This window comes from Kitasatospora sp. NPDC001175, assembly GCF_053598215.1.
In genome coordinates this window covers 115,343-171,530 of the sequence record NZ_JBSFJU010000011.1, presented here as the reverse complement: position 1 = coordinate 171,530, position 56,188 = coordinate 115,343, and the positions used below count along the sequence as shown (strand labels likewise).

Sequence of the window (56,188 nt, the reverse complement as noted above, 5' to 3'; positions counted from 1 at the left end):
GGTCTTCACGGACGGCGAGGAGGAGTGGGTGGGCGCGGGCTCCTGCTAGCCGCGGCCGCCCGGGCGGCCGCGGCTGCCGTCCGCACCGGTTCGCGTCGGCCCGTGCCGCCTGGTCGTACGTGCGCGTGCGAGGCCCGAGCGGAGCCGTCGGAGGCCGTGCCCGCCGGGTGGTTCACCCGATCGGCCACCCGGGGCTCCCGATCGGCCACCCGGGGGTCGGCGGGGTCCCTCCGGGTGATGACGGGGAATGTCCGCCCGTAACCCGGATGGCGCCGCCGCCGTTGTCCGCCAGGTTGGTTAATCTGCTCATAGACACGACGAGCTGGGAGTACGGACATGGCTGCGCTCGCCTGGTTGATGATCCCCGTTGTTGCGGCGGTTGCCGCCATGATCTGGGCCGGCTGGGCCGCCCGTACGCCTCGGGCGACCGGTGACCCGGCCTCGCTGGCGGAGCACCAGCGCTTCCGGGCCGCGATGGAGCGCAGCACGGTGGCGGCCTCGAAGGGCCACGGGCAGTAGCCCGGGGCGCGCTCCGTCATCCCCGTCCCGTACTGTCGAGCCATGCCACGCCGCTCTGCGACGATGCTCGCCGCGACCCTCATGCTCATAGCACTGCTCTGTGTCTCGGTGCTCATGAAGGTGCCGTACACCGAGATGAGCCCGGGGCCGACCTACAACACGCTCGGGACGCAGGACGGTACCGACCAGCCGGTGATCAGCATCACCGGGCACCAGACCTACCCGGTCAGCGGGCACCTCAACATGACCACGGTCCAGGTGACCGGGGCGAGGTACCAGCCCAGCCTGGTCTCGATGGTGGTCGGCTGGCTGCGTGACGACGTGCTGGTGGTGCCGCGCGAGAACGTCTACCCGGAGGGGCAGAGCGACCAGCAGGCCCAGCAGCAGAACGCGGAGGAGTTCGCCTCCTCCGAGGACAGCGCCAAGACCGCCGCGCTCACCCAGCTGGGGATCCCGGTGGGCACCGAGGTGGTGGTCAACTCGGTGGTGGCCGGCAGCCCGTCCGAGGGCAAGCTGCACGCGGGTGACCAGATCGTCGCGGTGGACGGCACGCCGATCACGGCGGTGACCGAGGTCGCCAAGCAGGTGACCAAGCACAAGCCCGGCGAGGCGGTGGAGTTCACCGTGGCCCCGCACGGCAAGGACAGTGCCGAGCCGAACCCGGCGGACGAGCAGAAGGTCACCGTCACCACCGCCAGGGCGACGGACGGCTCCGGCCGGGCGATCGTCGGGATCGGCCCCGGGGTGGTCCACACCTACCCATTCAAGATCGACATCGGGCTGCAGGACGTCGGCGGTCCGAGCGCCGGACTGATGTTCTCGCTCGGCATCATCGACAAGCTCACCCCCACCGACCTGACCGGTGGCAAGTTCGTCGCCGGCACCGGCACCATCAGCGACGACGGCAAGGTCGGACCGATCGGCGGCATCTCGATGAAGGTGATCGCCGCCCGGAACAAGGGCGCCGAGTACTTCTTCACCCCGGCCGACAACTGCGCCGAGGCCGCCAGGAACACGCCCGGCGGCCTGCGGCTGATCAAGGTGAACACGCTGGCCGACGCCCTGAAGGCGCTCGACGAGATCAGGTCCGGCCAGACCTCGGCGCTGCCGTCCTGCGGCAAGTAGCCGTCAGGCGAAGGTCGCCAGCAGCGCTTCGGTCAGGCCCGGGACCAGGTCGGGGCCGGTCAGTACCTCGCGGGCGACGTCCTTGGAGCGCAGCCGCAGGGCGATCTCCTTCTTGCCGTCGCGCAGCACGGCGGCGGTGATCCGCACCTCCTGGCGCTCCGGGTGGGTGGCCACCCACTCGGCCAGCTGGGCCTCGGTGGCGTTCTTGGGCCTGGACGGCTCGGCGCCGGGCGGCAGCATCAGCCGCTCGACCACCAGCGCGCAGCCGGCCACCGTCTCGGGCCAGGCGATGGTGGCGAGGAACTTGTCCAACTCCATCCCGGCGGGCAGCTCGTCCTGCTCGACCGGGGTGAGGCCGGGGTCCTCCTGGTCGGCGAGGCCCAGCTGCTTGGCCAGCGCCGGGTTGGCCTTCTTCAGCCGCTCACCGTCGACCAGGGCGAACAGCCTGGCCGGGAGGTCCCAGCCGAGCGATGCGGCGTACTCGTCGATCTCCAGGGCGGCACGGGTGAGCGGGGTGGCGGCCGGCGGGCGGCCGTCGCCGGACAGGGTGTGGCTTGCATCGGACATGCCCCAATCCTCACATGCGCCGGTCCCGGCCCCGAGCGGAACCGGCGTACGGGCCGTGGGAACTCAGGTAATCACCGACTAAGTTGCATAAGGGACCGCGCCGCTCCCCGACCCCCGAGTCAGCTCACTCCCGACACAGCAGAGGTGCCACCTTGGTGTTCCAGATGCCGGACCGGCCAGGACCGGGCTTCCGACCCGGAGCCGGCCCACCTTCACGCCGGGCCCGAGTGCTGCTGCTCACCGCCGCCGTGCTCACGGCCCTGATCGCGGCGTTCGTGGTGTTCGCCGGGGTGTGGACGGACTGGCTCTGGTTCAGGTCCCTCGGCTACTCCTCGGTCTTCGGCACCCGGCTGTGGACCAAGGCCGCGCTGTTCGCGGTCTTCGGCCTGGTCATGGCCGTGGTCGTCGGCTTCAACCTCTGGCTGGCGTACCGGCTGCGGCCGCCGCTCTCGGCGATGTCGGTGGAGCAGCAGAGCCTGGACCGCTACCGGATGGGCGTGGCCCCGCACAAGCGCTGGCTGCTGCCGGCGATCTCGCTGGTGGTCGGCCTGATCGCGGGTGCGTCGGCGGCCGGCCAGTGGCGCACCTGGCTGCAGTGGACCAACCAGACACCGTTCGGGGAGAAGGACCCCCAGTTCCACCTGGACGTCGCCTTCTACGCCTTCTCGCTGCCCTGGTACGAGTTCCTGCTCGGCTTCGCGTTCAGCACGGTGATCGTCTCGCTGCTGGCCGCGGTCCTGGTGCACTACCTGTACGGCGGGCTGCGCCTGCAGGGCCCGGGACGGCGGGCGAGTGCGGGCGCGAAGGGCCACCTGGCGGTGCTGCTGGGGGTGTTCGTGCTGCTCAAGGCGGTCGCGTACTGGCTGGACCGGTACGCGCTGGCGGTGAAGTCCGGCGCGTACAAGGGCGTGGACGGTTGGACCGGCCTGCGCTACGTGGACGCCAACGCCTATCTGCCGGCCAAGACCATCCTGTTCTTCGTCGCGATCATCTGCGCGCTGCTGTTCTTCCTGACGCCGATCCGCCGCACCTGGGCACCGGCCCTGATCGGCTTCGGGCTGATGGCGCTCTCGGCGGTGCTGATCGGCGGGCTCTACCCGGCGATCGTGCAGCAGTTCCAGGTCAAGCCGAACGAGCAGGCCAAGGAGACGCCGTACATCCAGAAGAACATCGACGCCACCCGGCAGGCGTACGGCATCGCGGACAACCAGACCAAGCAGTACGAGCCCAAGGGCTCGACCGGCGCCGACGCGCTGGGGCCGGACGCCCAGACCATCGCGGACGTCCGCCTGCTGGACCCCAACGTGGTCGCGCCGACCTTCCAGCAGAACCAAGCGCTGCGGAAGTACTACGCCTTCCCCAAGACCCTGGACGTCGACCGGTACGGCCAGCAGGACACCGTGCTGGGCGTGCGCGAGCTCGACCTGAACGGCGTGCAGCAGCGCAACTGGATCAACGACCACTTCAAGTACACCCACGGCTACGGCGTGGTGGCCGCCAAGGGCAACCAGGTCGACAAGGACGGCAACCCGGTCTACACCGAGTCCGCACTGCCGACCACCGGTTCGTTCGGCGACTACCAGCAGCGGGTCTACTACGGCGAGAAGAGCCCGGAGTACTCGATCGTCGGCGGCAGCAACGACGAGATCGACTACACCTCGGACTCCGGGCCCGACCCGACCTACCGGTACACCGGCGGCAGCGGCGTCTCGCTGGACAACCCGCTGGCCCGGGCCGCGTACGCGGTGAAGTTCGCCGAGCCGCAGATCCTCTACTCCGGCGCGATCACCGACGGCGCCCGGGTGATCTACGACCGCACCCCCAAGGAGCGGGTCGAGAAGGTCGCCCCCTGGCTCTCGATCGACGCCGACCCGTACCCGGTGGTCGTGGGCAAGAAGCTGCTCTGGGTGCTGGACGGCTACACCACCTCGGACGGTTACCCGTTCTCCTCCAGGACCACCCTGGGCGACGTCACCAAGGACTCGCTGACCGACCAGCGCGGTCGGACCCTCACCGCCGTCAACAAGGTCAACTACATCCGCAACTCGGTGAAGGCGACGGTGGACGCCTACACCGGCGAGGTGACGCTCTACCAGTGGGACGACGCCGACCCGGTGCTGAAGACCTGGATGAAGGCGTTCCCGGGCACCGTCAAGGCCCGGTCCGACATCCCGAGTGCGCTGCTGCCGCACCTGCGCTACCCGCAGGACATGTTCAAGGTGCAGCGCGACATGCTCGGCATGTACCACATGACCGACGCCACCGCGTTCTTCAACGGCACCGACATCTGGCAGGTGCCGGCCGACCCGACCACCAACACCGGCGAGGTCCAGCCGCCGTACTACCTGACGGTGCGGATGCCCGACCAGCAGAGTGCGAGCTTCTCGCTCACCAGCAGCTTCGTGCCCGGCGGCCGGGACAACCTGGCCGCCTTCATGGCCGTCGACGCGGATCCCGGGCCGGACTACGGGAAGATCAGGATCCTCAAGGTGCCGACCGGCGCCGGGGCGCTCGGGCCGAAGCTGACCCAGGCGAGGTTCAACTCCGACCAGGCGGTCGCCAACAAGCTCACCCTGCTGAAGACCGGCAGCGACTCCGACATCGAGTACGGCAACCTGCTGACGCTTCCGGTCGGCGGCGACTTCCTCAACATCGAGCCGGTCTACCTGGTGGGCCGCAGCGCCAAGGTTCCGGTGCTGCAGAAGGTGCTGGCGGTGTACGGCAACGGCACCAGCAACGTCGCGTTGGAGAACAGCCTGGCCGAGGCCCTGGCGAAGGTGCTGGGCAGCGCGGCGGGCGGCACGCCGGCCACCCCGACCGCGCCCACCAGCCCGACGACTCCGGGCACCACCCCGACCGCCCCGCCGAGCAACGGCACCGGGGCCAATCCGGAGCTGGACAAGGCGCTGCAGGACGCTCAGAAGGCGTTCAGCGACGGCCAGGACGCGCTGAAGAACGGCGACTGGACCAGGTACGGCCAGGACCAGAAGGCCCTTCAGGACGCGCTCAACGCGGCCGCCGCCGCCCAGCAGGGGCGCGCCGGGGCCACCTCGGCCCCGGCGACGCCCGCCCCGGCGCCGCCGGCGTCCACGCCGACGCCGTCGACCTCGCCCACCGCCAGTCCCTGAGCTGCAGCCTTCCCGCGGCAAGCGATTTCTGGGCTGTCCCGCCACCGTGCTATGGTTTAACCACCGACGCGGGGTGGAGCAGCTCGGTAGCTCGCTGGGCTCATAACCCAGAGGTCGCAGGTTCAAATCCTGTCCCCGCTACTCAGTAGCAAGCAGGCCCGGCAGATTCGTCTGCCGGGCCTGCTGCATGTTCGCCCGGCGCGTCGAGCCGCTCCGGTACTATGCGTGACCGGGGTTTGTGGGGCTCAAGTGTCGGGAAATCGACAAAGCGCCGAAGCAATCTCGCCGGGCTTCGGCCCCGCTCCGCCAAAACGGCCGGAGCAGGTGTACGCGGGTTGCGGGTGATGCGACGATGGACCACATGGGGGAAGTGGGGGGACGGTTGACGAACCGTCCGGTCCGGTGCACCCCCGGGGGTCCCCCCGGCCGAAGGCTGGGGGAGGATGCCGCAGCACTCTGGGGGAGCGGGAGTGGGCATGAAGCTGATCGGCAGGAACGATTCGGGAGCGCGGCCCACCCCGGCCAAGGGTGCCGCCCCGGCACCCGGCGCCGGAGCGGGCATGCCGCCCGCTGACGCCGACACCGAGGCGTGGGCGATCGGCCCCGAGGACACCCAGCGGGCCCTGCCCACCCAGCGCACCAGCAGCCTGACCGGCGGCCCGGAACAGGCCACCGGCTCGGGGCCGGAGCGGCTGGTGCACGTCTCCGCCCGGCAGCTCCTCGACGCCATCGGTCCCTACCCCGCCGCATCCGACGCCGAGCCGGACGACACGGAGGAGACCAGCTTCGAGTCCGCGCTGGCCGCCCGCGAGCAGGCCGCACTGGAGTCCAGGCACCGCCAGGCCGCCGACGACGGCGACGCCAACGCGGCCAGTCAGCTCGGCGCGCTGCTGCTGCGCCGGGGCGACCTGGAGGACGCCGAGCCGTACCTGCGCAGTGCCGCGGCCGCCGGGCTGCGTGCCGCCGCCAACAACCTCGGCGTGCTGCTGCACCAGCGCGGCCACCGTGCCGAGGCCGCCCAGTGGTGGCGGCAGGCCGCGGTCGCCGGCAGCGCGCCGGCCGCGCACGCACTCGGCCTGCAACTGCGCGACCAGGGCGAGGAGGAGGCGGCCGAGTACTGGCTGCACTTCGCCGCCGAGCAGGGACACCCGCTCGGCGCTTACGCGCTGGGCGACCTGATGGAGCATCGGCGGGACGTCCGGGCCGAGCGCTGGTTCCGGGTCGCCGCCGACGCTGGCCACCGCGAGGCCGCGTACCGGCTGGCCCGGATGCGCGAGGCGGCCGGGGACAAGGAGACCGCCGAGACCTGGTACCGCACCGCCGCCGCCCGCAGCCACGCCCGCGCCGCGCTGCGGCTGGGCGTGCTGCTGGAGGAGCGGGCCCACCAGGACCCGTCCTGCGCCGACGAGGCCGCCCGCTGGTACCGGCAGGGCGCGCAGAACGGCGAGGCCAGGGCGGCCTGTGCGCTGGGCTTCCTGCTGCGCGACGCCGGGGACACGAGCGCCGCCGCCGAGTGGTGGCAGCAGGCCGCCGAGGCGGGCGACGGCATGGCCGCCAACGCGCTCGGCGCGCTGCACGCGAGCCGGGGCGAGGCCGCCGAGGCCGAGCGCTGGTACCGGGTCGCGATGGACGCGGGCGACCACAACGGCGCCTTCAACCTCGGGCTGCTCTGCACGAGTGGCGGCCGCGAGGCGCAGGCCGAGCAGTGGTACCGGCGGGCCGCGTACGCCGGACACCGGGAGGCGTGCAACGCGCTGGCCGTGGTGCTGCTCCAGCGCGGCGACGAGTCCGGAGCCGAGCCCTGGTTCTCCAAGGCCGCCGAGGCGGGCAGTGTGGACGGCGCCTTCAACCTGGGCGTCCTGCACGCCGGGCGCGGGGAGCAGCAGCAGGCGCAGGAGTGGTACGCGCGCGCTGCCGCGGAGGGGCACGGCGAGGCCGCGCTGCAGCTGGCGGTGGCCCAGGAGCAGCGGGGCAACCTGGCCGCCGCGCTGGAGCGCTACCGGCAGGCGGCGACGGGCGGCTCGGCCGAGGGCGCCTTCCGGCTGGCGTCGCTGCTGGACCGGCGCGGCGACGCGGACGCGGAGGCCGAGCACTGGTACGCGGTGGCCGCCGACGCCGGGCACCGGCGGGCGCAGGTGCGGATGGGCGTACGGGCCGCGGAGCGCGGCGCGCTGGAGATCGCCGAGAGCTGGTACCGACGGGCTGCGGAGGCGGGCAGCCGGAGTGCGGCCTTCAACCTGGGGCTGCTGCTGGCCCGGCAGGACAGCGAGGCCGAGGCGATGATCTGGTACACCCGGGCCGCCGACGCCGGGCACGGGCGGGCGGCGCTGCGGCTGGCGCTGCTCGCGCTGCGACGGGGCGAGCCGCTGCAGGCGGAGAGCTACTGCCGCCGGGCGACGGAGTACGGGCCGGCGGAGGTCGCGGAGCGGGCGGCCAGGCTGCTCGGCGCGCTGCACTCGGAGCTCAGCGCTTGAGTGGCTTAGCGGCACGGGAGGGCCGACGGGGGCGCGGACAGGCGTGCGCACCGTGGGGTGACTGCGTCCGGTCGTGGCGCCTTCGGCGACGCGGTGCGGTAGGGGGGTGCTCCGCCGTGCGCACGCGGTGGGAGGAACTAGCGTCTCGCGCAGTCCGGGCAGAGGCCCCGGTAGGTGACCTCGGCGCCCGAGATGAGGAAGCCGAAGCGCTCGGCGTCGGGCAGGGCGGCGATCGGATCGCCCTGGGGGTGGACGTCGCGGATCGCACCGCAGCCGGAGCAGATCAGGTGCTGGTGGGGGTGGTGCGCGTTGGGGTCGTACCGCTTGGCGCGCCCGTCGGTGCTGACCTCGAGCACTTCGCCGAGGATCACCAGCTCGCCGAGGGTGTTGTAGACGGTGGCGCGGCTGATCTCGGGGAGCCGTTCCGCCGCACGCGCGTGCACCTCGTCAGCGGTCAGGTGCACATGGTCACCATCGAGGACCTCGGCCACGACGCGGCGCTGCGAGGTCAGGCGCCACCCACGTCCGCGAAGTCGTTCCAGCAGGTCACTCATGGACACAGGGTAAGCCACGTTCCGGAGTTGGTTCCAGTGTTGACTTAGACAGAGTCCAAGCTAGGATCGAGTCCTGTCACGACCGGATGACTTCGGAGGCACTGACATGACGACCCAGGACGAGCTGCGGCCCACCCTCACCACGGAGGCCGGTGCCCCCGTCGCGGACAACCAGAACACGGAGACCGCCGGCATAGGCGGCCCGGCGCTGATCCAGGACCAGCTGCTGTTCGAGAAGCTCGCGCACTTCAACCGGGAGCGCATTCCGGAGCGCGTGGTGCACGCCCGCGGCGCCGCCGCCTACGGCACCTTCACCGTGACCGCCGACGTCACCGCCTACACCCGGGCCAGGTTCCTGTCCGAGGTCGGCAAGCAGACCGAGACCTTCCTGCGCTTCTCCACCGTGGCCGGCAACCTCGGCTCAGCCGACGCGGTCCGCGACCCACGCGGTTTCGCGCTGAAGTTCTACACCGAGGACGGCAACTACGACCTCGTCGGCAACAACACCCCGGTGTTCTTCATCAAGGACGCCATCAAGTTCCCCGACTTCATCCACACCCAGAAGCGCGATCCGTACACCGGCTCGCAGGAGGCGGACAACGTCTGGGACTTCTGGGGTCTGTCGCCCGAGTCGACCCACCAGGTGACCTGGCTCTTCGGTGACCGCGGCATCCCGGCCTCCTACCGCCACATGAACGGCTACGGCTCGCACACCTACCAGTGGCAGAACGAGGCCGGCGAGTACTTCTGGGTGAAGTACCACTTCAAGACCGACCAGGGCATCAGGAACCTCGCCCAGGACGAGGCAAACGAGCTCGCCGGCGAGGACCCGGACAGTCACCAGCGCGACCTGCGCGAGGCGATCGAGCGCGGCGAGTTCCCGACCTGGACGGTCCAGGTGCAGATCATGCCGGCCGCCGACGCCGCCGCCTACCGCTTCAACCCGTTCGACCTGACCAAGGTCTGGCCGCACGCGGACTACCCGCCGATCGAGATCGGCAAGCTGGAGCTCAACCGCAACCCGGAGAACATCTTCGCCGAGGTCGAGCAGTCGATCTTCTCCCCGGCGCACTTCGTGCCCGGCATCGGGCCGTCCCCCGACAAGATGCTCCAGGGTCGCCTGTTCGCCTACGCGGACGCCCACCGCTACCGCGTCGGCATCAACGCCGACCACCTGCCGGTGAACCGCCCGCACGCCACCGAGGCGCGCACCAACAGCCGCGACGGCTACCTCTACGACGGCCGCCACGGCCGCCAGAAGAACTACGAGCCGAACAGCTTCGGCGGCCCGGTCGAGACCGGCCGGCCGCTCTGGTCCGCCATCCCGGTCACCGGTCCCACCGGCAACCACGTGGCTCCCTCGCACGCCGAGGACAACGACTTCGTCCAGGCCGGCAACCTCTACCGGCTGTTCTCCGAGGACGAGAAGCAGCGCCTGATCGCCAACCTGGCCGGCTTCATCGCCAAGGTCTCGGCCGACCGCGACGACATCGTCGAGCGGGCGATCGACAACTTCCGCAAGGCCGATGCCGACTACGGCCGGCGCCTGGAGGACGCGGTGCGCGAGCTGCGCAAGCAGAAGTAACCGGCCACCACCCAGGCCGCGGGCCCTGGAACCGGTTTCGTACCGGTTCCAGGGCCCGCGTCCATCCGTGCGCCGTGCCTCAGACACTCAGTCGGCGCAGCGTCTCCTCGTGCAGCAGTCCGTTGGAGGCCACCGCGTCGGCGCCGTTCGGGCCGTCCACCCCGTCCAGGCCGGTGAACCGGCCGCCCGCCTCCTGGACGATCACGCACGGTGCCGCCATGTCCCACAGGCTCAGCTCCGGTTCGGCCGCCAGGTCCACCGCACCCTCGGCGACCATCATGTACGACCAGAAGTCACCGAACGCGCGGGTCCGCCAGCAGGAGCGGGAGAGGCCGAGGAAGGCGTCCAGCCGGCCGCGGTCCTCCCAGCCGGTGAGGGAGGAGTAGGAGAGCGAGGAGTCCTCGATCCGGGACACCTTGGAGACCTGGATCCGGGTCGCCTTCGCCAGGCTGCGTCCGGAGTAGGCGCCCAGGCCCTTCGCCGCCCACCAGCGGCGGCCCAGCGCCGGGGCGGAGACCAGGCCGACCACCGGCTGCTGCTCGCCGTCCGGGTCCTCCTCGAGCAGTGCGATCAGGGTGGCCCAGACCGGCACGCCGCGGACGTAGTTCTTGGTGCCGTCGATCGGGTCGACCACCCAGCGGCGCGGGCCCGAGCCCTGCAGGCCGAACTCCTCGCCGAGCACCGCGTCGCGCGGCCGGGCCCGCTGCAGGACACCGCGGATCAGGTCCTCGGCGGCCTTGTCGGCGTCGCTCACCGGGGTGAGGTCGGGCTTGGTCTCGATCTTGAGGTCCAGCGCCTTGAAGCGCTCCATGGTGACGGAGTCGGCCGAGTCGGCGAGGACGTGGGCAAGGCGGAGGTCATCGTGGTAGTCGGCCATGCTCGAACACTACCGAGGCCGTGGCGGTGGCGCCGGAGCGGCTCGCTGAGCGGAGCGGTCAGTGCCCGGTGCCGCTGAGCTGGAGGCCGACCACGCCCGCGATGACCATGGTGATCGAGAGCAGCCTGAGCCCGGTGGTGGCCTCGTTCAGCCAGATCATGCCGTAGACCGCGGTGCCGGCCGCGCCGATGCCGGTCCAGACCGCGTAGGCGCTGCCCACCGGGAGGGACTTGAGGGAGAGGGTCAGCAGGCCGAAGCTGCCGAGGGCGAAGCAGGCGAAGCCGATGGTGGGCCAGAGCTTGGTGAAGCCGTCGCTCAGCTTGAGGTTGACCGCGAACCCGGTCTCCAGCAGACCGGCGATGATCACCAAGGCCCATGCCATCGAGCTGACTCCCTGCCGCGTCGAGGACTGACCTCCCTATGATCGCCACGCCTGGGCCGTCCGACACCTCCGAAGCCGCACCGGGGGGCGCGGGGAAGGCCCCCGCGCCCCCGGTCCGCCCTGATCCGGGCCGGCCGGACGGGCCCTAGTCTCCCTCGCGGGTCTCCCGGGTGGCGAGCAGGCGGCGCAGGGAGTAGAGCCGGGCGGGCTCGGCGTGGCCGTCGGCGACCCAGGCGTCGAGGGCGCAGTCGGGTTCGTCGTGGCTGCAGGCCCGCGGGCACTCGACGGTACCGGGCTCCAGGTCGGGGAAGGCGTGGATCACCCGGGACGGATCGATGTGCGAGAGGCCGAAGGAGCGGAAGCCCGGAGTGTCGATAACCCATCCGGGGTCGAGCGCCTTCTTGGAGCCCGGCTTGGCACCGGGCGGCGGGGGCAGCCGCAGGGCGAGCGCGGAGACGGTGGTGTGCCGGCCGCGCCCGGTCACCGCGTTGACCTGGCCGGTGGTCCGCTGGCGCTCCGGGACCAGTGCGTTGACCAGGGTGGTCTTGCCGACGCCGGAATGTCCGATGAACACGGTGGACCGCCCGCGCAGGTGCTCCCGGACGGCCTCCGCGCCGGTGCTGGCCAGTTCATCCCGCCGGGTGACCACGTAGCGGATGCCCAGCGGTGCGTACGACTCCAGCAGCGGTTCGGGCGAGGCCAGGTCGGACTTGGTGAGGACCAGCAGCGGTTCCATGCCGGAGTCGTACGCGGCCACCAGGCAGCGGTCGATCAGCCGGGGCCGGGGCTCGGGGTCGGCCAGGGCGGTGACGATGGCCAGCTGCTCGGCGTTGGCGACGACGATCCGCTCGAACGGGTCGTCGTCGTCCGCCGTGCGCCGCAGGACCGAGGTGCGCTCCTCGACCCGGACGATCCGGGCCAGGGTGTCCGGCTCACCCGAGAGGTCGCCGACCACGCTGACGGTGTCGCCGACGACCACACCCTTGCGGCCCAGTTCGCGGGCCTTCATGGCGACGACCTCGCGCTCGTGCTTGGTCCCGGCGTCCACCAGGCAGGTGAGCCGACCCCGGTCCACGGTGAGGATCATCGCCTCGGCGGCGTCCTCGTGCTTGGGCCGGATCCGGGTCCGCGGCCGGGATCCCCGGCGGGCCGGGCGGTTGCGGATGTCGTCCTCGTCGGCGTCCTTGCCGTAGCGGCGCATAGTGCAGTACTCCCTCAGCCCTGGCCCAGGAGATCGGCCCACATCTGCGGGAAGTCGGGCAGGGTCTTGGCGGTGGTGGCCACGTTCTCGACCTGGACGCCCTCGACCGCGAGGCCGAGCACCGCGGCGGCGGTGGCCAGCCGGTGGTCCTCGTAGGTGTGGAAGACGCCGCCGTGCAGCGGGCGCGGACGGATCCGCAGGCCGTCCTCGGTCTCGGTGACGTCGCCGCCGAGGTCGTTGATCTCCTTGGCCAGCGCGGCCAGGCGGTCGGTCTCGTGCATCCGCAGGTGGGCGATGCCGTAAAGGTGGGACTCGGAGTCGGCCAGCGCGGCCACCGCCGCGATCACCGGGGTGAGCTCGCCGACGTCGTGGAGGTCCGCCTCGATGCCGCGGATCCGGCCGGTGCCGGAGAACTCCAGGCCGTCGTCGGTGAAGCGGCAGCTGCCGCCCATCTCGGTGTAGATCCCGCGCAGCTGGTCGCCCGGCTGGTAGGTGTGCCTGGGCCAGTCGCGGACCGTCACCCGGCCGCCGGTGACCAGCGCGGCGGCGAAGAACGGCGCGGCGTTGGAGAGGTCCGGCTCGACCACCAGGTCGCGGCCGATCAGCGCGCCCGGGGTGACCCGCCAGACGTCCTTCTCGCCGCCGTCCTCGGGCGCGTCCACCTGGGCACCGGCCTTGCGGACCATGTCCACGGTCATCCGGATGTGCGGCAGCGAGGGGACGCTGCCGCCGATGTTCCGGATCTCCACGCCGTTGTTGTAGCGGGCGCCGGAGAGCAGCAGGGCGCTGATGAACTGGGAGGAGGACGAGGCGTCGAGCTCGACCGGGCCGCCGTCCAGCGCACCGGAGCCGTGCACGGTGAGCGGGAAGCCGCCGCGTCCGCCGTCGTCGATCCGGGCACCGAGCGCGCGCAGGGCGTTGATCACGCCGTGCTGCGGCCGCTCGTAGCAGCGCGGGTCGCCGTCGAAGTGCACCGGGCCGTCGGCGAGCACCGCGAGCGGCGGCAGGAAGCGCATCACGGTGCCGGCGTTGCCGACGTCCACCTGGGCCGGGCCGCGGAGCTGGCCGGCCGGGATGACCCGCCAGGCCTCACCGCCGCCGAATCCGCCGCTGGCGGTGTTGACCGTCTCCTCGACGGTGACGCCGAGTGCCCGCAGGCCGTCGGCCATCAGCTGGGAGTCACGGCTGCGCAGTGGACGGCGCACCCAGCCTGGGCTGTCCGCGAGGGCGGCCAGCACCAGGGCGCGGTTGGTCGCCGACTTGGAGCCGGGGATGGTGACGGTCGCGTCGACGGCGCCGGTCGCAAGGGGGGCGGGCCACAGGGCTTCGGTCATGTGGACAAGTCTAGGGGCCCGGGAATTCAGGGCTTCGTTCCTATTCGAATGGCGGACGCGCGTTCTGCGAAGACACGCCGGAGGCGGGGTGAGCCCGCCGGCGCCCTCGGTCGTGCGTGCGCGGCCGGTCCGGGCGGGGTCCGCGCCCCCGGTCGGGTCAGCTGGACATCAGCCAGGTGCCGCCGGCGAGGAGGCAGGACAGGGCGATCACCAGGAAGAGGGTGACCCAGAGGATGCCGGCGACGCCGGTGAGCCGGGCGAGCTGGTCGGCGTCGGAGTCCGGGGCCTCGCCGCGGCGGCGCTTGGCCTGGAGCTCGACCACCGGGCGGACCCCGGCGAACAGCAGGAACCAGACGCCCAGATAGGCGAAGACCGCCTGCAGCTCGCCGCCGCCGTACCAGGAGATCAGTACGAAGGCCGCGCCGGTGAGCACCACGGAGAGCAGGCCGAAGGCGTTCCGCACCATGATCAGGACGGCCGCCAGCAGCACGATCCCGATCCACAGCAACTGGGCGATGTGCTGCCCGGCGAGCAGCGCGGCGCCGCCGAGCCCGAGCAGCGGCGGTGCGCTGTACCCGGCGGCCGCGGTGAGGATCATGCCGGGGCCGGTGGGCGGCCCGGAGGAGATGGTCAGGCCGGAGGTGTCCGAGTGCAGCCGGATCCCGGCCAGCCGGCGCCGGGTGAGCACCGCGGCCAGGCCGTGCCCGCCCTCGTGCGCGATGGTCACCACGTTGCGGCTGAACCGCCAGAGGGGTCGCAGCAGTACGGCGAGCAGCGCCGCCGCCGCCGTGGCCGGGGCCACCCAGCTCGGCGGCCCGGGCTGCGAGCCGACCACCAGGTGCCATACGTACGCGCTGTCCATGCCCTGCCCTCCGTGGTCGGTCCCGGCCCGGCCGCTCTGAGTCCGAGTGGCAGCCTCCCACGGTAGGACGGCCGGGCGGTACTTCCCGGTTCTCCTCGCGGGACGGGGTACGGCGGAGCGGGGCGCATGGCAAGCTGGCCGCATGTGCGGACGCTTCGCCTCCACCACCAAGCCAGAGGACCTGGTCGAGACCTTCGAAGTCCGGCAGTGGGACCCGGCCGAGACCATCGTGCCGAGCTGGAACGTGGCGCCGACCGACTCGGTGTACGCGGTGCTGGACCGCGCTCCCAAGGGGGAGCGCGAGGCGGTGCGCCAGCTGCGGGTGCTGCGCTGGGGCCTGGTGCCGTCCTGGTCGAGGTCGGCCGAGACGGCGGTGAAGATGATCAACGCCCGCTCCGACACCGTGCACGAGAAGCCCGCCTACCGCCAGGCCTTCGCCTCCCGGCGCTGTCTGCTGCCGGTCGACGGCTACTACGAGTGGCAGACCATGCCCGGCGAGCGGGGCAAGCCCCGCAAGCAGCCGTTCTTCGTCAGCCGGGTGGACGGCCAGGTGCTGGCCCTGGCCGGGCTGTACGAGTTCTGGCGGGACCGCGGAGTGCCGGCCGACGATCCGGCGGCCTGGCGGGTGACCTGCACCATCGTGACGACGGATGCCGAACCGGCGCTGGCCCCGATCCACGAACGGATGCCGCTCTTCCTGGACCCGTCCGCCTTCGACGCCTGGCTGGACCCGGCCCTGGACAACGCCGAGGAGTTGCGGCCGCTGCTCGTTCCGCCCGCCCCCGGCGCGCTGCAGGCCGTCCCGGTCTCCCCGGCGGTCGGAAGCATCCGCAACAACGGGCCCGAACTGCTCGAGCCGCTCGACGAGAACGGCAACGACGGCACGATGCTCTTCTGAGCCCGCCCCATCTGACACAGTCGAGGCCGATCCGCCGAAGATCCAGGAGCCGCCGTGCAGACCCTCGTGACCACGCCCGTCGGTGAGGCCAGGATCACCCGGTACCCGGCCGCCGGCCGCCCCAGGGCGCTGCTCGCGCTCGGACACGGCGCGGGTGGCGGGGTCGAGGCGATCGACCTGCAGGCGCTGGCCGCCGGACTGCCGGCGCGCGGCATCACGGTCGCGCTGGTCGAGCAGCCCTGGCGGGTCGCGGGCAGGAAGGTCGCCCCCGCGCCGGGGACACTGGACGCGGGCTGGCTTCCGGTGATGGCCCAACTCGCCGGTGAGGGACTGCCGTTGGTGGCCGGCGGTCGCAGTGCCGGGGCCCGGGTGGCCTGCCGGACGGCCGCCGGTGCCGGTGCCGCCGCGGTGCTGGCGCTGGCTTTCCCGCTCCATCCGCCGGGCAAGCCGGAGAAGAGTCGGGCCGAGGAGCTGCTGGGCTCCGGCCGTCCGACCCTGGTGCTGCAGGGGGAGAAGGACACCTTCGGGACGCCGGAGGAGTTCCCGGAGCTGCCCGAGGGGCACCGCCTGGTCGCCGTCCCGTACGGGAGCCACGGCTTCGCCGTGCCCAAGCGGGCGCCGTACGGTCAGGACGAGGCGCTGGAGCTGATCACCGGGGCGGTCGGCGACTGGATCCTCGAGGTCTGCTGAGCGGACTTCGGGAGGAAGTGCGCCGGTAGGACCGACCGGCGCACGACGCTGCGGGCCCCATTTCCGGTCGGCCCAAGTCCGAGGGGGCGGGCGGGAATGCCGGGCGGGGCGCTCTGGTTAACACCACCGTCAGCAGGTGAGCCGCGTGGAAAGGCAGCACACATGGGTTCGATCGCGTGCCACGAGCGGCCGAACGAACGGGCGGCGATGGACGCCGCACTGCCGGTCTGGTCCGAGTGGCTGGCCACGAGCGAGAAGCCGGTGAGCCCGATATCCTCGCTGTCGGGTGGGCCCGCGGTGGGTCGTGCCCGCAAAGCCGAGGAGGTGGGTCCGGTCGTCGGGACCGAGGACGAGGCCGAGTCGGGCGAGGTGCTGCCGGTGAGCGAGGCTCTCACGGGCGACGAGCTGGCCGACGCGATCGGCGAGGACACCTTCCGGGCGTCGGAGAACGAGACCGAGGCGGCCCGGCGGGAGCGCTTCGAGCGCGACGCCCTGGGCTACCTCGACCCGATGTACTCCGCCGCGCTGCGGATGACCCGCAACCCTGCCGACGCCGAGGATCTGCTGCAGGAGGCGTTCGCCAAGGCGTACGCGTCGTTCCACCAGTTCCGTGAGGGCACCAACCTCAAGGCGTGGCTGTACCGGATCCTCACCAACACGTTCATCAACTCGTACCGCAAGAAGCAGCGCGAGCCCCAGCGCACCGCCGCCGAGGAGATCGAGGACTGGCAGCTGGCCCGGGCCGAGTCCCACATGTCGACCGGTCTGCGCTCGGCCGAGGCCCAGGCGCTCGACCATCTTCCGGACAGCGATGTGAAGGACGCCCTCCAGGCCATTCCGGAGGAGTTCCGCATCGCGGTCTACCTCGCGGACGTCGAGGGGTTTGCGTACAAGGAGATCGCGGACATCATGGGTACACCCATCGGTACGGTGATGTCCCGACTGCACCGGGGCCGCCGCCAGTTGCGCGGCATGCTGGAGGACTACGCCCGTGAGCGCGGGCTCGTTCCGGCAGGTAGCGGAGCAGGGCAGGAAGCGAAGGGCGCGGGCTCATGAGCTGCGGCGATCCGCACGACACCGAGTGTGGCGAGGTCCTCGACCACCTCTATGAATTCCTCGACAACGAGATGGCCGAGGGTGATTGCGCCAAGCTGAGGGTGCACTTCGAGGAGTGCTCGCCCTGCCTGGAGAAGTACGGCCTCGAACAGGCCATCAAGGCGCTGATCAAGCGCTCCTGCGGCTGTGACGACACGCCTGCCGACCTGCGCGGCAAGGTTCTGGCCCGGATCGACAGCATCCGCGCCGGGCAGCGCTCCGGTGAGTCGACGCCCACCGTCGAGGTCTCGGCCGAGGAGAGGGCGGGCCACGGCGCGCAGAGCAACGCGCAGAGCTCCCTCGCGACGTCCGAGTAGGCCTCACACCCGGCCGCCCGGTGCGGTCGTACCGTCCCGGTGTGGTCGCGCCATGACCATCGGGCGGTCGAATCACTCGTTCGGGTGAGCTGACAGTGCGTCGACCCGGGCAATGCGTTTTCGCGCCTCCGCACGCCCCGATAGGGCCCTATCCTCCTCTGACGGACCCTCAAGCCGGTGCGGTCCGGCGGGGAACTGCGGCCATGGCGGGGAGGCGGAGATCGCTGGTGAGGACCGAGACGCCGCCGTGGCGGGCGGGGCGGCGCCCGGACTTCGGGAGGCCCGGCGTCCGTGCCGGCGCGCCGTCGGCTGCCTGGCGGCGGTGCCGGTCGCTGCGGCCGGCTGTCTGCTGACCCTGGCACTGCCCGCCGACGGCCCACTGGGCTGGCTGGGCAGCCCGGTCGACTGGTCGGGGGTGGCGCTGCTGGCCTTCCTGCACTGCTGCTGGGACGGTCTGGCTCAGGGCCTGCCCACCCCCTGCCACCGGTTCTGGAGCCTTCTGCTGCGCCGGTCCGACCGTCCGGTGCGGGCGAGCCACGCCGGCAGCCCGGCGTTCTTCCCGGTGCTGTTCGCAGGGGTCCTGATGCTGCCTCCGGCCGCCGCGGCCCTGGTCGCCCTCCCCGCCGCACTGGTGGGGTGCACCGACCGGCGCCGTGCGCTGCGGCGGCTCTGGAACGGCGCGCAGCTCGCCGTCTCGGCCCAGGCCGCCGGGGTGGTCTTCCACCTGACGGACGGCCCACGGCTGTTGCTCGGCTCCGAGGTTCCGGCGGCACTGCTTCCCTCGCTGGCCGCGGTGGCGGCGTTCTGCCTGGTCAACGGCGCCTTGGTGACAGTGATGCGACGGCTCGTCGGACCGCGGCCACCCGGCCGGCCCCGGCCGGGGGCAGCGCTGCGCGGTCCGCTCGCGGTGGTGCTGCCGGCGCTGGTGCACGGGGCCGGCGGTCTGATGGTGGCGCTCCTCTGGCGGGGCCCGTACGGCGCCTTCGCGGCGGTGCTCGCGCTGCTGCCGTTCACCATCTCCGCCTGGGTCTTCGCCCAGGGGCACCGGGAGCGGGTGGCCCAGCAGACCGCCGTCCAGGCGTTGGTGCAGGCCGTGGAGATCAAGGACGCGTACACCAGGGGGCACAGCGAACGGGTCGGCCGGGCGGCCGTGCTGATCGCCGGCCAACTCGGCATGGTGGAGGAGCGGTTGCGCACCCTGCACTTCGCCGGCACGCTGCACGACGTCGGAAAGCTGGGCGTGGCGACCGAACTGCTCCGCAGAAACGGTCCGCTGAGCGAGGAGGAGCGGCGGGCGGTCGAGGTGCACCCGGTCTTCGGGCACGAGCTGATCCGGGACATCGCCTTCCTCGGAGAGGAGGGCCGGGCCGGGATCCTGCACCACCACGAGCGGTTGGACGGGCGAGGCTACCCGGACGGACTGACCGGGGACCGGATCCCCGAGTTCGCCCGGATCATCTCGGTCGCGGACGCCTTCGACTCGATGACCTCCACCCGGTCCTACCGACGCGGCCGGCCGGTCGCCGAGGCGGTCGCCGAGCTGGAGCGGTGTGCGGGCAGCCAGTTCGACCCGGCGATGGTGCGGGCGCTGATCGCGGCGGTCGCGGAGCACGGCTGGGAGCCCGTCCTGCCGCCGCCGGGCGGCTGGGCCGGAGAGGTGCCGGACATCCCGCTGGGTGTGCCGGAGCCCGCCAGGGCGCTCGCCCCGCAGGGGCGCGCGGCGCGTGCGGGTCGCTCGGAGCGCGCGGGTGGCGCGAGGTGAGGCGGGCGCGCGCGGGCGGCGGTGACCGGAGGGCGGCTGCCCGGGCCGGAGAAGGCCGCGCGGCGGTGCGGCGCACCACGGTACGGCGCCCGGGAGTGCGGTGCGCAGCGGTACGTCGGCCGGCGGCACCGCGCGCAGCCGTACGGGAGGCCGCGGTGCGGTCCGCGGCCGGTCCGGGAGGGTGGTCGGTGTGGTGAGCACCGAGGCGGTCTGGGTACGGGCGGTCCGGCTGACCGCCGCCGCGCTGCTGGCGGCCGGGCTCGGCGAGCTGGTGTGCGACGGACCCGCCGATCCGGTCACCGCGGCCGCCTTCGCCGCCGTGATCGCGATCGGCGAGCGGGTGCGGATCACCCTGCCGGGAGACCGCGAGCAGACGCCGATCGGCACCGCCGCCGCGCTGGCGTACGCGCTGCTCGGCCCGCTGCGCGGGCTGCCGACCTCGCACGGGGTGCTGCAGGTGATCGCGGTCGCCGGTCTCGGGATGGTCAGCGGCGCCGTACCGCCGTTCCGGACGCCGGACCCGGCGAGGGTGGACGCGGTCGCCCGCCGCCTGCTCACGGTCGCCTTCGCGGCCGCCCTGTTCCAGCCGCTGTACGAGAGCGGCACCCTCGACCGGGCCGACTGCACCGGTCCGGCGTACGGGTTGTTCGTCAGCGGGATCGCCCTGCTCGCCGCGCTCTGCGACGCCGTGCTGGCCGCCGGGCTGCACCGGGCCAGGACCGGCCTGCGGTTCGCCGCCGCGCTGGGGGACGAGCTGCGCTCGCTGCTCGGCATCGGCTCGGCGATCGTCGCCACCGGCATGCTGATCAGCCTGCTGGCGGCCGAGATGGGGCTGTGGGCGCTGCCGCTGTTCTGTACCCCGCTGCTGCTCGCCCAGGCGTCCTTCCGGCGGGCGGCGGCGGTCCGGGCGACCACCGGGCAGACCATCGAGACCCTCGCCCGTGCCACCGAGGTGGCCGGCTACACCCCGCCGGGCCACGCCCGCCGGGTCGCCGACACCGCCTGCGCGCTCGGCCGGGTGCTCGGCCTCGGCACCCGGGACCTGGCCCTGCTGGAGTACGCCGCGCTGATGCACGACATCGGGCAGCTCTCGCTGGTCGAGCCGGTGCCCTGCGGCGCCACCGCCCGGCTGCCGCAGGACGAGCAGCAGCGGATCGCCCGGCTGGGCAGCGAGGTGATCCGGCAGACCGGGGTCCCGCGGCAGGTCGCCCAGCAGGTTGCCCGGCTGGCCGATCCATGCCGCCGCCCCGACGGGTCGGAGGATCCGACCCTGCCGCTGGCCGCCCGGATCATCCGGGTCGCCAACGCGCACGACGAACTGGTCACCCTCGCCCGGCAGCGGGGCCTGCCGGCGTCGGCCGGGCGGCTGGAGGCGCTGGAACTGTTGCGCCTGGAGTGCGGTGACCGGTACGACCCGAGGGTGCTGGCGGTGCTGTCCGGGCTGGGCCGCGGGGACGGCCGGCCGAGGGCGTGACACCGGGGCCGGGGGCGCGTGAGCCCGGCGGTGACGGGGCGGTGAACCCGCTGTGCCGGACCCGCGATTATGACGTAGCGGGGTGGCGAAGCTGACTGAATGGACCTGCGGGGAGCGCAGTCGAAGCCTGCCGTGGTTGGATGCGGTCGTAGCGTGGAACACCGGATCCGGGACCGCCCGGTTCCCGGGGGCGTTCCGGCTGCGGCCACCGGTCCGGTCCACCGGTGCGGTGGCGGATATCGGACTCCGTGCAGGCTCCGTCCGGTGGCGGCCCGGCTCCTCGGGCGGGCACCGGCGGTACTGACGGATGACAACGGCAGGGACGGAACGTGAGGATCTTCCACCGCGCACGGCACCGGCCGTCGGCCACTTGGCGGCAGACGACCGACCGGGCCTTCACCCTGATCGGTGACGGCCGCTACGAGGACGCGGGGGCGCTGCTGGTGATGGCGGCAGACCTGGAGCCGTGGCTCTCCGACTCCTGGTTCAACCTCGCACTGCTGCACAAGTTCCGCCGGGACTGGGACCAGGCGCGCAGCGCCGGTCTGCGCGCCGTGGCCCTGCTCGACCGCGAGCAGGGTGCCCCCGACTGGTGGAACCTCGGCATCACCGCGACCGCCCTGCAGGACTGGCCGCTCGCCCGGCGCGCCTGGCAGGCGTACGGCCTGCGGCTGCCCGCCGGCGACGCGCTGGACAGCCCGGTGTCACTGGACCTCGGCACCACACCCGTCCGGCTCTCCCCGGAGGGCGAGTCCGAGGTGGTCTGGGGCAGACGCCTGGACCCGGCCCGGATCGAGGTGCTCTCCATCCCGCTGCCGTCCTCCGGCCGCCGCTGGGGCGAGGTGGTGCTGCACGACGGCGCGCCGCACGGCGAGCGGGTGGCCGCCGGAGTGGCGTACCCCGTGTTCGACGAGATCGAGCTCTGGGCGCCCTCGCCGGTGCCGACCTTCGTGGTGCTGCTTCAGGCGGCCACCGCCGGTGACCGGGACGCGCTGGAGCGGCTGGTCGCCGACGCCGGCTACGCCGCCGAGGACTGGACCTCCTCGGTGCGGCTGCTCTGCCGGGCCTGTTCGGAGAGCCGGATGGCCGCCGACGACGGCCACACCCATCACCACGACCCGCACGACGACGGCGACTTCGACCACCCCGGCCACCTCAGCCACCTCAGTGGCAGCGGCGGGATGTCCTGGCTGGCCGAGCGCGAGTGCGGGATCGCCGCGCCCGCCGGGCTGGTCCGCCGGCTGCTCGACCGCTGGGTCGCCGCCTCGCCGGGCACCAGGGCCTACCGCGACCTCGAAGAGGTCTGCTGAGCCAAGGACGGTGCCGGGCAAGGACGGTAAGGCCCCGGGTGGGTTTCGGGGCCGTACTCTTGAGCGGTAAACCCAAGTGATCCACGGAAGCGGAAGCGACGATGGCGGACCAGCACAACCACGAGCACGACCATGAGCACGAGGAGCCCGAGGTCACCAAGGTGATCGGCGAGGTGCCCGACCTCTCCAACGCCGAGGCCCGTCCGATCACCGTGGTCGGCAACCCCGTCCTGCACCGCGAGTGCCAGGACGTCACCGCCTTCGACGCCGAACTGTCCACGCTGATCGACGACATGTTCGCCTCGATGTACGCGGCCGAGGGCGTCGGCCTGGCGGCCAACCAGATCGGCGTCGACCTCAAGGTCTTCGTGTACGACTGCCCGGACGACGAGGGCGTCCGCCACATCGGCCACGTCATCAACCCGGTGCTGGAGGAGTTCCCGGCCGACCGCCGCCGGGTCCTGGACGACGGCCACGAGGGCTGCCTCTCGGTCCCCACCGCCTACGCCGAACTCCCGCGTCCCGCCTACGCCGCGGTGCGGGGCCAGGACAAGGACGGCAACCCGGTCCGGGTCGAGGGCACCGGCTTCTTCGCCCGCTGCCTGCAGCACGAGACCGACCACCTGTACGGCTTCCTGTACATCGACAAGCTCTCCAAGCGCGACCGCAAGGACGCCCTGAAGCAGATGGCCGAGGGCACACCCAAGTACGCGACGGTGCCGAACAACTGACGGCAGCGCGAAGGCCGGTACGGGGACTCCCGTACCGGCCTTCGCGCTTGGCGCCCTGGAGGGCGCCGACTCCTAGAAGTCGTCGTCGAAGGAGACCGTGCCCTCGACCGCGACCTGGTAGGCGGAGACCCGGCGCTCGAAGAAGTTGGTCAGCTCCTGGACGTTCTGCAGCTCCATGAACCCGAAGGGGTTGGTGGAGCCGTAGCGGATCGGCAGGCCGAGGCGGGCCAGGCGCTGGTCGGCGACGGCCTCCAGGTACTGGCGCATCGACTCGGTGTTCATGCCGGGCAGGCCGTCACCGCACAGGTCCTGGGCGAACTGGAGCTCGGCCTCCACGGCCTCCTCAAGCATCTCGGTGACCTGCTTGGCCATCTCGTCGTCGAAGAGGTCGGGCTCCTCCTCACGGACGGTGTCGACCACCGAGAAGGCGAAGTCCATGTGCATGGACTCGTCGCGGAACACCCAGTTGGTGCCGGTGGCCAGGCCGTGCAGCAGGCCGCGGCTGCGGAACCAGTACACGTAGGCGAAGGCGCCGTAGAAGAACAGGCCCTCGACGCAGGCGGCGAAGCAGATCAGGTTGAGCAGGAAGGCGCGGCGGTCCTCCTTGCTCTGCAGCGAGTCGATGTGGTCGACCGCGTTCATGTACTTGAAGCAGAACTGCGCCTTCTGGTGGATGGAGGGGATGTTCTCCACCGCCGCGAAGGCGGCCGCGCGGTCGTCCGGGTCGGGCAGGTAGGTGTCGAGCAGCGTCAGGTAGAACTGGACGTGCACGGCCTCCTCGAACAGCTGCCGGGACAGGTAGAGCCGGGCCTCGGGGGAGTTGATGTGCTTGTAGAGGCTCAGCACCACGTTGTTGGCGACGATCGAGTCGCCGGTCGCGAAGAAGGCGACCAGGCGGCCGATCAGGTGCCGCTCGCCCTCGCTCAGCTTGGCGAGGTCGGCGACGTCGGAGTGCAGGTCCACCTCCTCGACGGTCCAGGTGTTCTTGATGGCGTCCCGGTACCGGTCGTAGAACGACGGGTAGCGCATCGGGCGCAGGGTCAGCTCGAAGCCGGGGTCGAGCAGCATCTTGCGGTCCACGTGGTTGTCGGCGCTCTGCGCCGTCGACGAGGGGCGGTGGTCGGGCGACGGGTGGGAGGTCACTGGCAAGCCTCGCAGGACTCGGGGTTCTCCAGGGAGCAGGCGATGGCGGCGGCCTGCTCCTCAGCGGTCATGGTGGGGGAGGGCACGCTCACGGCGGTGGAGCGGGTCGCGGCCTGGGCGATCCGGGTGGCCGGGCGGGAGCGCAGGTAGTAGGTGGTCTTCAGGCCGACCTTCCAGGCGTACGCGTACATCGAGCTGAGCTTGCCGATGGTGGGCGCGGCCATGAAGAGGTTCAGCGACTGGCTCTGGTCCAGGTAGGGCATCCGGGCGGCGGCCAGGTCGATCAGCGCACGCTGCGGCAGCTCCCACGCGGTGCGGTAGAGCGAACGGACCTCGGCGGGCAGCCAGTTGAACTCCTGGACCGAGCCGTTGGAGTCGCGCAGCGCGTCCCGGGTCTGCTGGTCCCAGACGCCCAGCTCCTTCAGCTCCCGCACCAGGTACGGGTTGACCTGGAGGAACTCACCGGACAGGGTCTCGCGCTTGAACAGGTTCGAGACCTGCGGCTCGATGCACTCGTACACACCGGCGATGGACGCGATGGTCGCGGTCGGCGCGATGGCGAGCAGCAGGGAGTTGCGCAGACCGGTCTCGGCGATCTTGGCACGCAGGGCGTCCCAGCGCTCGGTCCACTGCGGGGTCACGTCGAAGTGGTCGATGTGCAGCTGGCCGCGGGCGGCGCGGGTCTCCTCGTACGCCTCGTGGCGGCCGAACTTCTCGGCCAGCTCGCTGGAGCGCTCGTAGGCGGTGAGCATGATGCGCTCGGCGATCAGCGTGGAGAGGTGCTTGGCCTCGGTGGAGTCGAAGTCCAGGCGGAGCCTGAAGAAGACGTCCTGCAGGCCCATCACGCCCAGACCCACCGGCCGCCAGCGGGAGTTGGACGCGCCGGCCTCGGTGGTCGGGTAGAAGTTGATGTCGATGACCCGGTCGAGGAAGGTCACGGCGGTGCGCACGGTGGCGTCCAGCCGCTCCCAGTCCATCGCGCTCACGAGGTCGTCGGCACTGGCGCCGTCGGCCACGTGGGCACCGAGGTTGACCGAGCCGAGGTTGCAGACCGCGGTCTCGGAGTCGTCGGTGACCTCCAGGATCTCGGTGCAGAGGTTGGAGGAGTGCACGGTGCGGCCGGGCAGCGCGGTCTGGTTGGCGGCGCGGTTGGAGGCGTCCTTGAAGGTCATCCAGCCGTTGCCGGTCTGCGCCAGGGTGCGCATCATCCGGGCGTACAGGGTCTGCGCCGGGATGGTGCGGACGGCCTTGCCCTCGGCCTCGGCCTTGCAGTAGGCGGCGTCGAACTCGTCGCCCCACAGGTCGACCAGCTCGGGGACGTCGGCCGGGGAGAACAGCGACCAGTCCTCGTTGGCGTTGACCCGGCGCATGAACTCGTCCGGGATCCAGTGCGCCAGGTTGAGGTTGTGGGTCCGGCGGGCCTCCTCGCCGGTGTTGTCGCGGAGCTCCAGGAACTCCTCGATGTCAGCGTGCCAGGTCTCCAGGTAGACGCAGGCCGCGCCCTTGCGACGGCCGCCCTGGTTGACCGCGGCGACCGAGGAGTCCAGGGTGCGCAGGAACGGGACGATGCCGTTGGACTTGCCGTTGGTGCCCCGGATCAGGCTGCCGCGCGAGCGGATCCGGGAGTAGGACAGGCCGATGCCGCCGGCGTGCTTGGACAGCCGGGCGATCTGCGCGTAGCGGTTGTAGATCGAGTCCAGGTTGTCCAGCGGCGAGTCCAGCAGGTAGCAGCTGGACATCTGCGGGTGCTTGGTGCCGGAGTTGAAGAGCGTCGGGGAGGAGGTCAGGTACTCCAGGCGGCTCATCAGCCGGTAGAGCTCGGCCACCTCGGCCACCGACTGCTCGCTGTCGCCCACCGCGAGGCCCGCCGCCACGCGGAGCAGGAAGTGCTGCGGGGTCTCGATCACCATGCGGGTGATCGGGTGGCGCAGCAGGTAGCGGGACTGCACGGTGCGCAGGCCGAAGTACTCGAAGCGGTCGTCGCCCGACAGGTCGATCAGGGCGTCGAAGGCCTCGGCGTGCTTGGCGACCAGGGCGGCGGTGGCGTCGCCGATCAGCCCCTCGGCGTGGCCGACGGCGATCGAGGCGGAGAACGACACGGCACCCTGGCTCATCGCCTCGTCGGCGATCTCCATGGCGAGCAGGCGGGCGGCCAGCTTCGAGTACTGGGGGTCCTCGGCGATCATCGACGCGGCGGCCTCCACAGCCAGCCCGCGCAGCTCGGCGAAGTCCGAGCCGGCGTGGCGGCCGCGCAGCGCGGCGGCGGCGACGTGGCCGGGGTCCACCTGGGGGAGGTCCACGCTGCGGTCGGTGAGGAGCCGAAGCAGTGCCGCACCGGGGTCGGTCTGGGTGGTGGCGGCGGAACCCTGGGAAGGCAGGGCAACTGAGGCAGCGATGGTCAAGGCGCTTCTCTCCTGGCGGCGGCGTCGGATGAGGATCGTCCGGACCGACATGAGCGCAGGGAGGTGCAGCACGACCGGAGACCGGCGCGCTCTCTACCCCCTGGCCCACCCGCGAGGCCCGGACGTACTGCGGTGCTGCAAGGCATCTGCGGGGAAGCCGTGTGGCACACCGTCGGCAGGTAGCCGGACTTGCGGGGGCCTGGAGAGCCGCCCGCTCACCGCTGCGGGGCAGTCCCGGATTCACACCGGGTTCCCCTGCTTCGACAGCGAGAGCGAGCATACATGTTGTGGCGGTCCGACGATGCGGCACCACATGTAGTGCCGTGTGTCGCAGGCGGACCAACCGCATGGTTGTGCGGGAGGGGTGTTCAGAAGGTGATCGAGTACACCATCAGGTCGATCCCGGGAGCGGCCGTCCAGTCCCGGTCGGGGGTTCGGACGAAGCCCAGGCGCTCGTAGATCCGGTGCGCCGCCTTCATCGCCGGGCGGGTCGAGAAGGCCATCCCGGCCAGCCGGAGCTCCCGACAGCGGGCCATCGCGGCGCGGACCAGGGCCTCTCCGGCGCCGCGTCCGCGCGCCGCCGCGCCGACCGCCAGCATCCGGATCTCGCCCTCGTGCGGCTCGGCGATGTCGGCCCACTCGGTGCCGCCGACCGCGAGGGTCACACAGCCGAGGACCTGCCGGGTGTGCGGGTCGAGCGCGACGAGGAGTTCGGCCTCCTCGTTGCGGCGCCCGGCGTCCCGGAGGAGCTGGACGTAGCCGCTGTCCGGCGAGGTGTGACCGTCGCCCACGAACGCCTCGACCGTGACTTCACCTGCGGCTTCGAGGTCCTCTTCGAGGGCGCGGCGGATGAGGATGCCCATCCGGACAGTGTGCCCGACGGGAGGGTGCACACGGCAGTCAGGGTGGCGGGCGGGCGGGTGCCGGCGAGGGGTGTGGCGCCGGACGGAGGGCTCGCCGGGCGGGCGCCGGTGGGGAGCAGGGACGCGCTGGCGGGGAAGGCGGAGGCGGCTGGCACGGTGCCGTACGGGCGGTCGGGAAGAACCGGGGCCGAAGGGTGGTTGGGGTCGTCGTGACCGTCATCAGGACCGCCGTAGCCGCCGCCCGGGTCGGGCCCGCCGCCGCGTCCGGTCAGCTCACGGCCGATCAGGAAGCCCAGCAGTCCGAAGCCGCTGATGGCGCCGATCAGGCCGAGCGAGGTCGCGAGGGTCTCGGGAGTCATGTCCTCCACCCTCGTCCGCGCGGGCCGCTGTCACGAGTGGCGGAAACGACCGATTGCGTCGAAATCCTGCCAGCCTCTCGCGGGGTGGGGCGTGCCGATGCCGCGGCGGCCGGCGGCCCGGCCGGCCACGGGGGCGGAAGTCACCGGACGGCGGGCAGGGGAGGGGCGACGGACGAGGGAGGGGCACGGGGATGCGGAGCGGTGCGCACGGCCCGGCGGTCGACGGCCGCCGCCGTGGGGCCGGGGGCCCGGAGGCGGACGAGGGCGTACGGCATCCTGGGCGGATGCTGAAGAACGTCGCCGCGGTGGTGCTGGAGCCGGTCCACCCGTTCGAACTCGGCGTCGCCTCCGAGGTGTTCGGGCTCGACCGTAGCGACGACGGGCTGCCGGTGTACGACTTCGCCCTCGCTGCCGACCGTCCCGGGCGGCATGCCACCCATGCCGGCTTCGGCCTGGACGTCCCGTACGGGCCGGAGCGGCTGGCCGAGGCGGACCTGATCGTGGTCACCGCGGTCGGACGGCGCGCCGAGTATCCGGAGGCGCTCGTCGAAGCACTGCGCGCGGCAGTCGAGCGCGGGGCGCGCGCGTTGTCCATCTGCAGCGGCAGTTTTCTGCTGGGCGCCGCCGGGCTGCTGGACGGGCGCCGCTCCACCACGCACTGGAAGCACGTCGACGAGATGGCCCGGCGCTTCCCGCGCACCACTGTCGAACCCGACGTGCTCTACGTGGACGACGATCCGGTGATCACCTCCGCCGGGACGGCCGCCGGGATCGACGCCTGCCTGCACCTGGTCCGCAAGCTGCAGGGCGCGGAGGTGGCCCGGGGGATCGCCCGGCGGATGGTGGTCGCCCCGCACCGTGACGGCGGGCAGGCGCAGTTCGTCGACCGGCCGATGCCGGTGTGTGACGCGGACTCGCTCGGCGGGCTGCTGGACTGGCTGCGCCAGCACCTGCACCGTGACCTGACGGTTGATCAACTGGCCGCCCGTGCCCACATGTCGCCCCGCACCTTCGCCCGCCGCTTCCAGCAGGAGACCGGCACCACCCCGCACCGCTGGATCACCAACCAGCGCCTGCTGCTGGCCCAGCGCCTGCTGGAGGGCACCAGTCAGCCCGTGGACGCGGTCGCCGCCCGCTGCGGCTTCGGCAACGCGGCCACCCTCCGGCACCACTTCGGCCGCTGGCTCGGGACGACGCCGCAGGCGTATCGCCGCGCCTTCGCGGGGAGTTGGCCGGATGCGCGGAGCCGGGGTTGACCGGCGGACGGCACCCGGGTGCGGCGAGGCGCGTGAGCGACCCGGCGGCCCGGTGCGGCGTCGGGTGCGCAACTGCCCGGCGGCCCTGGGCGGTCAGGTCAGGTGGGCGACCGAGTTCCAGTGCTCGGGGTGGAGCCGGCCGGCCTGGGAGCGCCACAGGCTGGTCGAGCAGTTGCTCACCGCCCGCAGGTCCAGCAACTCGGGCTCGGTGAGCCGGTCCAGGACGTAGCGCAGCATCAGCACCGTGCAGTCGTGCGCCACCACCAGCACCGCCCGCCCGTCCTCCTCCTCGCAGAGGTCGCGCAGGAAGCTGCGCACCCGCAGGGCCACGTCCAGGAACGATTCGCCACCGGGTGGCCGGTAGTAGAGCTCGCCCATCTTGCGGCGGCGGGCGGCCTCGACGGGGTGCTCCTTCTCGATCGCGGCGGCGGTCAGCATCTCCAGGACGCCGAGTTCTCTGTCCCGCAGCCGCTCGTCGTACCTGACCGCGAGGGAGTCCGGCACCGCGCCGAGGCCACGGGCCCGGTCTAGCGCGATCCGGGCGGTCTCGGCGGTGCGTACGTAGGGGGAGCACCAGACGGCGCGGGGACGGTCGGCGACGGGCAGGCCGGCCCACCAGCGCCCGAGGTCGCGTGCCTGGCGCCGGCCGTGCGGGGAGAGCGGTATGTCGGCGTCCCGGCTGGTGATCGGGACGGTCAGCGCGCCGGTCTCGGCGGCGATCCTGAACTCGACGTTGGCGGTGCTCTCGCCGTGCCGGGTGGCGATCAGGACGGAGGGCAGCGGCCGCAGGGATGCTGCGAGGCGGTGTCCGTTGATGACGCTGGTGAGTTCTGCCATGGCCGGTTCTCCCCGTTGGTGTCCGTGACTCGGTGAGCAGGCGCGAGCCACGCGCACTCCATGGTCGCGCCTAAGACCGACCGGCAATAGGGCCCGCGGCGCCCACGCCCCCCCATCGCCGGCCGGTCCAAGGACGGTTCGCGCCGCGAAAAGATCGCACCGCCACCCCAGTGTTGACGGAGGTGACGGCGCGATCACAGGGCGCACGATTCGGCGCCGAGTGCGCCTGCCCGGATCAGTGCGCCGCTGCGGGCACCGGGGCGTCCTCCAGAGCCCTGTCCCCGGCCTCGGCGCCGTAGTCCGCCGGGCTGGTCTCGTCGGCGCCCTCGGGGGCCTTGACGGCCCGCAGAACGAGGGTGAGCGCGACGGCGACGATCAGGTTGAGCACGAAGGCGGTGAACCCGATGTAGCCGATCTCGCCGATCCCCGGGATCGCCGCGGAGTTGCCGCCGAAGTGCTTGGTGGCCGGCGAGGCGATGCCGTACGCCTTCCAGGTGCCGTACACCATGCCGGCCGCCCAGCCCGCGAGCAGCGCCCAGCGGTGGAACCAACGGGTGAACAGTCCGCCGACGATCGAGACGAAGGTCTGCAGGATCCACAGGCCGCCGAGCAGCTGGAGGTTGATCGCGAGCTGCTTGTCCATGCCCAGCACGAAGACCAGCGCGCCCACCTTCACCAGCAGTGAGGCGATCTTGGCGATCCTGGTCTCCTGCTCGGGCGTGGCGTCCGGCCGGAGGAAGTCCTTGTAGATGTTGCGGGTGAACAGGTTGGCCGCCGCGATCGACATGATCGCCGCCGGCACCAGCGCACCGATGCCGATCGCGGCGAAGGCCACGCCGGTGAACCAGCTCGGGAACAGGTTGTCGAACAGCTGCGGCACGGCCAGCTGGGCGTTGTAGCCCTTGACGCCCTTGCCCACCCCGGCCGCGATGGCCATGAAGCCGAGCAGTGCCAGCAGGCCGAGCATCAGCGAGTAGGCCGGCAGGATCGCCATGTTGCGGCGCACGGTGTTGCGCGACTTGGCGGCCAGCACACCGGTGACGGTGTGCGGGTACATGAAGAGCGCGAGGGACGAGCCGAGCGCCAGGGTCGCGTACGCCCACTGGGCGTCCGGGCCGCTCACCATCGAGCCGACCGGCTTGTGGGTGGCCGGGTTGACCGCGTCGAACTTGGCGGCGGCCGCGTCGAAGATGTGGCCGTACCCGCCGAGGCGCATCGGGATGTAGATCACCGCGACGATGATCACGATGTACACCAGGGCGTCCTTGACGAAGGCGATCAGCGCCGGCGCCCGTAGGCCCGAGGAGTAGGTGTACGCGGCCAGGACCGCGAAGGCCAGGAACAGCGGCAGGTCCTTCATGAACCAGTTGCCGCTGGTGCCGCCGCCGATCCCGAGGGTGTCCAACACGGCCTGGATGCCGACCAGTTGCAGCGCGATGTACGGCATGGTGGCCAGGATTCCGGTCAGCGCGACGGCCGCCGACAGCGCCCTGGAGCCGTACCGCCCGCGCACGAAGTCCGCCGGGGTCACATAGCCGTGCACCCGGGCCACCGACCACAGCCGGGGCAGGAAGAGGAAGACCAGCGGGTACGCGATGATCGTGTACGGCACCGCGAAGAAGCCCGCCGCGCCCGCGCCGTAGACCGCGGCGGGAACGGCGATGAAGGTGTACGCGGTGTACAGGTCGCCGCCGAGCAGGAACCAGGTGATCCAGGTCCCGAAGGACCGGCCGCCCAGCCCCCACTCGTCCAGGTGCAGCGCGTTGTCGGCCTTCCGCCAGCGGGCGGCCAGGAAGCCCAGCACCGTCACCAGCGCGAAGAAGAGCACGAACACCACGAGCGCCGGGACGTTCACTCCGCTCCTCATCGCGGCTCACCGCCCCGGGCGGCCCTGCGCCGCTGCTCGTCGCGGTTCAGCAGCAGGTAGGCGGTCCCGGTGAACAGCGCGGAGACCGGGATCCAGGCGATCTGGTACCAGTAGAAGAACGGCATTCCGCCGAGCGCGGGTGTCAGCTTCGCGTACGACGAGACCCAGAGCAGTGCGACGACCGGTACGGCCAGACTGATTCCGGCGAGCACCCGTTCCGGGGTGACCTGGGGGAGCGCGCCTTCGGGCGCGCCGGCATCGGATTCGGGTACTTCGGACGACATGTGCGGCTCCCGCTGATGAGGGCTCACCTCGTCGGCGCCGCAACGCACGTGGCCGTGCGACCGCCGAGCGGCACCGCCGGTGATCGGCAGTCAGTACGGCAGCGAAATGTAGCCCCAGCAGTGACCTGTGTCACTACCCCGGACCGAAGATCCCGGATGGCGGACGCAGGAGGGGAGCCTTCGGGGCGCGGGAACGGGTACGGGGGCGCCCCAGAGGTCCGCCCCCGTACCGTGCCGCCTCGCCCGGAGGACTACTCCGGGCGCTTGAGGCGGGTGGTGAACTTGTACCGGTCGCCCCGGTAGATGGAGCGGACCCACTCGACCGGAGCGCCGTCGGCGTCGAAGGAGTGCCGGGAGAGCTGGAGCATCGGCAGACCGAGGTCGGAGCCGAGCAGCCCGGCCTCGCGCGGGGTGGCCAGCGTGGTCTCGATGGTTTCTTCGGCCTCGGCCACCGTGACCCCGTACACCTCGCGCAGCGCGGCGTACAGGGAGTCGTGCTTGGCCAGGTTGCGCCGCAGCGCGGGGAAGCGCTTGGCGGAGAGGTGGGCGACCTCGATCGCCATCGGGTCGCCGTTGGCCAGCCGCAGGCGCTCGATCCGCAGCACCCGGCTGCCGGGCTTGATGTCCAGCAGCGGGGCCAGGTGCTCGTCCGCGCCGATGTAGCCGATCTCGATCAGCCGGGAGGTCGGCTCCAGGCCCTGGGCCCGCATGTCCTCGGTGTAGGAGGTGAGCTGCAGTGCCTGGGCGACCTTCGGCTTGGCGACGAAGGTGCCCTTGCCCTGGATGCGCTCCAGGCGGCCTTCGACCACCAGTTCCTGGAGGGCCTGGCGCACGGTGGTGCGGGAGGTGTCGAACTGGGCGGCGAGCGCCCGCTCGGGCGGGACCGGGGTGCCGGCCGGCTGGGTCTCGGTCAGCTGCAGCAGATGGCGCTTGAGACCGTAGTACTTCGGGACGCGGGCGGTCGGGTCGGCCGCTACTTGCGTCGGCAGGCTCTTCGCCTGGGCGTCGTTCACCTGGGCAGTGCTGCCCCCGTCGCTGGTCATCGGCCGTATCTCCTGCTACTTGCGGGGTCGTCCCTGACTCCGCTGCCTCGTTAACGGCACACATCGTTGCACGTATGTCCGGCTGACGGGGAGCTCATCGTGCGATGAACGATGGGCGGTGTCGGCTTGGTAACGGGTGGTCCCGATCGCTCCGGCCACCGTTGACACACCCATTGGTCTAGGCCAAGCTCCAGGCAGCTGGTCTACACCATTGCAGACCGCTCAGAGAACTCCCCACCCCTTCCCATGGGTTGCGACACCAGTACCGCCGTTGTGCTCCGGTATGTCGTCCCCCCGTGGGGGCATCCCGGGCATCCCTCAGGAGGATGGCGTAATGAAGCGTCAGCTCATCGCGGCGGTAGGCGTCGCAGCCATGGTCATCGGCCTCGCGGCCTGTGGTTCGGGCGCCGAGAAGGGCGGCGGCGACAGCGCCGCCCCCAGCAGCCTCACCGTCTGGCTGACCGTGGACGCCCAGCAGAACTGGCCGGACCTGGTGAAGTCCGCCGACGCCCAGCTGGCCGCCAAGTACCCGGGCATCAAGATCAATCACGAGTACTACTCGTGGAAGGACAAGAGCCCGAAGCTGGACTCGGTGCTCGCCACCGACCAGGTGCCGGACGTGGTCGAGATGGGCAACACCGAGATGCTGCCCTACATGATCAAGGGGGCGCTGGCCGAGCTGGACACCTCGAAGTTCGAGAACAGCGGTGACTGGCTGGACGGCCTCAAGGCCTCCGCCACCTACAACGGCAAGACCTACGGCGTCCCCTACTACTCGGCCGCCCGCGTCGCCACCTGGCGCAAGGACGTCGCCGCCGACGCCGGGGTGGCCGACACCCCGAAGACCTACCCCGAGCTGACCGCCGACCTGGACAGGATCCAGGCCAAGCAGGGCGACAAGTTCTCGGCCTGGTACCAGCCCTCGCGCGACTGGTACACCGCGATGTCCTTCGTCTACGACGCCGGCGGCGCGATCGCCAAGCAGGACGGCGGCAGGTGGAAGGCCACCCTGGAGAGCCCGGAGGCGATCAAGGGCCTGACCGCCTGGAAGGACGCCCTCGGCAAGTACATGCACGGCGACCTGACCAAGGACGACGCCGACCGCTACATCGTCTACGGCCTGGGCCAGTCCGCCATGATCTACGGCGCCGGCTGGGAGGGCGGTTCCGCCGCCGACCCGAAGTTCGACAAGACCGGCGGCAAGCTCAAGGACAACCTGGCCTCCTTCGTGATGCCCGGCCCGTCCGGCAAGTCGCTGAGCAGCTTCATCGGCGGCTCCGACCTGGCCGTCCCGGTCAAGTCCAAGGCCAGGGCCGCCGCCTCGGAGTGGATCGACTTCCTCACCGACGCCAAGGCGCAGGAGGCCCTGATCAAGGCCGGCAACCTGCCGAACAACAAGACGCAGCTGGCCCCGCTGAAGACCGACCCCAAGGTCGGCCCCTCGGCCCAGTCGGCCGAGAACAACTGGTTCGTGCCGACCGCGCCGGGCTGGCTGCAGGTGGAGAAGGCGAACATCCTGCAGAACGCCCTGCAGGACATCGCCCAGGGCAAGAAGACCGTCGAGGCGGCGGTGAAGGACATGGACGGCCAGATCGACGCCGTGATCAACAACGCCTGACAGCCGATCCCCGGCCCGCCGGCCCCACCGAGGGGCCGGCGGGCCCCGGCCGTGAGAGCCACTCGAGAAATCCGCAAGCGCCGGGCGCAGCTGAGGAGCACGTGATGAGTGCCGAGACATCCACCGTGAAGGTGCCGCCGCAGCGGCCCTCATCAACCAGTACCGAATCCGGAGCGGCCCGCCCGGCGGAGCGGGGCGGCCGCTTCCGGGGCCAGGCCGCGCCCTGGCTGCTGCTCGCCCCGACCCTGGCCGTGCTGGCCGTGGTCCTCGGTTACCCCCTGGCGCGGCTGGCCGCCCTGTCCTTCCAGAAGTTCGGCCAGTCCCAGCTCTGGGGCTTCCAACCCACCGAGTGGGTCGGCTTCCGGAACTTCACCACCGTGCTCGGCGACGGTGCCTTCTGGGACGTCGTCCTGCGCACCGTCCTGTTCGCCGCGGGCGCGGTGGTGTTCACGATGGTGCTCGGCATGGCGCTGGCGATGCTGCTGATGCGGGTCTCCGGCTGGGTGAAGACGCTGATCAACATCGCGCTGGTGGCGAGCTGGGCGATGCCGATCGTGGTCGCGGTCACCGTCTTCAAGTGGATGTTCGACACCGACTACGGTGTCGCCAACTGGCTGCTGAGCCGGATCCCCGGCCTGGACCTCGACCACCACAACTGGTTCGTCGACTCCACCCAGGGCTTCGTCATCATCATGGCGCTGGTGGTCTGGGGCGCCGTGCCGTTCGTCGCGATCACCCTGCACGCCGGGCTCACCCAGGTGCCCAAGGAACTGGAGGAGGCCGCGCGGATGGACGGCGCCGGAGCCGTCAAGGTCTTCCGCTACGTCACCCTGCCGGTGCTCAGGCCGATCATCGTCATGCTGGCCACCCTGTCGGTCATCTGGGACATGGGCGTCTTCCCCCAGGTCTTCCTGATGCGCGGGGGCCACCCCGAGCCCGAGTACCAGCTGCTCACCACGTACTCGTACGACAGGGCCTTCGTGGTCAACGACTACTCCATGGGTTCGGCCATCGCCCTGCTCACCGTGCTGTTGCTGCTCGGCGTGATCGCCGTGTACATGCGGCAGATGCTGAAGATCGGAGAGGTCGAGTGACGACCGAAGCCAAGCGGCCGCGCCCCAGGGGCCGTGCGCCGTACAACCTGATCGGCCTGCTGGTCGCCGCGGTGATGGGCTTCCCGGTGTACTGGATGGTCAACACCGCGCTGAAGCCGGCCAGGGACTCCATCTCACCGGCCCCGAAGTTCCTGCCCTTCCCGCTGTCGTTGGAGAACTTCCACCGGGCGCTGCAGATCTCCGACTTCTGGGGACCGGTCACCCGCAGCCTGATCATCGCGGGCTCCACCGTGGGCATCGGCCTGGTGGTCGGCCTGTTGGCGGCACTGGCGATCTCGCGGTTCGCCTTCCGCGGCCGCAAGGTGGTCATCGTGGGCATCCTGACGGTGCAGATGGTGCCGCTGGTCGCGATGATCATCCCGGTCTTCCTGCTGCTCAACGACCTCGGCCAGTACAACAAGCTGACCGGGATCATCCTGACCTACCTGACCTTCGTGCTCCCCTTCACGGTCTGGACCCTGCGCGGTTTCATCGTGAACATCCCCAAGGAGCTGGAGGAGTCCGCGATGGTGGACGGCTGCACCCGCACGGGCGCCTTCCTCAGGGTGGTCTTCCCGCTGCTCGCCCCCGGCCTGGTCGCCACCGCCGTCTACGGCTTCATCCAGGCGTGGAACGAGTACCTGTACGCGCTTCAGCTGCTCAGCCAGCAGAACACCACCGCCACCGTCTGGCTCGGCAACTTCACCACCACCCGCGGCACCGAGTACGCGCCGATGATGGCCGGTTCGACCATGATGGCCATCCCAGTGGTGATCTTCTTCCTGCTGGTCCAGCGCCGTATCGCCTCCGGCCTCACGGCCGGCGCCGTGAAGGGGTGACACAAGGATGAGCGTTCTCGTCCCCGCCGCCGCGGACAGCGACCAGCTGCACCGCGACGCCCTGACGGTCCTGCAGCCAGGCTTCGTCGGCACCGCCCCGCCCGACTGGCTGCGCCGCCACCTGGCGGCCGGCCTCGGCTCGGTCGCCCTGTTCGGGCGGAACGTCACCGATCCCGGGCAGCTGGCCGCGCTGACCGCGGCGCTGCGCTCGGAGAACCCGGACGTGCTGGTCGCCATCGACGAGGAGGGCGGCGACGTCACCCGGCTGGAGGCCGGTTCCGGCTCCTCCTGGCCGGGCAACCTGGCCCTCGGCGCGATCGACGATCCCGCACTCACCCGGGACGTCGCCCGCGAACTGGGCCGGGCGCTGGCCGCCTGCGGCATCAACTACAACTGGGCGCCGTCGGCCGACGTCAACTCCAACCCGCGCAACCCGGTGATCGGGGTGCGCTCCTTCGGCGCCGATCCGAAGCTGTGTGCCCGGCACACCGCCGCCTGGGTGGAGGGCCTGCAGTCGGTCGGCGTGGCCGCCTGCGCCAAGCACTTCCCCGGCCACGGCGACACCGCCGTCGACTCCCACCTCGGCCTGCCCGTGGTGGACGTGGACGTGGACCTGCTGAGCTCGCGCGACCTGGTCCCGTTCAGGGCCGCGATCGAGGCCGGTGCCAAGGCCGTGATGACCGCGCACATCATGATCCCGGCGCTGGACCCGAAGCTGCCCGCCACCCTCAGCCGGGCCGTGCTCGGTGACCTGCTGCGCGGCTCGCTGGGCTACCAGGGCCTGATCGTCACCGACGGCATCGAGATGGGCGCCATCGCCGACACCTACGGCACCGCCGAGGGCACCGTCCTCGCGCTGACCGCCGGGGCCGACGCGATCTGCGTCGGCGGCGGTCTGGCCGACGAGGAGACGGTGCTGCACCTGCGCGACGCCATCGTGGCGGCGGTCCGCACCGGCCGCCTGGCCGAGGAGCGCCTGGCGGACGCGGCCGAGCGGGTCAGGCACCTGGGCGGCTGGGCCCGGACCGAGGCCCAGGGCGAACTGGCCGGGCCCGACCTGGCGATCGGTCTGCGGGCCGCCCGCCGGGCCCTGCGGGTGGTCCGGGCTCCGGGCGCGCCCGGAGCCCCGGTGACCGAGCGCCCGTACGTGGCGTCCTTCTCCCCGCAGGCCAACATCGCGGTGGGCGGCGAGACCCCGTGGGGCGTGGCCGGCATGCTGGCGGCCCGCTTCCCGGGCACCCGTACCGCCCGGTTCGGCCCGGACGCCGAGCCGGACGGGATGGCGGCCCGGGTGCTCGCCGAGGCGGCCGGCCGCAGGCTGGTCCTGGTGGTCCGGGACGCGCACCGCCACCCCTGGATGTCCGCGGCCCTGGAGCGGCTGGTGGCGGCCCGCCCGGACGCGCTGGTGGTGGAGATGGGCGTGCCGCAGGCCGTACCGGTGGGGGCACTGCACATCTCCACCCATGGCGCGGCGCGGGTCTGCGGGCTGGCCGCCGTCGAGGTGCTGACCGGGCAGGCGGTCTGATCCGCGGTGACGGCCCGGGCCCGCCGGATGCTGCACTCCGGCCGGCCCCGGGCCATGACCGTTCCGTGCCGGCCGCGCGGCCGCCGCGGACCCTCGCGAGCCGCAGTACCGCCGGCGCCGCAGGACGCCGGCGGGGGTCCTTCCGAAGCGTCCGGCGGCGGGGGAGGGGCGGCACACCGAGTGTGCTGGGGGCGGGCCCTCCCGTAGGATCGTCGGAGGAATCATTCGCAGCGAGTGTGCGGACTCGCCGCCGAAAAGTGGGTCCCCGTCAGGCGTCCGTCCGACGGGGTTCAACCATCTCATCGGAGGCACATCCAGATGTCCGACCCGCAGACCGCTTCCGTCCCCGGCCGGATCATGGCGGCGGAGATGGCCGAGCAGCCGGCCGTCCTGCAGCGCATCCTCGACGAGGGCGCACCGGGAATCCGCGAGATCGCGGCCCAGATCGCCGCCCGCAACCCGCGCTTCGTCCTGCTGACCGCACGCGGCACGTCCGACAACGCGGCGCTGTACGCGAAGTACCTGATCGAGGTTCTGCTGGGCAAGCCGGCCGGTCTGACCTCGATGTCCACCACCACGGCCTACGGCGCCAAGCCGGACCTCACCGATGTGCTGGTGATCACCGTCAGCCAGTCCGGCGGCTCGCCCGACCTGGTGGCCTCCACCAAGGCGGCCCGGGAGGCCGGCGCCATCACCCTGGCGGTCACCAACAACGCCGCGTCGCCGCTGGCCGAGGTCTCCGAGTTCCACATCGACGTGCTGGCGGGCCCGGAGCAGGCGCTGCCGGCCACCAAGACCTACACCGCCGAGCTGCTCGCGCTGTACCTGCTCGTCGAGGGACTGCGCGGGAGCGACGGCGCGGCGGCCAAGGTGCTGCCCGAGCTGGCCGCCCAGGTCCTGGCCCGCCGGAGCGAGGTCAGGAAGCTGGCCGAGCGGTACCGCTTCGCCCAGCGCCTGGTCATCACCTCGCGCGGCTACGGCTACCCGACCGCCCGTGAGGCGGCCCTGAAGCTGATGGAGACCACGTACATCCCGGCCTCCCCGTTCTCCGGCGCCGACCTGCTGCACGGTCCGCTGGCGATGGTGGACAACGTCTCCCCGGTGATCGCGATCGTGCCGGACGGCAAGGGCGGCGAGGCGCTGCAGCCGGTCCTCGACCGGCTGCGCGGCCGGGGCGCCGACCTGGTCGTCATCGGCCAGCAGGACCAGGTGGACGCCGCCTCCGCCGGCTTCGCGCTCCCGGCCGGCGTCCCCGAGGAGGTCCAGCCGATCCTGGAGATCCTCCCGCTCCAGCAGTTGGCCTACGAGGTCACCATCGCCCGAGGTCAGGACCCGGACGCCCCCCGCGCCCTCGCCAAGGTCACCGAGACCCACTGACCCGCGGACCCGCTGACCCGGAAGCCCCCGGCCGTCGACGGCCGGGGGCTTCCGGGTCTGTGCGGGGGCTCGGAGCAGGGTGGTGACGCGGCCCGGTACCCGTTCGCGGAGTGCCGCGGTTCGAGGCGGGAAGCACTACGGGCCACGGCGCCGGCACAGGACCCTCAACCCGTGCGGCACCGCAGCCCGGAGCTGTCGTCGGGCGCCTCGACCGGCCGATGGCTGTGCGGGGCCTTCGGACGGTGGGCGACCGACCGAGGAGCTGCCTCGCGCGGTCAGGGCAGTTGCGCGGTGGGCCGCTCCTTGGTGCACTTTCATTGTGGACTAGACCAATTCTGATGTCCAGGCGATCCGCAAATTGGTCTGGACAACTTGCCCGAGTGGTCCCCCGACCGGCTCCCGGGCGGCTGGCCGTGCAGCCGCCGGCAGCCCGCGCGCGGCGGAAACCGGCGCCTGGCCACGGGCCCGGTACTCCCGCCTCCGGTTACGCTCGCACTGTGCCCTCGCTGAACGAACTCGTCCGCCGCCACACCACGCTGACCGGTGCCGATGTGGAGTGGCTCCACATGCTGGTCTCGGAGTGGCAGCTGCTCTCGGACCTCTCCTTCGCCGACCTGGTGCTCTGGATCCCCACCTGGGACGGCATCCGGTACGTCTCGGTCGCCCAGATGCGCCCCAACACCGGCCCGACCTCCTACCAGGACGACATGGTGGGGCACCTGGTCCCGCGTGGCCGCCGCCCGCTGCTGGACGCCGCCTTCGACGAGGGCCGGATCGTCCGCGAGGGGGACCCGGAGTGGCGCGAGGAGGTCCCGGTGCGGGTCGAGTCGATCCCGGTCCGGCGCGAGGGCCGGGTGCTCGGGGTGATCGCCCGCAACACCAACCTGCTGACCGTGCGCACCCCCAGTCGACTGGAGCTCACCTATCTGCAGAGCGCCTCCGACCTGGCCCAGATGATCGCGGCAGGAACGTTTCCCTACCCGGCCGAGCAGACCGACATGGACGCCGCTCCCCGGGTCGGCGACGGCCTGATCCGGCTGGACGCCGAGGGCATCGTCACCTATGCCAGCCCCAACGCGCTCTCCGCTTACCACCGCCTCGGCCTCACCACCGACCTGGTCGGGAGTCATCTCGGCACCACCACGGCAGAGTTGGTGCCGCCGTCGCGCGGCGCGGTGCACGAGGCGCTGGTCAAGCTGGCCAGTGGCTGGGCCCCCCGGCAGACCGAGGTCGAGGTCCAGGGGGGAGTGGTCACCCTGCGGGCCATCCCGCTCAAGCCGAAGGGCACGCTCACCGGCTCGCTGGTGCTCTGCCGGGACGTCACCGAACTGCGCCGGCGCGACCGGGAGCTGATGACCAAGGACGCCACTATCCGGGAGATCCACCACCGGGTGAAGAACAATCTGCAGACGGTCGCCGCACTGCTGCGCCTCCAGGCCCGCCGGATGGACTCCGAGGCCGGGCGGGCCGCGCTGGACGAGGCCGTCCGGCGAGTGGGCTCGATCGCGATCGTGCACGAGACGCTCTCCCAGGCCCTGGACGAGAGGGTGGCCTTCGACGAGATCGCCGACCGGGTGCTGATGATGGTCAAGGAGCTGTCCCAGGACGGCCGCGTGGTGACCAGGCGCACCGGCAGCTTCGGCATCCTCCCCGCCGAGATCGCCACCCCGCTGGCGATGGTGCTCACCGAACTGCTGCAGAACGCGCTGGAGCACGCCTTCGGCACCAAGGCCGAGGGGAACCTGGAGGTCAGCGCACTGCGCGGCCGGGCCCCGGCGAGCGGCAAGGGCTGGTCGGACAGCTGGAACGCCGGTGGTCGACCCGCCGAGTACCTGCTGATCACAGTGCAGGACGACGGCAGGGGCATGCCCGAGGGCTTCGATCCCCAGCAGGAGGGCAACCTCGGTCTGCAGATCGTCCGCACCCTGTGCACCAACGAACTGGGCGGCAGCTTCGACATGGTCGCGGCACCGGACGGTGGCACCAAGGTGGTCCTGGAGATCCCCGTTCCGTAGCCGCCGCGGGCGCCGGACCGAGCGGAGTGCCGAGGCCGCACGGCGCACCCTCGGGCGGGTGGGCGGTGACACCAACGAGGCCCTGTCGACCGGGGGGGTGGGTCGACAGGGCCTCTCAACCCGTTCCGGCCGTCGGGGGGAGTCGGCCGGAACGGGGGCTCTTTGGTGGTGCGACGCCGGGCCCGTGTGTTGCACACGGTGAGCGTCTCAGGTCCACAGTATTGCTCTAAGTGAACGGTATCAAGTGGCCTGGCCGCTCGGCGTGGTCCGGACCTCGCCGAGGCGTGGTCCGTTCTGCGGAAGGCTCGGCCGAGCGCGCGACCACGGTCGCGGCGGCGGAGCCCTTGATCATGGGTTGATCAGGTCGAGCTGATGGTGCGTCAGGCGGTGCGGGCGCGGTTGCGGGCAGCGCGGCGCTTCATGGCACGACGCTCGTCCTCGCTCATGCCGCCCCAGACGCCGGCGTCCTGGCCGGTCTCCAGCGCCCACTGCAGGCACTGCTCCATGACGGGGCAGCGGCGGCACACGGCCTTGGCTTCCTCGATCTGCAGCAGAGCGGGACCGGTGTTCCCGATCGGGAAGAAGAGCTCCGGGTCCTCTTCGCGGCAGACAGCGCGGTGGCGCCAGTCCATGTCCAACTCCTCCGGTCGGCGGGCGGTGGCCCGGCCGACACACTCGATGGGCTTGTGAATGTGAACGCTTTCACGAATCCCACAACAGCTAAAGAGACCAAGGGCCCGCCCGGGCCTGGGTGGTCTGTGCTTGGGGTGGGGTTCGGGCGGATCAAGGGAGCCGTCGCCTGTGACGCCCGTCCAGCGGGGCCGCTGGGACGTGTCCCGATCGCCATGTAGAGGTTCGCAAACCTCGGGCCGGGATACAACCCCCTTCGGGTAGGAATTTTTGATTCTTCGGTGTCGCCTAGCTCACAGCCCGTACTTCTATGGGGTGAAGGGGGCTTGCACGTTCGACAAGAAGGAGGAAACCGCCTTCTGGTCACACAATCACACGCAGTGCCCGCCGAACGCCTGTGAAACTGACGCGACTCCTGTCTCCAAGGTGGTCCCCATCGACCTGAAATGGGGCCGGTTCCTGTGAAACCAAGGTGAAGTGCCTGACGTCGTGATAGGAGACAACGTGCTTTCCGTGTGGGCCAACCGGCTTCGCGGAGCCATTAGCAGGACTGTGCGAGCACAGAATCTGACGGACCGTTCGAGCCGTGCCGAACGCCGTCATTCGAGTGATGCCGAAGACATCAAGATCGGTATCGAAGGATGCGAGGGGGGAGGGGACCACCGGGCGATTGCCCAGAAAAGTCCATGGCGAGGTGTTGGACACTATCGCCATCACCAACCCCGGCACCGGTTCCCGGCCATTGATCTCCAGGTGAATCGGGCCCTTCCGGCGATGCTCACGCTCAGTGATGTAGTGCCGGAGTGCCTGGTTGACGTACAGCGTGTGCGTGGACCGACGGCCCGACCTGCGCTGCTCCTCGACCCGGCCGACCACCCCGGCGTCGAAGCCGAGCCCTGCGGTGAAGGTGAACCAGCGGTCCGGCAGGCCCTCGGTCATCGCCTTGCCCAGGCCGATCGCCCGTTCCCGCCCGTGCTCCACCGCGTCCAACAGGGCGCCGGTCGCCTCCACCGGGTCGTTCGGCAGGCCCAGCGCGCGGGCGAAGACGTTGGTGCTGCCCCCGGGCACCACCGCCAGGCGCGGCAGCCGGTCGGACGGGCCGTTCGACAGCAGACCGTTCACCACTTCGTTGACGGTGCCGTCGCCACCGAGCGCCACCACCAGGTCCACCCCGTCCTCGACGGCCGCCTGGCGGGCCAGGTCCCGGGCGTGGCCCCGGTACTCGGTCTCCGCGACATCCAGCTTCAGATCGCTGCGCAGCGCGTGGATCAGCACATCACGGGTGCGTCCGCTGGTGGTGGTGGCCTTGGGGTTCACGACCAGGAGTGCGCGCATGTCGATCAGCCTACGGGGCCGTACGGGCAAGGCTGCGGTTACCCTGCTGGAGTGACCGCAGAAACTACGCAGGCCCCGGGCGGGCCGACCCCGGACCGGCCGGCCCCGCTGCTCCGGGGCGCCGTCATCACCGCGCTCGAAGGGGCCGTCCTGACCGGCTGGGGCATCTACGACATGGTCTCGGGACTGCTCGGCGACTCGGCGGCGCTCGGCCGCAGTGAGTTCGGCGGCGTGATCCTGCTGGTGATGGGCCTGCTGCCGCTGGCGGCCGCGCGCGCCCTGTTCGGGCTCCGGCGCTGGGGCCGCAGTCCGGCCGTACTGACCAACACCATCTGTCTGCCGGTCGCGTACTACATGTGGCAGGGCGACGGCGTGATGCCCGCGCTGGCGGTCGTGATCGCGGTCCTCGGCCTGTTCGGTGTGGTCAGCCTGCTCAGCCCGCGCGCCACCGAGGCCCTCTACGGCCCGAAGGCCGCCTGAGCGGCACCGTACGCGTACGGCCGGAGGCATCAGCGCTCCGGCCGTACGTCAGTGTCACTCCTCGACCAGCAGCTTCTCCCGCAGCTGCGCCAGGGTCCGGGCCAGCAGCCGGGAGACGTGCATCTGAGAGATGCCCACCTCGGCGGCGATCTGAGACTGCGTCATGTTCCGGAAGAACCGCAGCACCAGGATCTTCTGTTCGCGCGGTGGGAGTTGGGCGAGCAGCGGTTTGAGCGACTCGCGGTACTCGACGCCCTCCAGCGCCTCGTCGGTCGCCCCCAGGGTGTCCGCCACGGCCGGCGACTCGTCGTCGCTGTCCGGAACGTCCAGTGAGAGCGTGGAGTACGCGTTGGCGGACTCCAGACCCTCCAGCACGTCCTCCTCGGAGATGCCGAGGTGCTCGGCCAGCTCGTGCACCGTGGGGGAGCGGCCGTGCCGCTGGGAGAGCTCGCTGGTCGCGGTGGTGAGCGAGAGCCGCAGCTCCTGCAGCCGGCGCGGGACCCGCACCGCCCACCCCTTGTCCCGGAAGTGCCGCTTGATCTCGCCGACGATCGTCGGAGTGGCGTAGGTGGAGAACTCCACCCCGCGCGCGTGGTCGAAGCGGTCCACCGACTTGATCAGGCCGATGGTGGCGACCTGGGTGAGGTCGTCCAGCGGCTCGCCGCGGTTGCGGAAGCGCCGGGCCAGGTGCTCCACCAGCGGGATGTGCATCCGGACCAGCTGGTTGCGCAGCTCGACCCGCTCGGGCGACCCCTCGGGCAGCGCCGCGAGCCGGATGAAGAGCGCCCGGGCAGCCTCCCGGTCGGGCGCGCCGGACCGGTGCCGGTCCTGGGCGGGGACCGCGCTGCGGACCGCCTCGGCGGCGGCCCTCAGCTCCTCGGCCGTCAGCTCCTCGGCGAGGTCGTCCTCGGCCCCGAACTCGTCCCGGGCGAGCCCTTCGTCCTGGGCGCGGCCCGGCTGCTGGGCCTCCGGCTGCTGGTCCGGCGTCGGGCCGGTCGGCTGGCTCATCCGATGGGTGTCCTTCGGGTGCACGTCGGCTGCCGCGGTTCGGTCTTCCGCGGAGTCTCGGGAGAGGTACGGGGCGGCGTCGCTCGCCTGGGGCGGCACGGCCACGTCGGCGGTGGCGGCCGGGCTGCCGGCCACACCTGTGCGGTCCAGATCACTCACGGCGATCACCCGTTCCGTTCCGGGAGCACTTCACATTGGTTGTACCGCACTGCGGTACGGGGGAGCCGTACGCGCGGGGAAACGCGCGTACGGCTGTACGGCCGGCTCCTGCTCGCCGGCGCGCTCGGCGCGCCCTTCGACCTGCTCTCACGCCGGGGCGGTCGCCCCGCCGCGCTTCTTGTGCAGGCTGATCGACACCGTGTTGTCCGGGCCGACCGAGGAGTCCACCTCGCCGGCCAGCGCGGAGAGCACCGTCCAGGCGAAGGTGTCCCGCTCGGGCGCCTTGCCGTCGGTGGTCGGCGCGGCGACGGTGACCCTGAGCGAGTCCCCGACCAGCCGGAACTCGCAGCTGAGGATCGAGCCCGGCACCGCCTGCTGGAGCAGGATGGCGCAGGCCTCGTCCACCGCGATCCGGAGATCCTCGATCTCGTCCAGGGTGAAGTCCAGCCGGGCCGCGAGTCCGGCGGTGGCCGTTCGCAGCACCGAGAGGTAGGCCCCCGCTGCGGGCAGCCGGACCTCCACGAAGTCCTTCACTCCGGGCTCGCCGTCGATCTGGGACACCCTCACCTCCTGGGTGACGCGCGGTGCTTGCGGCGCTGCGGCCGCGGCACTTCCTGTTGCTTGGCTCAACTGCTTCGCCCCAACTGTCCAGAGGGGTGGTGCGGTACGTACCGGTCATACCCACCCGGGAGAGGCCGGAACGCCGCGCATCCGCCCGAGACGTTACCGCGAGAGGCGGCCCGGTGTCGCGATCCGGGCGTGCCGTCACGGGAACGAGCGAACGGGCCCGGATCAGCTGCCCAGCTCCGCGAGAGCGTCGTCGGTCAGCCGGAAAACCGTCCACTCGTCCATGGGCACGGCGCCCAGTGACTTGTAGAACCCGATCGAGGGTTCGTTCCAGTCCAGTACGGACCACTCCAGGCGGGAGTAGCCGCGTTCCACGCAGATCCGCGCCAGCTCGGTCAGCAGCGCCTTGCCGTGGCCGCCGCCGCGGGCGCTCGGGCGGACGTACAGGTCCTCCAGGTAGACGCCGTGGGTGCCGCGCCAGGTGGAGAAGTTGCGGAACCACAGTGCGAAGCCCACCGGCTGGCCGCTGGCGTCGTCCTCGGCGATCAGGCCGAAGACGGCCGGGTGCTCCCCGAACAGGGCGTCGCGCAGCTGCTCCTCGGTGGCCCGCGCCTCGTGCGGGGCCCGCTCGTAGTCGGCCAGCTCGCGGATCATGGCGTGGATGACGGGGACGTCGCTGATGTCGACGGTGCGGATCATACGGTGAGGGTACTCGCGGACCCACCGCCGCCGGGAGGCCGTTTTCACGGTCCGTTGCCGGCCGGTCCAGAACGCCGGAGGGCCCGGCCGCGCGGTCGGCGGACGGGCCCTGTCAGCTGCCGGTGGTGATCAGGCGGCCTTCTTGGTCTCCCAGAAGATGGCGTCGATCTCGGCGATCAGGTCGAGCAGCGCCTGGCCGGTGGCCGGGTCCGTGGACGCCTTGGTGGCCGAGGCGGCCTTGCCGGCGCGGTTGAACAGGTCGTGCAGCTGCGGGTACTTCTCGAAGTGCGGGGCCTTGAAGTAGTCGGTGTGCAGCACCGAGAGGTGGTGCTTGACCAGCTCGGCGCGCTCCTCCTTGATGACCAGGGCGCGGGTGCGGAACTGCGGGTCCTCGTTGGCCTGGTACTTCTCCTGAGTCGCCTTCACCGACTCGGCCTCGATGCGGGCCTGGGCCGGGTCGTAGACGCCGCAGGGCAGGTCGCAGTGGGCGTGCGCGGTGGCGCGCGGTGCAAACAGACGAGAGAACATGGGAGTCCTTCCTTAGATCGTCTTCCCGCGCCTGAGACTACCGCTCCGCCTGCCCTGTTTCGTGGCTGGGCCGGGGGCCTAGGGCCAAAGGAGGAGGGCCAATCGGGCGATTTCGGGCGGCCTTCGAATCCCGCCCGAAGCTGGGGGAAGCTGAACCCGGCACACCGGGACACCAGAGAGCGGGAGATGGCGGATGACGGTCGGTCGGGCGGAGAGGGGCGGCGGGCCGCTGCCGTTCGGGGTGGTCGACGTGGCCGGTCCGTCGATGCGCCCCATCCTGCGGGACGGGGACCAGGTGCTGGTCCACTACGGTGCGCGGATCCGCCCGGGCGCGGTGGTGCTGTTCCGGCATCCGCTGCGGCAGGACCTGCTGGTGGTCAAGCGCGCGGCCGGACGGCGCCGGGGCGGCTGGTGGCTGATGTCGGACAACCCGCTGGTGGTGACCGACAGCCGGGAGTACGGCGCGGTGCCGGACGAGCTGGTGCTCGGACGGGTACTGCTGCGGATGCGCCCGCGACCGGCCTGGTTGGCCCCGGCCCCGGCGCTGGAGCGGGCCCTGACGTACGGTCCGCTGGCCCGGTTGGGCGCGCTGGCGGACCGCCTCGGGGTCCACCGCCCGGTCAGTTCCGAGCTGTGACGGCCTGTGCGGCCCGCTGGGCCTCCTCGCGCTTGCGGGCCCGGTAGGCGGCCACGTTGGCGCGGGTGGCGCAGCGGTCCGAGCAGTAGCGGCGCGAGCGGTTGGTCGAGGTGTCCAGGTAGGCGTTGCGGCAGGGCGCGGCCTGGCAGATGCCGAGCCGGTCGACGCCCAGCTCGGTGAGGTGGATGGCCAGGCCCATGCAGGCGACGGCGGTGAAGTTGGCGGCGGCGGTGGGCGCGTTGTCGGCCAGGTGCAGGTGCCAGTGCGGCTGCCCCTCCGGGTTCAGGTCGTCGTGGCCGGAGATCAGAGGGCTGACCGGGTACTCGACCAGCAGGCTGTTCAGCAGGTCCACCGCGCGGACCTGGTCGCCCTCGGCCGCGGACTCGAAGACCCCGCGAAGCCGGACCCGGACGGCCCGCAGCCGGGGCAGGTCGCTCTCGTCGGTGAGCGCGGAGGCCCGCGAGGGGGTGCCGAAGAGCGCGCGTACGGCGTCCACGGAGGTGAGAGTGTCGGTGCCGCGGTCCGGCTCCTCACTGTTCACCAGCCGGACGGCATAGTCGGCGTACGAGGCGAGCTCCACGGTGGTCCTTCCCTGGGCCGTAACAGGCGATCTGGGTCCAGGGTATTACCTGCGGCGGGAACGCGTCGGCGCCCGGCGGGAACCGCTCCCGCCGGGCGCCGCGGCGGCGCTCGGTTCAGAGCACCTTGGAGAGGAAGGCCCTGGTGCGTTCGTGCCGCGGGTCGGTGAGGACGTCGCGCGGGTGGCCGGACTCCACCACCACACCGCCGTCCATGAACACCAGCGCGTCGCCGACCTCGCGGGCGAAGCCCATCTCATGGGTGACGACGATCATCGTCATGCCCTCCTCGGCGAGGCCGCGCATGACGTCCAGGACGTCGCCGACCAGCTCGGGGTCGAGCGCGGAGGTGGGCTCGTCGAAGAGCATCAGCTTGGGCTTCATCGCCAGCGCGCGGGCGATGGCGACGCGCTGCTGCTGGCCGCCGGAGAGCTGGGTCGGGTAGTTCCCGGCCTTGTCGGCCAGCCCGACCCGCTCCAGCAGGGCCATCGCGCGCTCCTTGGCGTCGGCCCGGCTCTCCTTCTTGACCTGCACCGGCGCCTCGATGACGTTCTCCAGCGCGGTCATGTGCGGGAAGAGGTTGAACCGCTGGAAGACCATGCCGATGTCGCGCCGCTGCAGGGCGACCTCGCGGTCCTTCAGCTCGTGGAGCTTGCCGCCCTTCATCCGGTAGCCGACCAGCTCGCCGTCGACCGAGAGCAGACCGCCGTTGATCTTCTCCAGGTGGTTGATGCACCGCAGGAAGGTCGACTTGCCGGAGCCGGACGGCCCGATCAGGCAGAACACCTCGCCCTGCTTCACCTCCAGGTCGATGCCCTTGAGCACCTCGACCGTGCCGTAGGACTTGCGCACGCCCTCGGCCATGACCATGGGCCGGCCGGAGGTTCGGGGCTTTTCCAGGTCGGTCATGACGGACCACCTCCCGGTCCACTGTGCGGCGAGCCCGAGACGACCGTCGGCGGGGCCGGGGGCAGCGGGCTGCCGCGGAAGAAGCTGCGGATCCGCTGCAGCGGGGTCGGCGGCAGGGTGCGGGTGGTGCCGCGGGCGTAGTACCGCTCGATGTAGTACTGCCCGATGGTCAGCACCGAGGTCAGGAAGAGGTACCAGAGGCTGACGGTGATCAGTAGCGGAACGGTCTGGAAGTTGCGCGAGTAGATGTTCTGGCCGGCCCGGAAGAGTTCCTCCAGGGCGATCACGCTGACCAGCGAGGTGGTCTTGAGCATCGAGATGGTCTCGTTGCCGGTCGGCGGGATGATCACCCGCATGGCCTGCGGCAGGATGATCCTGCGCATGGTCTGGAACCGGCTCATGCCGAGCGCGTGCGCCGCCTCGCTCTGGCCCTCGTCCACCGACTGGATGCCGCCGCGGACGATCTCGGCCATGTAGGCGGCCTCGTTGAGGCCGAGGCCCAGCAGGGCCGCGGTGAACACCGGGATCAGCGAGTTGGTCGATTCCGACCAGAACGAGGGGCCGAACGGGATACCGAGCGACAGCTTCGGCCAGAGTGCGCCGAGGAAGTTCCAGAAGACCAGCTGGACCAGCACGGGGGTGCCGCGGAAGACCCAGATGTAGCACCAGGCGGTGCCGGCGAGCAGCGGGTTCGGCGACAGTCGCATCACCGCGAGGACGATCCCGCCGACCACGCCCATGACCATGGAGAGCGCGGTCAGCTCGAGGGTGACCCCGAGCCCGTGCACGATGCCGGAGTCGAACAGGTACTTGCCGACGACGTCCCACTGGAACGCCGGGTTGAAGATGAGGGCGTGGAGCAGCATCGCCGCGAGTACGGCGATGACGACGGCTCCGGCCCAGCGTCCGGGGTGGCGGACGGGGACGGCCTTGATGGTCCGGTGCCGTTCCGGTGCCGCCGCCCCCTGGTCGGGAGAATTCACGTTGGTGGCCTCAGGGATGCGTGTCGGCGGGGTCAGCTCTTGGCGGCGTTGATCTCGGACTTGCCGATCGCCCCGGCCTCGACGTTCCACTTCTGCAGGATCTGCTTGTAGGTGCCGTCGTCCATCAGCGACTGGACGGCACCCTGGACCGCCTTGGTCAGCGGGGAGCCCTTGGCCAGCGCGATCCCGTACGGGGCGCTGTCGCGGGTCTCGCCGAGCTTCTCCAGCTGGCCGTTGGTCTGCTTGATGGCGTAGTCGATGACCTGCGAGTCGGCGCTCATGACCTGGTCGCGACCGGACACCAGGGCGTTGGTGACATCGGTCTGCAGGTCGAACTTGTCGCCGTCGTTCGGGACGGCCGGCTTGCCGGCCTTGGTGCAGGCGGGGTTGATGTTGCCCTTGATGTCGTCGACCTCGGTGGTGCCGGTCTGGACGGCGATCTTCTTGCCGCACAGGTCATCGGTGGCGATCTTGTCCGGGTTGCCCTTCTTGACCGCGAACGCGATGCCCGAGGTGAAGTAGCTGACCATGTCGACGGTCTGCTCGCGCTCCTTGGTGTCGGTGAAGGAGCTCATGCCGAGCTGGTACTTCTTCGCGTCGATGCCCGGGATGATCGAGGTGAAGTCGGAGTTCTGGACCTCGGCGGTCAGGCCGAGCTTCTGCGCGATCGCGTCGGCCAGGTCGACGTCCATGCCTACGATGTTGCCCTTGTCGTCCTTGAACTCGTCCGGCGCGTAGGAGGCGTCGGCGCCGACCACCAGCTTGCCGGCGGCCTTGACGTCGGCGGGGACGAGTGAGGCCAGCGCCGGGTCGGCGGTGACCGCCTTGACGCTGGCGCTCGGGTTGGCCGCGCCGCCGCCGGAGGAGCCGCCGCTGCTGCCGCAGGCGGTCAGTGCGAGGGCGGCGCCGGTGAGGGCGGCGCCGGTCGCCAGGAGACGGGGGCGCGAGGTGCGGGCGGTCATCGGGGAACTCCTCCGTGGGAGAGGTCGGGTGGAAGCTGTGCCGTGGTCCTTTTTCGCCACCCTCCGCCGAGGTGGACGATCTGATCGCGCGGGCTCGACGAACGGCACTCCCCCCAGCCGTCGACCGGGGGCTACCCCCACCCGGCCGGCGGGCCGAAGGAGGCGCTTTTCGAACCGAGTTGGGGGGAATCCTGCCACTCGGTGTCGGGGCGCGGGCCCATATTCAGATCAAAATCGGATAACGGGGGCTCGGTATGTCCGCTATCCGAACAAATACTATACACATGTTTTCCAATGCATAGATATGCAGTCCTGTGCGGCGCTCGTGGGGGGATCCCCGAATTGCTGACGTGACGTCAGAAGCCCCCGTTGATCACCGCGTTCTGGGCGGCGCCCGCCGAAACGTTCCACTTGGCGAGGATCTTGTCGTACTCGCCGCCGCGGATCACCCGGTCCAGCGCCTTGGCCATCAGGTCCCGCAGCACGGTGTCGGACTTCCGCAGCGCGATGCCGTACGGACCTGGCTGCAGCTGCGCGCTGGCGACCTGGTACTTGTCGGAGTCGATCGCCGAGACATGGGCTGCGACCGGGAAGTCGTTCAGGTCGGCCACCGCCTTGCCCGAGCCGAGTTCGGCCAGCGCCTCGTCGTCGGTGTCCAGCTGGTGCACGGTCAGCGGCTTCTTCAGCTTGTCGCAGGAGTTGATCTGCCGCTCGGCTATCGCGGCCTGGGTGGTGCCGCGCTGGAGTGTGACGGTGTGGCCGCACAGGTCGTCCAGGTTCCTGATGGCCTTCGGATTGCCCTTCTGCACCAGGATCGACGTCCCGGCGATGAAGTAGTCGACGAAGTCCACCCCGGGGCCCGTCCGCTTGCCGCTGTCGTCGGTGCCGTCCCGGCGCTGGCGGGTGTCGCTCAGCGCGGACATCGCGACATCGATGTCCTTGGCCTGCAGCGCGGGCAGCAGTTTGTCGAACCCGGTGTCCACGAACTGGATCTTCAGTCCGAGCTCCTTGCCGATCGCCTCGGCGATGTCCGGGTCGAGTCCGGTCGCGTCGCCGTTCTGGCCCTTGAACTCCACCGGGGCGTAGTTGAGGTCCGAGCCGATCTTCAGCACCCCGGCCGACTTCACCGCCGCGGGCAGCTTGCCGTGCAGGTCCTCGCTGTCCGCGTTCTTGGGGGACGAGCCGCCGCTGCAGGCGGTGAGCAGCAAGGCGCCGGCCACCAGGGTCACCCCGGCGCGGCTCGCGGTCAGTGGTGACGTTCGATGCATGTGTGGCTCCTCCGGTTGGGCAAAGAGTGCTGGGCCGCCGGGGCACCCGGGTACGCCGATCGACCGGGTCCCGCGGCATCCTGACGACCCGCAGCCCCGGGATGACCGGTGGCTTAAAACGGGGATCCTGCCATCCCCATCTGCCCGACGCACGGGGGGTGTGCCAGAATCTGCTAGCGGGTGACCCCCGAACAGAACTCGGACCGCCGGGCCGTCTCCGTCGATAGGGCGGGGGAAGGCCCGGGGTGCGCAGGACCGGAAGTCGACGACGCCGACTCTGGATCCCAAGCGCCGACTTTCCTTCGTGCCCGGGTTCACTCCTGCGAGTGCGCGCGCTCGGTCGCCGTGTCGCCGCCGGCCGTCCGGTACTTGAGAAACCCCCGGTCGTCAAGTGGTGATCAAGCGATGACCAGTGCGTGAAGAGGACAGAAAGGCGTAGGTAGGACGCCTTTGTCCGACTTAGGCTCAAGGGTCCGGCCCCGGCCGGATGACGCTCTGGCAGAGCGGAAGCACAGCGCAGAAAACCAACCCTCACCAGAGGGCGCGCCCGACGGCCGCGCTCCGACCCGGTTCCGGGTACGCCTCGCGTACCCGGTTTCCGCTTCTCCCGGACCCCGGGAGGCGGACCGGGCGGGCCGGCCGCCGGCCGAGCGCCCTCGCCGATCATGACGAAGAGGTCATAGTGGCAGCGGAGATCATCCACCCGAACACCCAGGCCCAGCCGACCAGCGGCTTCGCCGCGGGCGACGACCTCGTCGACGCGGTCTTCGCACTGCACCGCGGCGGCAAGATGGAGGTGCGCGCCACGGTGCCGGTGCGTGACGCGGACGATCTGTCCCTCGCCTACACCCCCGGCGTGGCCCGGGTCTGCACGGCCATCGCCGAGCAGCCCGAGCTGGTGGACGACTACACCTGGAAGTCCAACGTGGTCGCGGTGGTCACCGACGGCACCGCGGTGCTCGGCCTCGGCGACATCGGGCCGGAGGCCTCGTTGCCGGTGATGGAGGGGAAGGCGATCCTCTTCAAGCAGTTCGGCGGCGTGGACGCGGTCCCGATCGCGCTGGCCTGCACCGAGGTCGACGAGATCGTGGAGACCGTGGTCCGGCTCGCCCCGTCCTTCGGCGGCGTCAACCTGGAGGACATCTCCGCCCCGCGCTGCTTCGAGATCGAGCGCCGGCTCCAGGACGCCCTGGACATCCCGGTCTTCCACGACGACCAGCACGGCACCGCGATCGTCACCACCGCCGCGCTGCGGAACGCCGCCAAGGTGACCGGCCGCCGGATCGGTGACCTGCGGGCCGTCATCTCCGGTGCGGGCGCGGCCGGTATCGCGATCGCCAAGATGCTGGTCGCGGCCGGCATCGGCGACGTGGCGGTCTGCGACCGGCGCGGTGTGGTGCACCAGGGCCGGGAGGACCTCACCGACGTCAAGGCCGAGATCGCCGCACAGACCAACAAGGCCGGGCTCAAGGGCTCGCTGGCCGAGGCGCTCGCGGGCGCGGACGTCTTCATCGGGGTCTCCGGCGGCACGGTGCCCGAGGAGGTCGTCGCCACCATGGCCGATGGCTGCTTCGTCTTCGCGATGGCCAACCCCAACCCGGAGATCCACCCCGAGGTCGCGCACAAGTACGCGGCCGTGGTGGCCACCGGGCGCAGCGACTTCCCGAACCAGATCAACAACGTGCTGGCCTTCCCCGGCATCTTCGCCGGCGCCCTCCAGGTCCGGGCCCGCCGGATCACCGAGGGCATGAAGCTGGCCGCCGCCGAGGCACTGGCCGCCGTCGTCGCCGACGAGCTGACGCCGCAGAAGGTCATCCCCTCGCCGTTCGACGAGCGGGTCGCCCCGGCGGTCGCCAAGGCCGTGGCCGAGGCCGCCCGTGCCGAGGGCGTCGCCCGGCGGTAGCGCCCGCGGGAGGCGGCCCGGGACCTGTGGGAGCGCCCCGGCCAATCGGCTGGGCCGGGACACGCGGTGGAGGTCACACCTCCGCGTGGTTCCGGCCCACGGCCGGCGCGGCTATCGTCCGGGGCATGTTCGCTGCCTATGCCGCACGTATCGACGCCGACGATCCGCTCAGCGCACTGGAGTTGGGGGACCTCCCCGAACCGCAGGCCCGACCCGGCTGGAGTGTGGTGACGGTGAAGGCCGCCACCCTCAACCACCACGACCTGTGGTCACTGCGTGGCGTGGGACTGCCCGCGGAGCGGCTGCCGATGATCCTCGGCTGCGATGCCGCCGGGGTGGACGAGCACGGCAACGAGGTGGTCATCCACTCCGTGATCGGCCAGAGCGGCCACGGGGTCGGCCCCGACGAACCGCGCTCCCTGCTGACCGAGCGCTACCAGGGCACCTTCGCCCAGCGGGTCGCCGTGCCGACGTGGAACCTGCTGCCCAAGCCGGCCGAACTCACCTTCGAGCAGGCCGCCTGCCTGCCCACCGCCTGGCTGACGGCCTACCGGATGCTCTTCACCAAAGCGGGCGTCAAGCCCGGTGACACCGTGCTGGTCCAGGGCGCGGGCGGCGGGGTGGCCACCGCACTGGTGGTCCTCGCCAAGGCGGCCGGGCTGCGGGTCTGGGTGACCGGACGGGACGAGGTCAAGCGGGCCCGGGCGGTCGAGCTCGGCGCGGACGCCGCGTTCGAGAGCGGGGCCCGGCTGCCGGAGCGGGTGGACGCGGTGATGGAGACCGTCGGCGCCGCCACCTGGGCGCACTCGGTCAAGGCCCTCAAGCCCGGTGGCACCATCGTCATCTCCGGCGCTACCTCCGGCTACAACCCGCCGGCGACCGAGCTGAACCGGATCTTCTTCCTGGAGCTCAACGTGGCGGGCTCCACCATGGGCACCAAGGACGAACTCGCCGGGTTGCTCTCGCTATGCGTCAACACCGGCATCCGGCCGGTGATCGACAGCGTGTTCCCGCTCACCGGGGCCCGGGACGCCTTCGCCCGCCTCGCCAAGGGCGACGTCTTCGGCAAGCTGGTCCTGACGCCGTAACCCGCCGAGGGAACGCGGCAGTTCCGCAGGGGCGCGGGGAAACCGCGCCCCTGGGAAGGCGCTCAGTGGAGCAGGTCGCGCAGGCGCTGTGCCGCCGCCGCCAATACGACCCGGGAGTCGGCGAGTTGGGTCGCGGTCACGCCGGTGTCCCGGGCGGTGTCCCTGACCTGGTCGCGGAAGCGGTCGAGCAGGCGCTCCAACTCCCGGGAGGGGTCGGCCGAAGGGTCGGCCACGGTCCACGGGGGAAGGTCCGCGGCGGCCTCGCCGCCGGCGTTCTCCTTGTCCAGGTCGATCCGGGTGATCCGGATCTCCTCCTCGGGCGCCGCGGAATGGCCCCACTTGGCGGCGTCCGCCAACCCGGCCAGGCCGCGGGTCAGTTCGGAGAGCCCCTCGGCCAGCCCGGTGGACCAGTCGCCGCGGGCGGTGGCCTCGCGGACCTGCTGCTCCACCCGGCGCTTGATCCGCAGCGCCTCCTGCTGTGCGGCGGACCTGGCCGCCCTGGCCTGCTCGCGCAGCCTGCGGGCCTCGTCCTCGGCTGCCTTGGCCTTCGCCTTGGCGGCCCGCTCCTGCTCCCTGGCCCGCTTGGCCTGTTCCTTGGCCTGCGCCTTGAACTGGGCGAACTCCTCCTTGGCCCGCTGCCAGGACTCCTTGTCGCCCCACGCGCCGTCCCACGGGCCCCCGCCCTCGGCCTGCGGCCTGGGTGCCTGCCGGGCCGCGCCCCAGAGCTCCTCGCGCAGGTCCTTGGCACTGTCCCGGACGTCCTCGCGGATCGCTCCGGCCAGCTGGGCCACCGACTCCCGGATCTCCACCTCCAGCTCGGCCAATTCGTCCTGGCGGAGGCCCAGTTCGGCGCGCCCGGCGTCGGTGAGCCGGAAGACCTTCCGGCCGCCCTCGGTGCTGTGGGTGACCAGGCCCTCCTTCTCCAGCTTCGCCAGCCGGGGGTACACGGTGCCGGCCGAGGGGGCGTACAGCCCCTGGAAGCGCTCCTCCAGCAGGCGGATCACCTCGTAGCCGTGGCGTGGGGCCTCGTCCAGGAGCTTCAGCAGG

Annotated in this window: 51 protein-coding genes, 1 tRNA gene and 1 riboswitch (2 of these 53 cut by a window edge); of the genes, 26 read left to right on the top strand and 26 right to left on the bottom strand. The window is 71.5% G+C overall.

All coding sequences use genetic code 11. The features are described from left to right. The 3 genes from ACWDAK_RS11490 to ACWDAK_RS11480 form a co-directional block, all read left to right on the top strand. Positions 1 to 49: the 3' end of a molybdenum cofactor biosynthesis protein MoaE gene (locus tag ACWDAK_RS11490; protein ID WP_427395426.1), read on the top strand. The gene continues 395 nt to the left of window position 1, outside the view; the window shows 49 of its 444 coding nt (coding positions 396–444); its start codon lies off the left edge, out of view; it ends in the stop codon at positions 47 to 49. Positions 50 to 336: 287 nt separating this feature from the next. Then, a complete protein-coding gene (locus ACWDAK_RS11485; RefSeq protein WP_344638330.1) occupies positions 337 to 519 on the top strand; it encodes a hypothetical protein in 183 nt (60 codons plus the stop codon). Between the two features lie 42 nt (positions 520 to 561). After that, positions 562 to 1,644: a YlbL family protein gene (locus ACWDAK_RS11480; protein ID WP_344638329.1), complete on the top strand. Its 1,083-nt coding sequence runs from the start codon at positions 562 to 564 to the stop codon at positions 1,642 to 1,644. A 3-nt stretch (positions 1,645 to 1,647) separates the two neighbouring features. Here ACWDAK_RS11480 and ACWDAK_RS11475 read toward each other — a convergent pair whose 3' ends face one another. Further along, a complete protein-coding gene (locus ACWDAK_RS11475; RefSeq protein WP_427395427.1) occupies positions 1,648 to 2,211 on the bottom strand; it encodes a PPA1309 family protein in 564 nt (187 codons plus the stop codon). 164 nt (positions 2,212 to 2,375) lie between these two features. Here ACWDAK_RS11475 and ACWDAK_RS11470 point away from each other — a divergent pair, with 164 nt between their 5' ends. From ACWDAK_RS11470 to ACWDAK_RS11460, 3 genes are all read left to right on the top strand, one after another. Beyond that, complete coding sequence (locus ACWDAK_RS11470) at positions 2,376 to 5,339, top strand: UPF0182 family membrane protein (RefSeq protein WP_427395435.1); 2,964 nt, start codon at positions 2,376 to 2,378, stop codon at positions 5,337 to 5,339. Between the two features lie 67 nt (positions 5,340 to 5,406). Continuing rightward, a tRNA-Met gene (locus tag ACWDAK_RS11465) sits at positions 5,407 to 5,480 on the top strand. Positions 5,481 to 5,815: 335 nt separating this feature from the next. Continuing rightward, positions 5,816 to 7,813, top strand: coding sequence for a tetratricopeptide repeat protein (locus tag ACWDAK_RS11460; protein WP_344638327.1), 1,998 nt, complete (start codon positions 5,816 to 5,818; stop codon positions 7,811 to 7,813). A gap of 137 nt (positions 7,814 to 7,950) precedes the next feature. On the opposite strand, the gene ACWDAK_RS11455 is transcribed toward ACWDAK_RS11460, so the two are convergent. Further along, positions 7,951 to 8,367, bottom strand: coding sequence for a Fur family transcriptional regulator (locus ACWDAK_RS11455; protein ID WP_344638326.1), 417 nt, complete (start codon positions 8,365 to 8,367; stop codon positions 7,951 to 7,953). Positions 8,368 to 8,473: 106 nt separating this feature from the next. Between ACWDAK_RS11455 and ACWDAK_RS11450 the strand changes: the two genes are divergently transcribed. Continuing rightward, positions 8,474 to 9,952 carry a catalase gene (locus tag ACWDAK_RS11450; protein WP_427395428.1) on the top strand — a complete coding sequence of 493 codons (1,479 nt, stop codon included), beginning with the start codon at positions 8,474 to 8,476 and terminating at the stop codon, positions 9,950 to 9,952. Between the two features lie 79 nt (positions 9,953 to 10,031). Here the strand turns inward: ACWDAK_RS11450 and hisN are convergent, their stop codons facing one another. From hisN to ACWDAK_RS11425, 5 genes are all read right to left on the bottom strand, one after another. Beyond that, positions 10,032 to 10,829 (bottom strand): histidinol-phosphatase, encoded by a 798-nt coding sequence (gene hisN, locus ACWDAK_RS11445; protein ID WP_344638324.1) that lies wholly within the window; start codon positions 10,827 to 10,829, stop codon positions 10,032 to 10,034. A 58-nt stretch (positions 10,830 to 10,887) separates the two neighbouring features. Continuing rightward, positions 10,888 to 11,211, bottom strand: coding sequence for a DMT family transporter (locus ACWDAK_RS11440; RefSeq protein ID WP_344638323.1), 324 nt, complete (start codon positions 11,209 to 11,211; stop codon positions 10,888 to 10,890). A gap of 145 nt (positions 11,212 to 11,356) precedes the next feature. Continuing rightward, a complete protein-coding gene (gene rsgA, locus ACWDAK_RS11435) occupies positions 11,357 to 12,412 on the bottom strand; it encodes a ribosome small subunit-dependent GTPase A (RefSeq protein WP_344638322.1) in 1,056 nt (351 codons plus the stop codon). A gap of 14 nt (positions 12,413 to 12,426) precedes the next feature. After that, entirely contained in the window at positions 12,427 to 13,746 is a 1,320-nt protein-coding gene (gene aroA, locus ACWDAK_RS11430; RefSeq protein WP_344638321.1) for a 3-phosphoshikimate 1-carboxyvinyltransferase, read from the bottom strand. Positions 13,747 to 13,903: 157 nt separating this feature from the next. Beyond that, complete coding sequence (locus tag ACWDAK_RS11425) at positions 13,904 to 14,608, bottom strand: M50 family metallopeptidase (protein ID WP_344638320.1); 705 nt, start codon at positions 14,606 to 14,608, stop codon at positions 13,904 to 13,906. A 142-nt stretch (positions 14,609 to 14,750) separates the two neighbouring features. Between ACWDAK_RS11425 and ACWDAK_RS11420 the strand changes: the two genes are divergently transcribed. The 8 genes from ACWDAK_RS11420 (at position 14,751) to def (ending at position 22,885) form a co-directional block, all read left to right on the top strand. Further along, positions 14,751 to 15,506 (top strand): SOS response-associated peptidase, encoded by a 756-nt coding sequence (locus tag ACWDAK_RS11420; protein ID WP_344638319.1) that lies wholly within the window; start codon positions 14,751 to 14,753, stop codon positions 15,504 to 15,506. A gap of 54 nt (positions 15,507 to 15,560) precedes the next feature. Next, positions 15,561 to 16,196, top strand: coding sequence for an alpha/beta hydrolase family protein (locus tag ACWDAK_RS11415; RefSeq protein WP_344638318.1), 636 nt, complete (start codon positions 15,561 to 15,563; stop codon positions 16,194 to 16,196). Between the two features lie 405 nt (positions 16,197 to 16,601). Next, on the top strand, positions 16,602 to 17,252 hold the full coding sequence (locus ACWDAK_RS11410) for a sigma-70 family RNA polymerase sigma factor (protein WP_425557734.1): 651 nt from the start codon (positions 16,602 to 16,604) through the stop codon (positions 17,250 to 17,252). Then, positions 17,249 to 17,608: a mycothiol system anti-sigma-R factor gene (gene rsrA / locus ACWDAK_RS11405; protein ID WP_344638317.1), complete on the top strand. Its 360-nt coding sequence runs from the start codon at positions 17,249 to 17,251 to the stop codon at positions 17,606 to 17,608. The genes ACWDAK_RS11410 and rsrA overlap by 4 nt, the downstream gene beginning before the upstream one ends. A 322-nt stretch (positions 17,609 to 17,930) precedes the next feature. Continuing rightward, the gene (locus ACWDAK_RS11400; protein ID WP_344638316.1) at positions 17,931 to 19,370 is read left to right on the top strand and encodes an HD-GYP domain-containing protein; all 1,440 of its coding nucleotides are present in this window, start codon (positions 17,931 to 17,933) and stop codon (positions 19,368 to 19,370) included. 190 nt (positions 19,371 to 19,560) lie between these two features. Beyond that, the gene (locus tag ACWDAK_RS11395) at positions 19,561 to 20,844 is read left to right on the top strand and encodes an HD-GYP domain-containing protein (protein WP_427395429.1); all 1,284 of its coding nucleotides are present in this window, start codon (positions 19,561 to 19,563) and stop codon (positions 20,842 to 20,844) included. A gap of 329 nt (positions 20,845 to 21,173) precedes the next feature. Then, complete coding sequence (locus tag ACWDAK_RS11390; RefSeq protein ID WP_344638314.1) at positions 21,174 to 22,154, top strand: tetratricopeptide repeat protein; 981 nt, start codon at positions 21,174 to 21,176, stop codon at positions 22,152 to 22,154. A 101-nt stretch (positions 22,155 to 22,255) separates the two neighbouring features. Then, positions 22,256 to 22,885, top strand: a complete 630-nt coding sequence (def, locus tag ACWDAK_RS11385) for a peptide deformylase (protein ID WP_344638313.1) — start codon at positions 22,256 to 22,258, stop codon at positions 22,883 to 22,885. A 72-nt stretch (positions 22,886 to 22,957) separates the two neighbouring features. Here the strand turns inward: def and ACWDAK_RS11380 are convergent, their stop codons facing one another. From ACWDAK_RS11380 to ACWDAK_RS11370, 3 genes are all read right to left on the bottom strand, one after another. Further along, a complete protein-coding gene (locus tag ACWDAK_RS11380) occupies positions 22,958 to 23,953 on the bottom strand; it encodes a ribonucleotide-diphosphate reductase subunit beta (RefSeq protein WP_344638398.1) in 996 nt (331 codons plus the stop codon). A gap of 71 nt (positions 23,954 to 24,024) precedes the next feature. After that, positions 24,025 to 26,430, bottom strand: coding sequence for a ribonucleoside-diphosphate reductase subunit alpha (locus tag ACWDAK_RS11375; RefSeq protein ID WP_449806456.1), 2,406 nt, complete (start codon positions 26,428 to 26,430; stop codon positions 24,025 to 24,027). A 157-nt stretch (positions 26,431 to 26,587) separates the two neighbouring features. Then, positions 26,588 to 26,745: riboswitch (cobalamin riboswitch) on the bottom strand. 53 nt (positions 26,746 to 26,798) lie between these two features. Next, on the bottom strand, positions 26,799 to 27,293 hold the full coding sequence (locus tag ACWDAK_RS11370; RefSeq protein WP_427395430.1) for a GNAT family N-acetyltransferase: 495 nt from the start codon (positions 27,291 to 27,293) through the stop codon (positions 26,799 to 26,801). 643 nt (positions 27,294 to 27,936) lie between these two features. Here ACWDAK_RS11370 and ACWDAK_RS11365 point away from each other — a divergent pair. Then, the gene (locus ACWDAK_RS11365) at positions 27,937 to 28,908 is read left to right on the top strand and encodes a helix-turn-helix domain-containing protein (protein ID WP_344638310.1); all 972 of its coding nucleotides are present in this window, start codon (positions 27,937 to 27,939) and stop codon (positions 28,906 to 28,908) included. 93 nt (positions 28,909 to 29,001) lie between these two features. Here the strand turns inward: ACWDAK_RS11365 and ACWDAK_RS11360 are convergent, their stop codons facing one another. From ACWDAK_RS11360 to ACWDAK_RS11345, 4 genes are all read right to left on the bottom strand, one after another. After that, the gene (locus tag ACWDAK_RS11360) at positions 29,002 to 29,745 is read right to left on the bottom strand and encodes a histidine phosphatase family protein (RefSeq protein WP_427395431.1); all 744 of its coding nucleotides are present in this window, start codon (positions 29,743 to 29,745) and stop codon (positions 29,002 to 29,004) included. A gap of 235 nt (positions 29,746 to 29,980) precedes the next feature. After that, positions 29,981 to 31,612, bottom strand: coding sequence for a monocarboxylate uptake permease MctP (mctP, locus tag ACWDAK_RS11355; protein WP_344638308.1), 1,632 nt, complete (start codon positions 31,610 to 31,612; stop codon positions 29,981 to 29,983). Continuing rightward, positions 31,609 to 31,896, bottom strand: a complete 288-nt coding sequence (locus ACWDAK_RS11350) for a DUF3311 domain-containing protein (RefSeq protein ID WP_344638307.1) — start codon at positions 31,894 to 31,896, stop codon at positions 31,609 to 31,611. Before ACWDAK_RS11350 ends, mctP begins: the two co-directional genes overlap by 4 nt. A gap of 251 nt (positions 31,897 to 32,147) precedes the next feature. Further along, positions 32,148 to 32,939, bottom strand: a complete 792-nt coding sequence (locus ACWDAK_RS11345; RefSeq protein ID WP_344638306.1) for a GntR family transcriptional regulator — start codon at positions 32,937 to 32,939, stop codon at positions 32,148 to 32,150. 334 nt (positions 32,940 to 33,273) lie between these two features. On the opposite strand from ACWDAK_RS11345, the gene ACWDAK_RS11340 reads away from it, so the two are divergent. The 6 genes from ACWDAK_RS11340 (at position 33,274) to ACWDAK_RS11315 (ending at position 41,407) form a co-directional block, all read left to right on the top strand. After that, positions 33,274 to 34,557: an extracellular solute-binding protein gene (locus ACWDAK_RS11340; protein ID WP_427395432.1), complete on the top strand. Its 1,284-nt coding sequence runs from the start codon at positions 33,274 to 33,276 to the stop codon at positions 34,555 to 34,557. Between the two features lie 104 nt (positions 34,558 to 34,661). After that, positions 34,662 to 35,651, top strand: a complete 990-nt coding sequence (locus ACWDAK_RS11335; protein ID WP_427395433.1) for a carbohydrate ABC transporter permease — start codon at positions 34,662 to 34,664, stop codon at positions 35,649 to 35,651. 74 nt (positions 35,652 to 35,725) lie between these two features. Then, positions 35,726 to 36,490: a carbohydrate ABC transporter permease gene (locus ACWDAK_RS11330; RefSeq protein ID WP_344638397.1), complete on the top strand. Its 765-nt coding sequence runs from the start codon at positions 35,726 to 35,728 to the stop codon at positions 36,488 to 36,490. A gap of 7 nt (positions 36,491 to 36,497) precedes the next feature. Beyond that, entirely contained in the window at positions 36,498 to 38,015 is a 1,518-nt protein-coding gene (locus ACWDAK_RS11325; RefSeq protein ID WP_344638303.1) for a glycoside hydrolase family 3 protein, read from the top strand. 318 nt (positions 38,016 to 38,333) lie between these two features. Continuing rightward, a complete protein-coding gene (locus ACWDAK_RS11320; RefSeq protein WP_344638302.1) occupies positions 38,334 to 39,392 on the top strand; it encodes an SIS domain-containing protein in 1,059 nt (352 codons plus the stop codon). A 497-nt stretch (positions 39,393 to 39,889) separates the two neighbouring features. Further along, positions 39,890 to 41,407 (top strand): PAS domain-containing sensor histidine kinase, encoded by a 1,518-nt coding sequence (locus ACWDAK_RS11315; protein WP_344638301.1) that lies wholly within the window; start codon positions 39,890 to 39,892, stop codon positions 41,405 to 41,407. Positions 41,408 to 41,787: 380 nt separating this feature from the next. Here ACWDAK_RS11315 and ACWDAK_RS11310 read toward each other — a convergent pair whose 3' ends face one another. Together ACWDAK_RS11310 and ACWDAK_RS11305 are read right to left on the bottom strand one after the other, a co-directional pair. After that, entirely contained in the window at positions 41,788 to 42,039 is a 252-nt protein-coding gene (locus tag ACWDAK_RS11310) for a WhiB family transcriptional regulator (RefSeq protein WP_014138019.1), read from the bottom strand. Positions 42,040 to 42,400: 361 nt separating this feature from the next. Continuing rightward, positions 42,401 to 43,372, bottom strand: a complete 972-nt coding sequence (locus ACWDAK_RS11305; RefSeq protein WP_344638300.1) for a diacylglycerol/lipid kinase family protein — start codon at positions 43,370 to 43,372, stop codon at positions 42,401 to 42,403. Between the two features lie 51 nt (positions 43,373 to 43,423). Between ACWDAK_RS11305 and ACWDAK_RS11300 the strand changes: the two genes are divergently transcribed. Further along, on the top strand, positions 43,424 to 43,852 hold the full coding sequence (locus ACWDAK_RS11300; protein WP_344638299.1) for a hypothetical protein: 429 nt from the start codon (positions 43,424 to 43,426) through the stop codon (positions 43,850 to 43,852). Between the two features lie 54 nt (positions 43,853 to 43,906). On the opposite strand, the gene ACWDAK_RS11295 is transcribed toward ACWDAK_RS11300, so the two are convergent. From ACWDAK_RS11295 to sodN, 4 genes are all read right to left on the bottom strand, one after another. Further along, positions 43,907 to 45,019 carry an RNA polymerase sigma factor SigF gene (locus ACWDAK_RS11295; RefSeq protein ID WP_427393803.1) on the bottom strand — a complete coding sequence of 371 codons (1,113 nt, stop codon included), beginning with the start codon at positions 45,017 to 45,019 and terminating at the stop codon, positions 43,907 to 43,909. A 147-nt stretch (positions 45,020 to 45,166) separates the two neighbouring features. Continuing rightward, positions 45,167 to 45,580 carry an ATP-binding protein gene (locus ACWDAK_RS11290; RefSeq protein WP_344638297.1) on the bottom strand — a complete coding sequence of 138 codons (414 nt, stop codon included), beginning with the start codon at positions 45,578 to 45,580 and terminating at the stop codon, positions 45,167 to 45,169. 231 nt (positions 45,581 to 45,811) lie between these two features. Next, positions 45,812 to 46,285, bottom strand: coding sequence for a GNAT family N-acetyltransferase (locus ACWDAK_RS11285; protein ID WP_344638296.1), 474 nt, complete (start codon positions 46,283 to 46,285; stop codon positions 45,812 to 45,814). 129 nt (positions 46,286 to 46,414) lie between these two features. After that, positions 46,415 to 46,813 carry a superoxide dismutase, Ni gene (gene sodN, locus ACWDAK_RS11280; protein ID WP_344638295.1) on the bottom strand — a complete coding sequence of 133 codons (399 nt, stop codon included), beginning with the start codon at positions 46,811 to 46,813 and terminating at the stop codon, positions 46,415 to 46,417. A gap of 193 nt (positions 46,814 to 47,006) precedes the next feature. Here sodN and sodX point away from each other — a divergent pair, with 193 nt between their 5' ends. Continuing rightward, positions 47,007 to 47,450 (top strand): nickel-type superoxide dismutase maturation protease, encoded by a 444-nt coding sequence (gene sodX / locus ACWDAK_RS11275; protein ID WP_344638294.1) that lies wholly within the window; start codon positions 47,007 to 47,009, stop codon positions 47,448 to 47,450. Here the strand turns inward: sodX and ACWDAK_RS11270 are convergent. The 5 genes from ACWDAK_RS11270 to ACWDAK_RS11250 form a co-directional block, all read right to left on the bottom strand. After that, positions 47,434 to 48,030 (bottom strand): CGNR zinc finger domain-containing protein, encoded by a 597-nt coding sequence (locus ACWDAK_RS11270; protein WP_344638293.1) that lies wholly within the window; start codon positions 48,028 to 48,030, stop codon positions 47,434 to 47,436. The two genes, sodX and ACWDAK_RS11270, sit on opposite strands and share 17 nt — an antisense overlap. A gap of 115 nt (positions 48,031 to 48,145) precedes the next feature. Continuing rightward, positions 48,146 to 48,937: an amino acid ABC transporter ATP-binding protein gene (locus ACWDAK_RS11265; protein WP_344638292.1), complete on the bottom strand. Its 792-nt coding sequence runs from the start codon at positions 48,935 to 48,937 to the stop codon at positions 48,146 to 48,148. After that, entirely contained in the window at positions 48,934 to 49,920 is a 987-nt protein-coding gene (locus ACWDAK_RS11260; RefSeq protein WP_344638291.1) for an amino acid ABC transporter permease, read from the bottom strand. Before ACWDAK_RS11260 ends, ACWDAK_RS11265 begins: the two co-directional genes overlap by 4 nt. 32 nt (positions 49,921 to 49,952) lie before the next feature. Beyond that, entirely contained in the window at positions 49,953 to 50,882 is a 930-nt protein-coding gene (locus ACWDAK_RS11255; protein WP_344638290.1) for an ABC transporter substrate-binding protein, read from the bottom strand. Between the two features lie 356 nt (positions 50,883 to 51,238). Next, on the bottom strand, positions 51,239 to 52,150 hold the full coding sequence (locus tag ACWDAK_RS11250) for an ABC transporter substrate-binding protein (RefSeq protein WP_344638289.1): 912 nt from the start codon (positions 52,148 to 52,150) through the stop codon (positions 51,239 to 51,241). Between the two features lie 682 nt (positions 52,151 to 52,832). Here ACWDAK_RS11250 and ACWDAK_RS11245 point away from each other — a divergent pair. Both ACWDAK_RS11245 and ACWDAK_RS11240 read left to right on the top strand, forming a co-directional pair. Beyond that, positions 52,833 to 54,053, top strand: coding sequence for an NAD(P)-dependent malic enzyme (locus tag ACWDAK_RS11245; protein ID WP_425557727.1), 1,221 nt, complete (start codon positions 52,833 to 52,835; stop codon positions 54,051 to 54,053). A gap of 125 nt (positions 54,054 to 54,178) precedes the next feature. Beyond that, positions 54,179 to 55,141, top strand: coding sequence for a zinc-binding dehydrogenase (locus ACWDAK_RS11240; protein WP_344638288.1), 963 nt, complete (start codon positions 54,179 to 54,181; stop codon positions 55,139 to 55,141). A 62-nt stretch (positions 55,142 to 55,203) separates the two neighbouring features. On the opposite strand, the gene ACWDAK_RS11235 is transcribed toward ACWDAK_RS11240, so the two are convergent. Further along, positions 55,204 to 56,188 carry the 3' portion of a PadR family transcriptional regulator gene (locus tag ACWDAK_RS11235; protein ID WP_427393802.1) on the bottom strand. Its footprint extends 38 nt past the window's final position, so the window shows 985 of its 1,023 coding nt (coding positions 39–1,023); the start codon falls outside the window, past its right edge; its stop codon occupies positions 55,204 to 55,206.

Bases quoted from the DNA above. Each gene is read 5' to 3' on its own strand.
- ACWDAK_RS11370 (WP_427395430.1), bottom strand. From the start codon at position 27,293: ATGGGCATCCTCATCCGCCGCGCCCTCGAAGAGGACCTCGAAGCCGCA.
- ACWDAK_RS11255 (WP_344638290.1), bottom strand. From the start codon at position 50,882: ATGACCGCCCGCACCTCGCGCCCCCGTCTCCTGGCGACCGGCGCCGCC.
- ACWDAK_RS11455 (WP_344638326.1), bottom strand. From the start codon at position 8,367: ATGAGTGACCTGCTGGAACGACTTCGCGGACGTGGGTGGCGCCTGACC.
- ACWDAK_RS11265 (WP_344638292.1), bottom strand. From the start codon at position 48,937: ATGACCGACCTGGAAAAGCCCCGAACCTCCGGCCGGCCCATGGTCATG.
- ACWDAK_RS11460 (WP_344638327.1), top strand. From the start codon at position 5,816: ATGAAGCTGATCGGCAGGAACGATTCGGGAGCGCGGCCCACCCCGGCC.
- ACWDAK_RS11485 (WP_344638330.1), top strand. From the start codon at position 337: ATGGCTGCGCTCGCCTGGTTGATGATCCCCGTTGTTGCGGCGGTTGCC.
- def (WP_344638313.1), top strand. From the start codon at position 22,256: ATGGCGGACCAGCACAACCACGAGCACGACCATGAGCACGAGGAGCCC.
- ACWDAK_RS11440 (WP_344638323.1), bottom strand. From the start codon at position 11,211: ATGGCATGGGCCTTGGTGATCATCGCCGGTCTGCTGGAGACCGGGTTC.
- sodX (WP_344638294.1), top strand. From the start codon at position 47,007: ATGACGGTCGGTCGGGCGGAGAGGGGCGGCGGGCCGCTGCCGTTCGGG.
- ACWDAK_RS11305 (WP_344638300.1), bottom strand. From the start codon at position 43,372: ATGCGCGCACTCCTGGTCGTGAACCCCAAGGCCACCACCACCAGCGGA.
- ACWDAK_RS11285 (WP_344638296.1), bottom strand. From the start codon at position 46,285: ATGATCCGCACCGTCGACATCAGCGACGTCCCCGTCATCCACGCCATG.
- ACWDAK_RS11365 (WP_344638310.1), top strand. From the start codon at position 27,937: ATGCTGAAGAACGTCGCCGCGGTGGTGCTGGAGCCGGTCCACCCGTTC.
- mctP (WP_344638308.1), bottom strand. From the start codon at position 31,612: ATGAGGAGCGGAGTGAACGTCCCGGCGCTCGTGGTGTTCGTGCTCTTC.
- ACWDAK_RS11320 (WP_344638302.1), top strand. From the start codon at position 38,334: ATGTCCGACCCGCAGACCGCTTCCGTCCCCGGCCGGATCATGGCGGCG.
- ACWDAK_RS11240 (WP_344638288.1), top strand. From the start codon at position 54,179: ATGTTCGCTGCCTATGCCGCACGTATCGACGCCGACGATCCGCTCAGC.
- ACWDAK_RS11350 (WP_344638307.1), bottom strand. From the start codon at position 31,896: ATGTCGTCCGAAGTACCCGAATCCGATGCCGGCGCGCCCGAAGGCGCG.
- ACWDAK_RS11480 (WP_344638329.1), top strand. From the start codon at position 562: ATGCCACGCCGCTCTGCGACGATGCTCGCCGCGACCCTCATGCTCATA.
- ACWDAK_RS11360 (WP_427395431.1), bottom strand. From the start codon at position 29,745: ATGGCAGAACTCACCAGCGTCATCAACGGACACCGCCTCGCAGCATCC.
- ACWDAK_RS11470 (WP_427395435.1), top strand. From the start codon at position 2,376: ATGCCGGACCGGCCAGGACCGGGCTTCCGACCCGGAGCCGGCCCACCT.
- rsgA (WP_344638322.1), bottom strand. From the start codon at position 12,412: ATGCGCCGCTACGGCAAGGACGCCGACGAGGACGACATCCGCAACCGC.
- ACWDAK_RS11250 (WP_344638289.1), bottom strand. From the start codon at position 52,150: ATGCATCGAACGTCACCACTGACCGCGAGCCGCGCCGGGGTGACCCTG.
- rsrA (WP_344638317.1), top strand. From the start codon at position 17,249: ATGAGCTGCGGCGATCCGCACGACACCGAGTGTGGCGAGGTCCTCGAC.
- ACWDAK_RS11475 (WP_427395427.1), bottom strand. From the start codon at position 2,211: ATGTCCGATGCAAGCCACACCCTGTCCGGCGACGGCCGCCCGCCGGCC.
- ACWDAK_RS11425 (WP_344638320.1), bottom strand. From the start codon at position 14,608: ATGGACAGCGCGTACGTATGGCACCTGGTGGTCGGCTCGCAGCCCGGG.
- ACWDAK_RS11340 (WP_427395432.1), top strand. From the start codon at position 33,274: ATGAAGCGTCAGCTCATCGCGGCGGTAGGCGTCGCAGCCATGGTCATC.
- ACWDAK_RS11450 (WP_427395428.1), top strand. From the start codon at position 8,474: ATGACGACCCAGGACGAGCTGCGGCCCACCCTCACCACGGAGGCCGGT.
- ACWDAK_RS11380 (WP_344638398.1), bottom strand. From the start codon at position 23,953: ATGCTGCTCGACCCCGGCTTCGAGCTGACCCTGCGCCCGATGCGCTAC.
- hisN (WP_344638324.1), bottom strand. From the start codon at position 10,829: ATGGCCGACTACCACGATGACCTCCGCCTTGCCCACGTCCTCGCCGAC.
- ACWDAK_RS11335 (WP_427395433.1), top strand. From the start codon at position 34,662: ATGAGTGCCGAGACATCCACCGTGAAGGTGCCGCCGCAGCGGCCCTCA.
- ACWDAK_RS11325 (WP_344638303.1), top strand. From the start codon at position 36,498: ATGAGCGTTCTCGTCCCCGCCGCCGCGGACAGCGACCAGCTGCACCGC.
- ACWDAK_RS11345 (WP_344638306.1), bottom strand. From the start codon at position 32,939: ATGACCAGCGACGGGGGCAGCACTGCCCAGGTGAACGACGCCCAGGCG.
- ACWDAK_RS11310 (WP_014138019.1), bottom strand. From the start codon at position 42,039: ATGGACTGGCGCCACCGCGCTGTCTGCCGCGAAGAGGACCCGGAGCTC.
- sodN (WP_344638295.1), bottom strand. From the start codon at position 46,813: ATGTTCTCTCGTCTGTTTGCACCGCGCGCCACCGCGCACGCCCACTGC.
- aroA (WP_344638321.1), bottom strand. From the start codon at position 13,746: ATGACCGAAGCCCTGTGGCCCGCCCCCCTTGCGACCGGCGCCGTCGAC.
- ACWDAK_RS11420 (WP_344638319.1), top strand. From the start codon at position 14,751: ATGTGCGGACGCTTCGCCTCCACCACCAAGCCAGAGGACCTGGTCGAG.
- ACWDAK_RS11330 (WP_344638397.1), top strand. From the start codon at position 35,726: ATGGGCTTCCCGGTGTACTGGATGGTCAACACCGCGCTGAAGCCGGCC.